Here is a 54,886-nt window from a genome sequence, read left to right as displayed (position 1 = left end):
TGGGCAGGATTTCTTCCTTGAGCCGCTTCATGTCGTCGAGCGTCTTCGCCACCGGCACGTCCTGGAACGGCGGCCACAGGAACGGCATCGTCAGCCCGGCTTCGTTGTAGCGCTTGAGCCGGTCGGTGATCTGCGCCGCCGACCCGACGAGCAGGTTGGTGCCCTTGCCCAGCGGGCTCTGGTCCACGTCCTCGTCGGTGATGACGAACCAGATCATGCTGGAGATCTCGAGGTCGTCGACCGACCGCTGGGTGTCGAGCTCGTCGAGCTCACGCTGGATCTCGGTGCGCCACCGCTGGATGTCCTCGGGCGAGTCCTGGATCCCGATCCAGCCCGACAGGCCGTACTTGGCGATGCGGCTCGCCGAGCGCTTCGGGTCCTTGAGGCCGCTGAAGAAGATCGGCGGGTGCGGCTTCTGCACCGGCTTCGCCCCGAACCCGGCCGGCTCGAAGTCGGCGAACTCGCCGTGGTATTCGAAGACCTCGTTGGTCCAGATGCCCTGCATGATCTCGATGGTTTCGCGGACGTGCTTGTGCCGCTTGGGAAAGATGTGCGCGGCGCTGGCGGCGGCGAACTCTTCGGGCATCCAGCCGGAGCCGACGGCGACGTTGAGCCTGCCGCCCGAGAGGTGGTCGATGGTGGCCAGCTCCGCGGCGAGCACGCCGGGGGACCGGTACGGCGTGTCGATGATGCTCATGCCGATCCGGACCTTCGAGGTCTTCGCGGCGAGCCAGGGGAGCAGCGGCATGCCCTGGAGGAACTCGCCCCGCGAGCTCACCGGGAGCTGCTTGCCCATTTCGTCCAGCATCCCGAAGGGGTACTGCATTTCCCCGCGGTCCGAGGACTCCGGCACGATGATCCGGTCGAGCGTCCAGACGGAGTCGAAGTCGAGGTCCTCGGCGAGGGCGGTGAGGTCCTCGAGTTCCCGCACGGTCACTTTGTCCCGGAAGTTCGGCAGGTAGAGCGCGAGTTTCATGGTCGGACAGCCTCCTTGCTGCGTTCGGTGAAGGTGGAGCGGATGTCGGCCTTGAGGACCTTGCCGACGGTCGAGCGCGGCAGCTCCGGCCAGATCTCGATCTGCTTGGGCGCCTTGACGCTGCCGATGCGGGCCTTGACGAACGCGATCAGCTCGCCGGCGTCGAGTTCGGCGCCGGGCCGGAGCTGGACGACGGCGGTGACGCGCTCGCCCCACTTGTCGTCCGGCAGGCCGATCACCGCGCAGTCGCGGACGGCGTCGTGGGCCATCACGGCCTGTTCGACCTCGGCGGAGTAGACGTTGAACCCGCCGGTGATGACCATGTCCTTGGCGCGGTCGACGATGTGGAGGTAACCCTCGTCGTCGAGGAAGCCGATGTCGCCGGTGTGGTGCCAGCCGTGGGCGGACGCTTCCGCCGTGGCCTCCGGGTTGCGGTAGTAGCCGGCCATCACCAGCGAGCCGCGCACGCAGATCTCGCCACGTTCGCCTCGCGGAACCGGCTGCCCGTCCTCGTCGAGGATCGCCACCGTGACCAGGGGTGACGGCCGGCCCGCCGACGCCAGCCGTCCCGTGTGGACGGTGCCGTCGGGGCGGCGGTGCTCGGCGGGCGCCATCGTCGAGATCATCATCGGGGCCTCGGACTGGCCGAACAGCTGCGCCATCGGCCCGATGCGGTCGAGGGCTTCGGTCAGCCGGGACGTCGACATCGGCGCGGCGCCGTACCAGAAGCACTGCAGCGACGAGAGATCCGTGGTGCCGAGCGCCTCGTGGCCGAGCACCATGTAGATCAGCGTCGGCGGCAGGAACGTGTGGGTGACGCGGTGGCGCTCGATCAGCTCCAGGAACCGGCCGACGTCGGGCTTCGCCATGATCACGACCTCGCCGCCGCGGGCGAGGATCGGGAAGCACAGCACGCCGGCCGCGTGCGTCAGCGGGGCCAGGGCGAGGTACACCGGGCGGCCGTCGAACGGATAGCTCATCAGCGTGATCGCCGACATGACCTCGAGGTTGCGGTCGGTCAGCATGACGCCCTTGGGGCGACCCGTGGTGCCGCCGGTGCCGACCAGCGCGACGACGTCGTCGGGCGGCGCGGCCGCGGCGGCGGGGTCGTCGCGGGCGGCGTCGAGCCAGGCGTCGAAGCCCGGGGCGACGTCGTCGCCGTCGCCGAGCCGGACGAGGGTGGTCAGCTTCGGCAGCTTGGGGGCGATATGGCCGACGAGCTCCTCGAAGCCCGGCTGGAAGATCAACGTGGTGCAGTCGAACAGGTCCAGCAGTTCCGCGTTCTCGCCGGCCGCGTTGCGCGGGTTGATCGGGCACCAGACCGCGCCCGCCCGGGAGATGCCGAAGACGCAGGCGAACGCGGTCGGGTCGTTGGCCGAGAGGATCCCGACCTTGTCCCCGGGCGCGACTCCCGAGCGCCGCAGGGCCCGGGCGACCCGCTCGGCGAGCGTGATCACCGCACCGTAGGAGAGCGAGACTTCGTCGAGGGTCAGGCAAGGCGCCTCGGGGTCGAGCGAAGCGCCCTTTTCCAGGTAGAAGAACAGAGACATCGTCGTCCCTTCGAAACCTCCGCCGGCGGCACCGGCGGCTGGTCACGACCTTGACGGCCATTTGGACGAATGTCAAGATTTTCTTGGACGATTGGTCAGAGAACCGCTCGATGGTATCTTCGGCCGGTGACCAGCGCAGCCGCCGTGAGGCGCCGGACCCGTGTCGACAAGTTCGAAGAGCGCCGCCGGGAACTCGCCGACGCGGCGCTGCTGGCGCTGGCCGACCTGGGGTACGCCCGCACCAGCCTGCGCACGATCGCCGAGCACACGAAGTTCTCCCACGGGCTGCTGCACTACTACTTCGCCGACAAGGTCGAGCTGATCACCTACTGCGTCCGGCGGTACAAGGCCGCCTGCGTGCAGCGCTACGAGGGCGGCGTCGGCGAGGTGGCCACGTCCGGGGAGCTGGCCGCGGCCTGCGCGGACGGGCTGGCCGCCGCGCTCGCCGACGCGCCCCTGATGCACCGGCTCTGGTACGACCTGCGCTCGCAGTCGATGTTCGAGGAAGCCTTCCGCGACGACGTCGCCGAGATCGACGACAGCCTGCAGGACATGATCTGGCGCAACGTCAGCGCGTACGCCGACCTCGCCGGCACGCCGCCGAACTGCTCGCCGGCCGAGGCCTACGCGCTGTTCGACGGCCTGTTCCAGCAAGCCCTGCTGCGCTACCTGATGGGCACCGAAGGCGCGCTCGACGACCTCCGGAACGGCGTCCGCGCGCTGTTCCCGCGGCTTCTGTCCACTGAGGACTAAAGCAGGCTCGCGACGGCGTCCGCGAAGGCCTCCGGCGCTTCCTGCGGCGCGTTGTGCCCGATCCCGGCCAGCAGCCGGTGCTCGTACGGGCCGGTGAAGTACTCCCGGTCACCGGCAGCGCTCGGGCCGAGCAGGCCGTCGGCGCCGGTCTCCAGCAGCACGGTCGGCACGGTGATCGGCGGCTGCCCCGCGAGGACGTCTTCCAGGTCCTGGTAACGGGGATCGCCGTCGGCCAGGCCGTAGCGGTGCCGGTAGGAGTGGATCACGACGTCGGCGAAGTCCGGGTTGTGCAGGCTGGAGGCGCTCGCGGGGAACGCCGCGGCGGCGCCGGACCACGCCGGCGACCAGGTGCGCCACAGGAACTCGCACAGCTCTTCGCGGTTGCGCTCCAGCCCGCGCCGCCCGCGCTCGGAGTGGAAGTAGTACTGGTACCAGTACGTGGCTTCCCATTCCGGCTTGCCGGGCTCGTGCGCGGCGGCGATGTCCTGGACGTTGTAGCCGTCGACGGTGACCAGGCCGCGGACGCGCTCCGGGTGCACCGCGGCCGTGATGCACGCCGCGCGCCCGCCCCAGTCGTAGCCGGCGAGGACGGCGGATTCGATGCCCAGCGCGTCCAAGAACTCGACCAGGTCGGTGCCGAGCGCCGCCTGCTGACCCGAGCGCGGGGTGGCGTCGTCGCGGAACGACGTCGCGCCGAAGCCGCGCAGGTAGGGGGCGACGACCCAGGCGTTGCGGCGGGCCAGCAATGGTGCGATCTCGTCGAAAGCCCTTACGTCATAAGGGAAACCGTGGAGCAGGATCACCGGGACGGCGTCGGCCGGGCCGGAGTGTTCGTACGCGATGCTCAAGGTCGGCGTGTCGACCTGCCCTGTTGACGTGAAGCCCATCGGGCGATTGTCGCACGAGCACGTTTACCTCCCAGGGAATTGGATCGACGTCGCGACCGGCCCAGACTCGGCTCATGACCAGTTACCCGATCCACACCGCCGGCACCGCACCCGAAGCCGCGCGGGAGCCGTTGACCGTCCTGCAGGGAGCGTTCGGGTTCGTCCCGGCCGCGGCCGGGCTGATGGCGAACTCGCCGGCGTTGCTGAACACCTTCTTCTCGGCGTTCGGGCACTTCCGCGGCGGCGGCACGTTCGGCCCGGACGAGCGGCAGGTGCTGCTGCTGACCAACGCCGTCGCGAACGGCAGCGAATGGGCCGTCGCGTTCCACACGCTGGAGTCGCTCGCGGACGGCGTCGACGCCGACGTCGTCGAGGCCCTGCGCCGCGGCGAGCGGCCCGCCAACCCGCGGATGGCGGCGCTGTCGGCGCTCACCCGCGCGTTCATCGAGAAGCGCGGGCACCTCGACGACGCCGACGTCGCGGCGTTCACCGCGGCCGGCTTCACCGGGGAGCAGGTGTTCGAGGTGATCACCGGCGTGGCGATCTCGGCGATGACGAACTACACCGCGAACCTCGCCCGGCCCGCGCTGGAGGCGGCGGTGCGCCCGCACGCGTGGGCCGCGGGATACTCGAGCCGTGTCTGACGTCGGTCCACTGCTGAAACACTGGCGCGGCGCCCGGCGGCTAAGCCAGCTGGCCCTCGCCGCCGAGGCCGCCGTGTCGATCCGCCACCTGTGCTTCCTCGAGACCGGCCGCGCGAACCCCAGCCGCGCCATGGTCCTCAAGCTCGCCGAGGTGCTCGACGTGCCCCTGCGCGAACGCAACACCCTGCTGCTCAAGGCCGGGTTCGCGCCCGAGTACCCGGAGTCGGAACTGGACGCGCCGTCCCTCGCCGCCGTCCGGGACGCGCTCGACACGATCCTGGCGCAGCAGGAGCCGTTCCCGGCGCTGGTGATGGACCGCAGCTGGGACATCCGGCACACCAACACGGCCGCGCGCCGGTTCTTCGCCCTCCTCCAGGACGGGCGGGCGAAGGCCGCGCCCGGCCCGGCGAACGTGCTGCGCCGGATGTTCCACCCGGACGGCGTCCGGCAGCACGTGACGAACTGGCCGGAGGTCGCCGAGGCCCTGGTCCGGCGGGCGCGCCGGGAGGCGATCGGCGGCGTCACCGACGAGCGGGCCCAGCGCATCCTCGACGAGGTGCTGGACTACCCCGGGGTGCCGAAGTCGCTGCGGTCACTGGACGCGGCGACGCCGGTGCTGCCGATCGTGCCGATCCGGTACGCGCTAGGGGACCGGCGGTTCGACTACTTCTCGACGGTGACGACGCTCGGCACGCCGCAGGACGTGACGCTGCAGGAGCTGCGCATCGAGTGCTTCTTCCCGATGAACGACGAGACCCGCGAGCAGGCGCACCGGCTCCGGTCGTGAGTGTTCAGACCTGGTCTCAAAACTTAAGGGTGTGTCACTGCGTAACCTGCCGGTCCTGGTCGTCGATCGTGAGCAGTCGTGGCGAAGACGACGCAGCAGCGGCGGGTCGAAGACCGGCTCTGGGAGCTGATCGAACCCCTGATCCCGTCCCGGCCAGCGCCGCGCGGTCCGGGTGGGCGGCCCCGGATCGATGACCGTGCCGCGCTGGAGGGGATCTTGTTCGTGCTCGACACCGGCTGCCGCTGGCGAGACCTACCCGAGGAGCTCGACTGGACCAGAGGCTGCATCGACGCGGTGTCGGTGCGGTGTCGGTGCGGTCGAAGGGGGGCGAGCTGACCGGCCGCAGCCCCACTGACCGGGGAAAGCCGGCTCCGAGTACCACGTTCTGGGCGACGCGAACGGGCTACCGCTGCACATCATGTTGTCGGCGGCAAACACCCACGACAGCATGCTGTTCGAGCCGCTGCTGGACACGAACCCGACCGTGCGCGGCCACCACGGCCGGGCGGGCCGGCCACGATGCCGACCGGACAAGCTGCACGCCGACAAGGGCTACGACCACCGCCGCTGCCGCCGCTACCTGACCCGCCGCGGTATCAAGGTCCGTATCGCCCGGCGCGGGATTGAGGGCAAGTCCCGCCTCGGCCGGGTCCGCTGGGTCGTCGAACGCACCATCTCCTGGCTGCTGCGGTTCAAACGCCTCGGGCTGCGCTACGACCGGACCGAACGCACCACGCCGGCGCTACTCACGCCGGCCTGCACCGTGATCAACGTCCGCCGGCTCATAAAGATCGAGCTCGGCGACCAGGTCCAACTGTCACCACGAGGGAGATCGATCTCCTGGAGGAGGCTGCAGCCGCGTTGCTGACGGCACCATCGACGGGGATGAACGAGCACTCTCGTCAGAGGCGTTCGATGCGGTCGGCCTGCGGGCCCCGGTCGCTCTGCCGCACCGCGTACCGGACCCGGTCACCCTTCTGCAGCGACTCCGACCCCACGATCACGGACACGTGGGCGAAGAGATCGTCGCCGCCTGCGTCCGGGGTGATGAAGCCGAAGCCGCGGTCGTCGTCGTAGCGCGCGACGACGCCCTCGCCGCTTCGTGCGGGCACGTCCCGCGCCGCCGGCCCTGCGGCCGCGGCAGGTGCCGACCGCTGCGGCGCCGTCTGGGGCTCGGCGCCCCGGACCAGGTGCACGTCGCGGGCCTGCGGGCCCTTGTCTCCACTGGCCACCTCGTAGGCGACGCGGTCGCCCTCCGCGAGCCACGTCAGCCCCTCGGTCAGGGCCCGGGCGTGAACGAAGACGTCCCCGGCGCCGGAGTCGGGGTTGATGAAGCCGAAGCCCTTGTCCTCGTCGTACCAGGCCACCGTGCCGTCGGCACCGTCCGCGATACCAGCCGCAGCGGGTGAGCCGGCCCCTGCCCCCAGCGGGATCACGTGCTCGGCCTGCGGGCCGCGCTCGCCTTCGACGATCAGGAAGGCCACCCGCTGCCCCTCGGTGACCACGCCGCCGGTCACGATGGCGGAGCTGTGCACGAAGATGTCGGCGCCGCCGCCGTCCGGCGACGCGAAGCCGTACCCCTTGCCCGGCTCGTACCAGTTGACGGTGCCGAGCAGGCCCACGGCGCTGCCGGTGGCCGCATCGGCGGTGACGCGAACGCGCAGCGCCTGGGGCCCGCGGTCGTTCTCGCCGACCTCGAACACGACGGCCTGACCCTCGCGGAGCACGTTCGCGCCGCCGTCCGAGACGATCTCGGAGGCATGCACGAACACGTCCGGCGAGCCGTCCTCGGGCGCGAGGAAGCCGAAACCACGTTCGGCGTCGAACCAACGGACGGTCCCTTGCGGCATCAACGGCTCCAGGTCGAGAGGGCGGGCACTGGCCCCCAGTCTCTCTGACAGACCTCCGGTCCGTCGGGCCGGGTCCACAGGCGGGCGGTGCGGAGCCAGGGGCGGGCCGTTGGTTCACCTAGCGACACGCCGAGTTTTGAGACCAGGTCTCAGGGCGGTTCTAACCGCCTTGAACACTCACGACGAGCCGCGGCAGAGCACCCAAGCCTAGGTCGGTGGGGCGCCCGGTAGGAGGTCGCGGCCCGGGGCGCGCAGGCCGTCGAGGGTGATGGCGATGACGCGGTCGCGGCCGCTCTTTTCCGCGTCGAGGCCCAGGCAGTGCGGGGACATTCCGGCGGCCGCGCCGGCGAGGAACGGGACGTCCTGCCAGGCGACGTCGGGGCGGAGCGCGCCGGCTTCCCGGGCTCGCTCGGTGACCGCGCGGACGTGCTCGCGCAGGACGGCGAACGCGCCGGCCACCACGGGGCCGCTCTCCCCGGGCTCGGCCGCCAAGGCGTCCGACAGGCCCTTGTTCTCCGACTGCGCCGACGCGAGCGCGCGCACCAGCTCGGCGAAGCCGGTCCACGGATCGGGGGCTTCCGCGGCTTCGCGGGCCTGCTCCACCAGCTCGCCGACGACCTCGAGCAGCACCGCTTCCAGCAGCGCGTGGCGCGATGGGAAGCGCCGGTAGAACGTCGCGGGCCCGACCCCGGCGCGCTTGACGATCTCGTTGGTCGACACCGCCAGCCCGTGGTCGGCGATGGCCGTCCGCGCGGCCGCGATCACCAGCTCGGCGCTGCGGCGCGCGTCGGATCGCATCTCCCTGGCCATTTCCCGAGCCTAGCACTAGACGGAGAAGTGCTCTCCGTCTAGTGCTACCGTGAAACGGAGAGTGACTCTCCGTCTGGGAAGCAAGGCATTCATGGGCACCTTGACCGGCAAGACCGCGCTGATCACCGGCGGCAGTGAAGGGATCGGCCTCGGGATCGCCGACGCCTTCGCGCGGGAAGGCGCGGACCTCGTCCTCCTGGCGCGCGACCCCGGCAAGCTCGACGCCGTCGCGGCCCGGCTGCACGGCGCGTCCGTCAGGACGGTCGCCGTCGATCTCGCCGAGCCGGACGCCCTGGCCGCGCTCCCCGCCGATCTCGCCGTCGACGTCCTCGTCAACAACGCGGGGGTCACCCACCTGAAATCCCTCGAAGACACCACGCCCGCCGACTTCGACGCGATGGTGCGGGTCAACCTCAGTGTGCCGTTCCGGCTGGTCCAGCGGCTGCTGCCCGGGCTCGTCGCGGCGCGGGGGAGCGTCGTCAACATCTCCAGCTACTGGGGCACGAAGATGGTCGCCGGCCGCCCGGCGTCGGTGTACTCCGCGACGCGCGGCGCGCTCAACTCGTTCACCCAGGCGCTGGCCAGCGAGCTGGGGCCGGCCGGGGTGCGGGTCAACGCCATCGTGCCGGGGTCGGTCCGCACGCCGGCGTTCGAGCGGCGCTTCCTCGGTCCGATGAGCGACGACCAGCGCGCGGAGTACGACGACTACGTCCGGCGCTCGTACCCGGCGGGCCGGATCGGGCTTCCGGCCGACGTCGCCGCCGCGGCGCTCTACCTCGTCGCACCGGCCAATACCTGGGTCACCGGCAGCATCCTCACCGTCGACGGCGGGTTCGCCGTCCGCTGAGCCCGGTGGACAAGTGGACAAGTGTCCGCTAGCGTCGAAACAAGCGGACAGTTGTCCACATCAATCCCGAGGAGGCTCACCATGTCCGACATCGACGGCAAGGTCGTCGCGATCACCGGTGCGAGCGGCGGCATCGGCGAGGCCATCGCGCGCACCCTCGCCGACCGTGGGGCGGCCGTCGTCCTGGGCGCGCGCCGGACGGAACGCCTCGAACAGGTCGCCGAGGACATCCGCGCCCGGGGTGGCCGCGCGATCGTCTGCACCACCGACGTCACCGTGCGGGCCGACCTCGACCGGCTCGTCGCCCGGGCGGTCGAAGAGTTCGGCCGGCTCGACGTGCTCGTGAGCAACGCCGGCATCAGCAAGATCGGCCCGATGGCGGACCTCGACGTCGACGGCTGGTCCGCGATGATCGACGTCAACCTGCGCGGTGTGCTGCACGGGATCGCCGCGGCGCTGCCGGTGTTCCGGCGCCAGGGCCGCGGGCACCTGGTGACGACGGTGTCGACGTCCGGCCTGAAGATCACGCCCACGATGGCGGTCTACGCCGGCACCAAGAACGCCGTCCGCACGCTGCTGGAAGGCCTCCGGCAGGAGTCGACCGACGGCGTGCTGCGGACCACGGCGGTGTCGCCCGGGTTCGTCCGGACCGATCTCGCGGGCTCGATCGACAACCTCGAGGTGCGGGCGGAGATCCAGCGCGGCATCGACGAGTTCGCCATCGCGCCGGAGGCCGTCGCCCGCGCGGTCGCGTTCGCCATCGAGCAGCCGCACGACGTCGAAATCGGCGAGATCGTCCTCCGCCCGACCGTCCAGGGCTGAGCCCGGGACGGCTGCCCCGCCCGAAGCAGCCGTCCCGGGAGGTGTCAGTTCAGCGCGCTGACCTGGCGCTGAACCTCGTTGCGCAGCACGGAATGCGCGTCGCCGAGCCGCGTGGTGAGGCTGCTGTGCGCGGCGCCCAGCGGGCCGGTGACCGGGTAGACGGCGTCTTCGTCCGGCAGCGGCACCCCGGGGCAGGTGACGCTGCCCGGCCGGGAGTTCCTGGTGAGGAACGTGTTCACCATCCCGTCGACGCACGGGTTGCCGGACAGGGCGTACTGGCCGTGGAACGGCGAATCGTCCACCGACACCAGCGGGACGCCGGCCGCCCGCGTGGCCGCCTTCGCCTGCTCGTACCCGGTCTGCGGGTCGAACTCGCCCTGGACGACGAGCACGTTCTTCGCGACTTGCGCCGGCAGGTTCGGCAGCGTGTGCTGCGGCGCGTCGGACCAGAACCCGCACGGCTCGCTGAGGCCGTAGAGCCAGCCGTACAACGGGTACTGCGGGCCCTGCCGGTCGCTGAGCCGCTTGTACCAGGCGGCGGACTGCGTCGGCTGGTCACCGCACGCCACGGCGTACCGGGTGCCGGAGACCGCGGTGTAGTCGGGCACGGTGGCCGCGACCTTCGCGACCGTCAGCTGCGCCGCCGGGACGCCGAAAGCGCTGCGGGACACCGCATCCAGCTCACCGCCCGGAGCCGTGCCGCCGGGCTCCAGGGAGTTCGCGCCGAGGACCAGGATCAGCACCCCGAGGTACCACTGGAACTGGCTGCCGTTGCCGACGAAGATCCGGTCGAACGAGTCGCCGTCCACGCCTTGGGTCTTGTAGAAAGCGCGGATCCGCTCGATCTTCGCCTTGACCTCGGCGACGCTCGTGCCGAGCTGGTCGCCGTAGCGGCGCACGACCCACGGCAGGTAGACGTCGTCGAACTGGCGCTGGTCGATCACCGGGAACGCCTCGAAGTCGGCCTGGAGCCGGCCTTCGAAGTTCACGCTGGAGTCGAGCACGGTCTTGCCGGTGTGCTCCGGGAACAGCGACGCGTACTTCGCGCCGAGCCAGGTCCCGTAGGAGTAGCCGAGGTAGTTCAGCTTCTCGTCGCCCAGCAGCGTGCGGATCAGGTCCATGTCGTGCGCGGTCTGCCACGTCGTGACGTACGGCGTGAGCGCGTTGCTCTGGCACGCCTCGGCGATGGCGCGCGGCGACTGCTGGTGCAGCGCGACGCTCCGCGCCGACCGGTCGCGCGCGTCGAGCCCGGTCGGCAGCCGCCCGGTGGGGACCTGGCACTGGAACCCGTGGTCGTCGCTGCCTTCGCGGCCGGTCCCGCGCGGGTCCATGCCGATCAGGTCGTACAGCTGGTTCACCGACGGTTCGAGGCCCGCCAGCGCGCCGGCGAGCGAGGTGCCCTGACCGCCCGGCCCGCCGGGGTTGACGAGGAGCGCGCCGAGCCGCTGCCCGGTCGCCGCGACGCGGCTGATCGAAACCCGCAGGTCGACGCCCGCGGCGGGGTTCGCCCAGTCGCGCGGGACGGTGACCAGCGCGCACTCGGCCGGTTTCGTGTCGGCCGCGGGCGTGAACGCGCACGCGCCCCAGGTGAGCTGCTGTCCGGTGTAGGGCGCGAGCGGGTCGTCGGCGGCCGCGGCGGGCGTCGCGGCCGCCACGAGGGCCGCGATCGTCACGACCAGTCCGGCTCGGAAACCTGGCATCTGAAGTCCTCCCGAAAGGTGTGGAGGACGCGACCGTGGCACGGTTTCGCCGCGCCGGGATCAACCCGGGGTATCAGATGTACGTGGTGGAATCGTACTTTCGGCAGCCGCGGTGACGGCTACCCGAGGTCCCGCAACGCTTCGCGGACGCGCTCCCGGAGCCACCGGTGCGCCTTGTCGTTCTCGTAGCGCTGGTGCCAGGAACCCACCAGCGGCGCCGGGGGCACGGGCATCGGGAGCGGCACGGTCACCAGGCCCAGCGCCTCGATCATCCCCGCGCACATGCGTTCGGGCACGGCCACGACGCACTCGCCGAGCCGCACGACGCTCAGGGCCGCCGTGGTGGTCGGGGTCGTCGCGACGACCCGGCGTTCGAGACCGTGCTCGGCCAGGACGTCGTCCATCGGGTCGTGGAGCCGGCCCCGCCGGGTGATCCGCAGGTGCAACGCCTCGGCGTAGCGGCGCAGGGTCGGCTTTCGCGTGGCGAAGGGGTGATCCGGCGCGACGGCCAGCACCAGGCGGTCCTCGAAGAACAGCTCCGACCGGATCTCGGGGGAGTCCGGCGCCGTGCTGCCGAGCTCGAGATCGACCTGGCCCCGGCGCAGTTCCTGGGTGTCCGCCCGGCCTTCCGCCAGCAGCCGCAGCCGGGCGTTCGGCGCGTCGCGGTGGACCGCCGCGATGAGCCGGGGGCCCAGCGCGGTGGTGATCGCGTCGTGGCAGATCAGCGTGAAGACCCGGTCGAGCGCGGCGAGGTCGAGCGCGCGGTCGGGGGCGAGCACGCTTTCGGCCTGCTGCACCAGATCGCGGACCTGCGCCCGGATCTCGAGCGCGTACGGCGTCGGCGTCATCGTCCGGCCCGTGCGGACGAGGATCTGGTCCCCCGTCGTCTTGCGGATCCGGCCGAGCGTCCGGCTCATCGCGGGCGACGACAGGTGCAGGCGATCGGCGGCCGCGGCGACGCTGCCCTCCTCGAGCAGCGCGTCCAGCGCCGTCAGGAGGTTCAGGTCCAGGTACATGCCGCGGATCGTACTGTGGCCGCTCAGACGGGGCGGCGGACCGGGAGGACCCACCAGCGCGGCGCCGCGAACCGGCCGATCCCGCCGGTCGTGCCGATCAGCACGACGGCCAGCCCCTCCAGCAGCGGGCCCGGCTCGGGAACGAGCAGCGGGAGCACGAGCAGGCCCACCGAGGTGGCCCCGCTGGACCACGCCCAGCTCGCCAGGTTCTGCACGGTCTTGCGGCCGGGCACCGCCGTCGCGCCGGGGAAGGTGAACCGCCGGTGCAGCTCGGTGCCGGCGAAGGTGCGTCGGCCGCGCCGCCCGGTCGTCTTCTCGATGCGGTGAATGTGTGGATTGCGTCTGGGTAAATCAACGAGTGCAGAGCATTCATTTGAAGTCAACGGCAGTTCTGCCTACCGTCGAAGACAACAGCTTCTTCCCCTTGGCAGAACAGGAACCTCATGACCATCCAGGAGAACACGATCGAGGACGCCGCCGTGCTCGAGGCCGCCGTCGCCGCCGTGCGGGACGCCGGTCGCCGCCTGCTGGCGCGCTACTCCGAGGACGCTCGTCCCGTGGATCGCGCCGGGCTGCTCGCCGCGGCCGGGGAGAACGAGCGGACCTCGAACGACGAGCTGCGGCGCGCGCTCGCCGCGGCCCGGCCGCAAGCGAAGTGGCTGACCGACGAGCTGGAGACCACCGAGCTGCCGCCGGGGGAGTGGTGGGCCGTGGACGCGGTCGAGGGCAACGTCAACCACGTGCACGGGCTGCCGGAGTGGTGCGTCAGCGCGACCCTGCTCCGCGACGGCGTCCCGGTGCTCGCCGCCGTCTACCAGCCCGTCCCCGACGTCGTGCACAGCGCGGTCCGCGGCGGCGGCGGCGCGTTCGCGAACGGCCGGCGTCTGAGCGTGTCCGCCAAGGCCGAGCTCGGGGCCGCCATCGCCACCACCGGCCAGGCCGAAGCCGGCCAGAGCGACACCTACCGGCGCATCGGCGAGTCGATCACGACGATGCTCGGCGCCGCGCTGCTGGTCCGCGCGACCGTGCCCTCGACGTTCCCGATGCTGCTCGTCGCCGCCGGGCACGCCGACCTCTTCTGGCAGTACCGGCCGACGCTGCCCGGTGTCGCGGCCGGCGCGTTGCTCATCACCGAGGCGGGCGGGACCGTGACCGACCTCGCCGGACAGCCGTGGCGGCCCGGCAGCGCCGACATCCTCGCCAGCGCGCCCGCGCTCCACGCCGCGGCGCTGGCCACTCTGTCCACAGTGAACTGAAGGGAACCACCATGGAACTCACCGTTCTCGGCGCCACCGGCGCCACCGGGACCGAACTCGTGCGGCAGGGCCTGGAGCGCGGGCACACCGTCACCGCCGTCGCCCGCGACCCGGACCGGATCACGCTGCCGCCGTCCGGCCGGCTGAAACGCGTCGCGGGCGACGTCCTCGACCCGGACTCCATCGGCCGCGCGCTCAAGGGCGCCCGGACCGTCCTGTCCGGACTGGGGATCACCGGCGCGCCCGGCGTGCTGACGTCGGGCGCCCGCGCGGCCGTCGACGCCGGACCGGACTTCGTCGTCTGGCTCGCCGCGTTCGGCACCGGCGATTCGGCCCAGCACGCCGGCGCGTTCACCCGCACGCTGCTGAAGACGTTCATGCGGAAGGAGCTGGACGACCGCACCACGGCGGACGCGATCGTGCTCCGGGGCGGTAGCACGGTGTTCCACGCGGGGCCGCTGTCCGACGGCGACCTGAGCCCGACCCGGCGCACGGTGCCGCTGGAGTCCGCGCCGCGGCGGTTCTTCCCCGCGCGCGTCAGCCGCGCCACGGTGGCGGCCGCGATGCTCGACGAGGCCGAACAGCGGCGCTACGGCGGCGGCATCGCCGTCCCGCTGGAGCGGTGAGCGCCGTGGACATCGAACTCTTCGGCTACGACGCCATCGTCGACCGCGCCCCGGTGCGCTGGCCCGGCGACGCCCGGGTGGCGTTCTACGTGGGCCTCAACATCGAGCACTTCTCCGTGGACCGCCCGTCGGTCAGCTTCAACGAAGCGACGTCGAAGCTGGTGCCGGACCCGATGAACTACGGCTGGCGCGACTACGGCGCCCGCGTCGGGATCTGGCGGCTCATCGACGTCCTCGACCGGCAGGGGATCCGGGCCAGCGCGCTGCTGAACTCCGACGCGGGCGAGCGGTACCCGCGGATCGTCGAAGCGGGCCGGGACCGCGATTGGGCCTGGCTCGCCCACGGCAAGTCGAACTCGATCCCGCAGACCGGGATGGCCGAGGACGAAGAACGCGCGTTCCTCACCGGAATCCTCGACAGCATCGAGAAGACGACCGGCCGGCGGCCGCGCGGGTGGCTCTCACCGGGGCTGACCGAGACGTTCGACACCCCGCGGCTGCTCGCCGGGCTCGGCGTCGACTACCTGTTGGACTGGACCAACGACGACCAGCCGTACGCGCTGAACGTGCCCGGTCTGCGGTCGGTGCCGTACACCCTCGAACTCGCCGACACCCAGCTGTTCCACGTCAAGAGCATGACGGGGCCCGACTACGTCCGGATCGTGCGGGACCAGTTCGACCAGCTCTACGCGGACTCGGCGGCCGGCGGGCGGGTGATGGCGTTGTCGCTGCACCCGTACGTCTCGGGGCAGGCGTTCCGGGTGAAGTACGTCGAACAGGCGCTGGCGTACATCGTCAACCACCCCGGCGTGTGGGTGACGACCAGCGACGAGATCGCCGCGCACCGGTAGGGCCCGCACCACCAGGAGAACACTCGCCGGCTGAGGCGCCGGGAGTCGTGGTCCGCGTCGGCACCGGTCACGGGCCGCCGGTCGAGCCGGCCCGGCAAGCGCCGTGGACCACGGCCGACCACCGGCTGAGTGCCGGTGACGAGCCGCGGGCCGGGTCGAACACCGAGACCGCACCCGGCGCGATGTGCGCGATGTACGGGAAAGCTAGCCCGTGAGGGCCTGCGTGCCGAGCACGGTGACCAGCGCGAGGCGTTCGGCGTCTTCGGTGCCGGGTTCGGCCGTGTAGAGCATGACGCGCTGGTCGCTGCCGGCCACGGTGAGCGTGTCGCAGTCCAGCGTCACGGGTCCCGCGTGCGGGTGGTCGACGATCTTCCGCGCGGATTCGTGGTGACCGACCGCGCCGGAGTCCCACAGCTCGCCGAACCGGTCGCTGTGCGCGCGCAGCTCGGTCACCAGCCGCCGCAGGCCGCGGTCGGCGGGGTAGCGGCCGGCGGCGGCCCGCAGGTCGGCGACCAGCATGGCTTCCATGGCGCGCTGCGACTCCGGCGTGTGCCGGACGCGGGTGCCGGGGCCGACCAGGTTGCGCCACACGGCGTTGCGCTCGTGCCCGCGCCACCCGGACGGGTCACCCAGCAGCGCCGCGTACGGCGGGTTCGCGACCAGGAGCGTCCAGGCCGCGTCGTAGACGGCGGCGGGTGTCCCGGTGAGCCGGTCCAGCAGGCGCTGGACGCTCGGGGTGAGGTACGCGGGCACGGTGTCGGGGCCGGGCGGCGTGAGCCCGGCCAGGTGGAACAGGTGCTCGCGCTCGGTCCGCGACAGGCGCAGCGCCCGGGCCAGGGTTTCGACGACCTGGGCGGACGGGTGCGACGCGCGGCCCTGCTCGAGCCGCGTGACGTAGTCGGCGGAGATCCCGGCCAGCAGGGCCAGTTCCTCACGCCGCAGGCCGGCCGCGCGCCGGTGGCCGCCGGCGGGCAGCCCGGCGGTGTCCGGCGCGACCCGGTCACGCCAGTGCCGCACCGCCTGCCCGAATTCCGCGTTCGCCATGGGTCCAGTGTGCGCTGCCGGCGTCGGATGTGCCTGGTACCAGCGGTCCCAGGAAGACCCGACGACTGGTGGCCCGGACCGGCCGGGGCGAGCCTGGATCCCATGACACTCACCGAATCCCCGGTCTGGTTCATCACCGGCTGCTCCACCGGCCTCGGCCGCGCGCTCGCCACCCACGTCCTCGAACGCGGCTGGCGAGCGGCGGTCACCGCCCGCGACCCGCGGACCGTCGCGGACCTCGTCGGCCGCCACGGCGATCGCGCGATCGCCCTCCCCCTCGACGTCACCGACCCGTCGCAAGTCGCCGCCGCGGTCACCCGGGCCGAGGAGACGTTCGGCCGGATCGACGTCCTGGTCAACAACGCCGGCTACGGCTACCTCGCCGCCGTCGAAGAAGGCGACGACGCCGAGGTGCGCGCGCTGTTCGACACCAACGTCTTCGGGCTCGCCGACGTGACCAAGGCGGTGCTCCCGGGCATGCGCGCCCGGCGCTCCGGCCACGTCGTCAACGTCTCGTCCCTCGGCGGCCTGGCCGGTTTCGGGGCCACGGGCTACTACCACGCGACGAAGTTCGCCGTGGAAGGCTTGTCGGAGTCCCTGGCCGCCGAGGTGGCGCCGCTGGGCATCGGCGTGACCATCGTCGAGCCCGGCGCGTTCCGCACGAACTGGTCCGGCCCGTCGATGAAGCAGTCCCCGATCCGCATCGACGACTACGCCGAGACGGCCGGCAAACGCCGTGAAGCGACCCTGGCCACGTACGGCAGCCAGCCCGGCGACCCGGCCCGCGCGGCGGAGGCGATCGTCACCGTGCTGGCGGCCGACGAGCCGCCGTTGCGGCTGCTCCTCGGCACGGCCGCCTTGAAAGTGGCGCACGGCAAGATCGAGGCGCTGCGGCGTGACTTCGCGCGGTGGGAAGACCTCAGCCGGAGCACGGAGCTGTGACGTCCTTTGTGGACTCGGCGATCGCCCGGGCGACCACCTCGGGCCGCGAGAGCGGAACCGCGTGGGACGCGTCGACCTCGGTGACCGTCGAGCCGGCGCGGTCGGCCATCCACCGCTGGGCCTCCGTCGGGATCGACCGGTCCGCCGTCGCGATCACGGCCCAGGACGGCAGCGTCCGCCACGTCGCCGGCCGGTCGAAGGTCTGCGAGAGCGCCGTCGGGTCGAAGGGACGCTGGGCGGCGGCCAGCACCCGCGCCTCGGCCGGCTCGACGTCGGCGGCGTAGGCGGGGGCGAACATCTCGGGCCGCAGGTAGGCCTCCTGACCGCCCGGGTAGTCGCGGACGAGCAGGTTGCCGGGGCCGAGCAGGCTGCCGGGGAACTTGCCGTTCAGCTCACCGGCCGTCTCGCCGGCGTCCTGCTGGAACGCGGCGACGAACACGAGTGCCCGCACCGCCGGGGTGAGCGCGTCCGGCGCGGAGACGACCGAGCCGGCGTAGGAGTGGCCGGCGACGACCAGCGGGCCGGGCAGCGTGTCGAGGAACCGGCGCAGGTAGGCGATGTCGCCGTCCAGGGAGCGCAGGGGCAGGGCCGGCGCGAGCACCTGGTGCCCGGCGGCCTGCAGGATCGCGGAGACGTGGCGCCACACCGAGGCGTCGGTCAGGGCGCCGTGGACGAGGACAACGGTCTTGGGGGTCATGCGGGAAAGTCTGGGCGCTCGCGTCCTCGCCGAGAAGTGGCAGCACTGCCTACAAGCGCTACGATCCTGCCATGGCCCGTCACCGGATGGTCGTCGTCCTGCTCGACGAAGTGCTCCCGCTGGACTACGCGATCCCGTTGCACGTCTTCGCGCGGGAGGCGCCGGAGGCCTACGACGTCGTGACCGCGTCGGTCGACGGCCGCCCGGTGCCGGTCGCGGGCGGGACGTCCGTGGTCCCCGACGGCGGCCTCGACCTGCTGCGCAAGGCGGCCACGGTGATCGTGCCCGGCTACGCGGGCGCCGCCGAGCGGGAGCTGCCCGGGGCGGTGGTGCGGGCCGTCGCCGCCGCGCACCGGCGGGGCGCCCGGATGATCTCGATCTGCTCGGGCGCGTTCGCGCTGGCGGCGGCCGGTGTCCTCGACGGCCTGACCGTGACGACGCACTGGTCGCTCTGCGACGAGCTGGCGGCCCGGTTTCCGGCGGTGACGGTGGACGGGTCGCTGCTCGTCGCCGAGACTCCGGCGGTGCTCACGTCCGGCGGCGTGACGGCCGGCGTCGACCTGTGCCTGCACGTCCTGCACCGCGACCTCGGCGCCACGGCGGCGCGGCACGTCTCGCGCCGCATCGTGATGGCCCCGCGATCGCCGGACGGCCAGCAGCAGTTCGTCGAGAAGAGGGTGGTGCCGCCCGGCGACGACGTCATCGCGCGGGCCCAGCAGTGGCTGCTCACGGCGCTGGGGGAGAACCTGTCCGTGCGGGACATGGCCGAGCGGGCGCGCATGTCGGAGCGCACGTTCCACCGCCGGTTCCGCGAGCGGACGGGCCTGCCGCCGCTGTCGTGGCTGCGCGAGCAGCGGATCGCGCGGGCGAAGGAGCTGCTGGAGAACTCGGACCGGCCGATCGAGGAGATCGCCCGGGCCGTCGGCTTGGGCACGGCGGCCAACCTGCGGGCGCAGTTCCGCCGCGCGACGAACGTGTCGCCACGGGAGCACCGGCGGTTGTTCGCGTTCGGTCAGGCGGGGTGAAAGCGGTCCAGCCCGAGCACCCGGAAGCGGACCAGCCGTGGCGTGATCGCCAGGCTTGGCGTGGGAGCCATGACTGGTGCAGGATCCGCTGGTGCATCCGGTGCGCGCCGGGTCCGGGGTCGACGCCCAGCTCGTCGGCGAGCGTCTTGCGCAGGTGCTCGAAAGCCACCTCCCTCGACCACCACCGCGCCGGCGCCGAGCACCTTGCGCAGCCGGGAGACGCCGACGGCGACGGCGTTGCGCGTGTCGCCGAGCCGGTCGCCCGGCTTCCCGTCATTCACGGCATACCGGACGTCACTCGAAGAACTTGAGGCTCCAGCCGGTGTCGGTGGTCGCGCCCGGGACGTTGGCCCGGCGGTAGGTCGTCGAGCCCCACCAGCAGAAAGTGCCCGAGTACCAGTAGCGGTTCGCCCACGAGTACGGCGTGCCCTTGGCCACGGCGTGGAACATCAGCGGGAACTTCGGCCCGGCGGGCGGGCTCGTCGCGATGTCGCCGTTGAGCAGGACGAAGCTGTGGCTGCCCGGCCCGTCGACGTGCAGGGTCGGGTCCCAGCCGGCCATCATCGTCTCGCGGTGGGAGCCGAACAGGCAGCCGTTCGACTTGTACCAGTCCCAGACGTAGGTCGGGTCGCCGCCGGCGCGCAGCCGGACCTCGCCGAGGCAGTACTGGTCGCTCCAGCTGCCGTTGGTGGAGTAGACGATGTGCAGCTGCCCGTTGGGGTCCTTGATCGCCGTGGGCGCCTCGTTGATGAAGGGGTTGCCCACCACGCGTTCCCAGCTCTCGCGCGGTTGCGAGATGACGTACCGCGCGCCGGTCGGCGTCGTCGGGCCGCTCATCCGGGCGAGGTACAGGTTCTGCTCGACGTTCGTGTCGCCCGCCCAGCCCGACCAGACGAACCAGCGTTGCCCGCCGAAGGTGAACATCGTGCCGTCGATGGCCCACTTGCCATCGGGCAGCGCGAGCTGCGTCTCGGCGGTGTAGCCGCTGTCGGCGACGGCGGAGCTGATGACGTACATCCGGTGCGCGTTGCCGGTCCCGGCCGAGAAGTAGATGTAGAACCGCCCGCCGTCGACGACGATCTCGGGCGCCCACACCTCGCCGCGGCCGCGGGTGTCGGACCAGACCTGCCGGGCGGGCGCGCTCGCCGCGGCGTCGGGGGAGGAGCCCTGCCGGACGGCGATCCCGCCACCGGTGGACTGCGCGGCGAAGTAGGTGGAACCGACGCGCAGCACGCTCGGATCGGCGGCCCGCAACCCGGTCTGCCCGGCTTCGGCACTCGACGTCGGAACCAGGCAGGCGACGGCCAGGAGCAAGAGGACGGCGATCCGTTTCATGGCCACATCCCTGGGTCTCCCGCGGAAGTTCCGAGGATCGCGCGCCGCTAGCACCCGCCGGTAGCGCCGGGAGATCTTGTTCGGTTCAGCCGGGGCGAAATTGGTCTGTTCCAGTGACCGCCAGGGGCTAGGGCGTGGCCTGCGGCCGTTCGAGCACGTCCTGCACGATCCGGCGCGCGGGCTGGATGCGGACGGCGGGGACGACGAACACCGCCACCCACATCACCGTGCCCCACGACGTTGGAGACGTCGACCGCGTGCGCGATCCCGCTGTCCGGTGCGGCGTAAAGGATGTACGCCCGGATCACGCCGGCGCCCACCATGAGCGCGCCGAGCGTGGCCGTGAGCAGCCGCTGCCACCGGCGGTAGCGCGGCTCTTCCGCCCACGCGAGTTCGAACGCCTTCTCCCGCGTGGGGTCGCCGAAGCTCGCCATCGACGCCGCGGTCGTGTGCGCGAGCGGCCGGCGCCGGACGAGCGTCACGAGGCAGAACACGCCCCCGACCAGGATGTAAGCCACCTCGCGCAGGGCCGCGACGCGCGGGCTCTGCGTCGCCAGGAGTCCCATCAGGTCGATGCGCCGCCGGCGGACCGTCACCGCCACCGCGATGACGCCGACCGCGATCGCCGGGATCACGAGGGACCGGAAGACGTCGAGGCCGAAGGCGCGCAGGAGGTAGTGGAGGCCGAACGAAAGCGCGATCTCGAGCAGGGTCGTCAGCAGGCCGGGCTTGGGCGTCATGATCGCTCCTTTCGCGGGACGAAGTAGGCGTCCCAGGCGAGCGTCCCCGCGGCGAGGTCGGCGGACACCGCGCGCACCCACGCCGGCTCGGCCTCGGTGACCGCGCGGGTGTACTCGTGTTCGAGCAGGTGCACCCGGGGGACGTGGTGCTCGATCGACGCGGTCAGCACCGCCCGCGTCGCGGTCAGCTTGCCGGTGCCGTCTCCGGCGAAGGTGACCTTCGGGTTGGACAGCTCGAAGTTCCAGATCAGGTGCGGTTCCAGCACGAAGGTGACGCGGCCGCCGAAGGCGACCGAGCCCTTGCCGGTCGTCCCGTCGAACGTCGACGTGCCCGCCGGCCAGCGGTAGGGCGACGGCGTGGCCGTGGCGCTCCGGCCGGCCGTCGCCGTGCCGCCGAACCGCTCGACGTTCACCACGCGGATCCGCGTCGCCCGGCCGGCACCGGCTTGGACTGCGGCGACCCGTCGGTGACGTGCGCGATCGTCTCCCGCCGCGACCACCTGTCGGCCAACGACCGCACAGCGGACGTGTTCATCCCGGTCACCTTCTCCTGACCGTGTCGCGTCGGGACGTACGAGGTCAAGAATTGGGGGTTGCCGGGCATTCGCGAGACATTCGCACCGGCCGAATAACGGACTCGTTCCAAATCGGGCCGGGGACCCGGATTCGGATCGGGCCATACGCTCATCACACTGCCCGCGGAATAATTGGCGGCGCGGCTACCCTCCCTGCTCGCGGCGGTGCGAGCGGTGAGGAGAACGGCGTGGTCACGCGGGCCGAGAAGAACGAATCCGACCCGGACCTCGGCGTCCTCGCCGGGCGGCTGCTGTTCGCGGTGCAGGACGAGCTTCCTCGCGAAGCTGGCCGCCCGAGGCTTCGCCGACCTGCACCCCCGCCACGGCGCGGTACTGGCACACCTGGAGAAGGACGGCGTGCGGGCGACGGAGCTGTCCCGCCTGTCGGGCCGGCACAAGCAGGTGATCGGCATGCTGATCGACGAACTGGAGCACCTGGGCTACGTCGAGCGCCGCCCGGACCCGGCGGACCGCAGAGCCACGCTGGTCAGCCCCACACCCCGAGGCCAGGCCGAGACCCGCATCCTGACGACGATCCAGGAGCGTCACGCCCGGCGCCTGGGCCGCGAGACGTGGGCGGTGTTCAACGCGGCCCTCATCGACGTGACCCGGCACCAGCGGAACCGTCCGCGCTGACCGGGGCTGGGCTGCTGTCGCATCAGCGGAATCTTGCGCGCTCTCCGGGCCCGGGGCTGCTGTTGCAGCAGTGGGGCCGCAGGCTCTGACCGGGAGTGAGTGGCCGCGGTACCGGCGGTGCTGCGGGCCGGCCGGGCCTGGGCTGCTGCCGTACCAGCGGAATCGCAGACACTGACCGGGGCCGATTGGCCCTTGTGTCAGCGGAACCGCAGGCACCGACGGCGCCGAGCTGCTGCCGCATCGGCGGAACCGCGCGCACTGGACCGGTACCGATTGGCCGGTGCACCGGCGGTACCGCCCCACTGAACGGGCCTGAGCAGCCGCTGCACCAGGGGAACCGCAAGCAATCACCGGCACCGAGCTGCTGCCGCAGCGAGGAGCCGCAAGCGCTGACCGACCTCGATCGGCTGCCCCACCAGCGGTATCTCGGGCAGTGACTGGGCCTGAGCAGCCGCCGCACGCCTCGGGACCGCAAGCATCGACCGACTCGATCGACCGGTGCGCCGGCGGCACCGCACCTGCTGAACGGGCCCGAGCAGTCGGCGCAGTGGTGAAACCCACGAGAAGCTGACCGGGCCGGGGCAGCGGAGCCGTAAGGACCGGCCGGGGTCGGTAGCCGTCGCAGCAGCAGAACTGCGAGGGACTGACCGGTACCGAGGTGCTCACGCAGCGGCGGAGCCGTAGCGCTGACCGGGGCCGGGCAGCCCTCGCACCGGTGGAGCCGTACGTGTTAACCGGGCCCCAGTAGCGGCTGAGCCGAGGGAACCGCAGGCGTTGGCTCCGAAGCCGAGCTGCCGCCCCGCCAGGGGACCGCAAGTACTGACCAGCACCGAGCAGGCGTCCGCAGCGTCGCGAGCCCTGACCAGTGCCACGCGGCAGCCCGGCCGAGATACAGACAGCGGCCCGGTTTCAACCAGCCGCCCGCGATGCCCGGGCCTGTCCGCGATGCCGGGTCCGGCCGGACGCCCGGACCCGGCCGGACAACCCCCGGACATGCGGAAGGGCCCCGCACCAGTGGTGCGGGGCCCTTCCGGCGTCAGAAGCTACTTCACTTCTTCTTGGCAGCCGACGTGCGCTTGGCCGGGGCCTTGGCCGCGGCGGGCTTCTTCGCCGCCGCGGTCTTGGTGGCGGCCGGCTTGGCCGCTGCCTTGGCCCGGGTGGTGGTGGCCTTGGCGGCGGTGGCCTTGGCCGGGGCGGCCTTGGCGGCCGCGGTCTTCGGGGCGGCCTTGGTGGCGGTCGCCGCCTTGGTCGCGGTGGCCTTGGCGGCCGGCTTCGCCGCGGTGGCGCGGGTCCGGGTGGCCGTCGCGCGGGCCGTGGTCGGCTTGGCCGCGGCCGCGCGGGGCGTGGTGGCCCGCGTGCTGGTGGTCTTGGCCGGTGCGGACGCCTTGGCGACAGCCGCACGCGTGGTGGTGGTGGCGGCGGTCGCACGCTTGACCGGGGTCGCCTTCGGCAGCTTCTTCGTGCCGGAGATGACGTCCTTGAAGGTGGTGCCGGCGCGGAAGGCGGGGACGTTGGTCTTCTTCACGCGAACAGCTTCACCGGTACGCGGGTTGCGAGCGGTGCGGGCCGCACGGGCACGCTTCTCGAACACGCCGAAGCCGGTGATGTTCACCTTCTCGCCCTTGTTGACCGTCCGGATGATGATGTCGACCAGACCGTCAACGGCCTGCGAAGCCACCTTCTTGTCGCCCAAACGCTCAGACAGCGCCTCGATCAGCTGGGCCTTGTTCGTCATTCCAGTCCTCCATAGTGGAACTTGTACACGGCCCATCTCGGCCGACACTGCACACGGTATTACCAATACCGCACAAAATCCAACTGGGGGTCGAAATATTTCCTTGTACGGGGGCGGGTTCCGCCCCCTGAGAGGGGCTGGCCCGACCCCGCCCGCAACGGTCCCGGGAAGCCGACCATGGCCCTGAGCAGGCAAAACCTGGTTCCGGTGCCGTCCACAGTGGTCGTCCATATAGGACCGGTGGGGTCCCGGAAGACTTTTTCGCCGACACGCCGTGCCGGGCGCGTCCGGCGTGTGGCTGAGGCCACTCCGGTCCCGATCCCGCGCTGCGATCGGGGATCGCGGGCCCGCCGGCGGCCCCCGCGAGGCCCCGCCGGACCCCGCGGCGAGGGCCGCCGGCGCCGCTTCACCCTGGAGCCAGCGGAAGTCCGGACGGCGGCCCGGGGGAAGCCCGGCGCCGGGCGGTAACGCCGCGCCCCGCCGGGACGACCTTTCCGGCGTGCGGGACCCCGGCCGGGTGCCGCCCGAAATGCCTGTGGTGACTAAAAGATCTTCCCCGAAGGGTGAACTCACTCGTTCGGCCCAGCCGTGGCGGGCGGTGACGTCCTCGGTACCGCGGGAGCCGCAACGCCGTGTTGGCCGGGGCCGCGGACTTCCGGCGGGCTAGTCTGCGGCCGGAGGAAGCGCCGGGCGGACAGGGAGAACCGTGGACCAGGAGACTCTCACCACCGTGGTCGGACGGGTGGCGGGCACCGAGGATTCGACGCCGCTGCAGTTCCACGTGGCCATCGATCCGGAAGCCTATCTGCAGCTCGACGACGTGGTCGTGACACGGCGGGAGCTGCCGGGGCGCGGCGAAGTCGTCTCCTACGGCGTCGTGACGCAGGTGAGCGCGCGGCACGAAGGCGCCAGCTTCGGCAGTGACGTCTTCCTGATCTCGGACGGAGTCCTGCCCGCGCAGGTGCAGGAGATCGCCGAGATCGCGACCACCCGCGTCGAGCCCGAGTGCTACGTGCCGCCGCGGCCGGGCGCCGTGGTCTCCCGTGCGGTGGGGGAGGATCGCGCGCAGGCGCTGTACTTCGACAACATGAGCCGCCAGGTGGCGGTCGGCCTGGGCCGCGACGGCGAACCGGTGTTCCTCAACCTGGACTTCCTCGACGGCACGCGCGGCGCGCACGTCAGCATCAGCGGGGTGTCCGGGGTCGCCACGAAGACGTCGTTCGCGTTGTTCCTGCTGCACTCGATCTTCCGCGGCGGCGCCCTGTCCAACGCCCACAACGCCAAGGCCCTGGTGTTCTCGGTCAAGGGCGAGGACCTGCTGTTCCTCGACACCCCGAACATCCACCTCGACGCCAAGCTGCGGGAGGAGTACGCCAAGCTCGGCCTGCCCGCGGAGCCTTTCGCCTCGGTCGGGTTCTACGCGCCGCCGACGCCGTCGGACACCACGGGGAAGCCTTACGTCACCGGGCGGACCACCGGCGTCGGCGCCTTCTGGTGGACCATCGCGGAGTTCTGCGCGACCGACCTGCTGCCCTACGTCTTCGCCGACGCCGAGGACGAGCGCAACCAGTACACGATGGTCATCCACCAGGTCGCGAACCGGTTGCGGCTGGACACGACGCCGGCCGGGAAGGACGGCGCCGCCAACGTCGACGGCGTGCTGTGCCGCACCTACGCCGAGCTCATCGACGTCATCTGCGACCGCGTCACCGACGAGGAAACCCGCGCGAGCTGGGCGGGTGCGGTCACCGGCGCGGGCACGGTCAACGCGTTCATCCGCCGCCTGCGCTCCAGCCAGCGCGCGCTCAACGGCCTCATCCGCGGCGACCTCACCGACCACGCCGCGCGCAAGCTCTCCACGGAGAACCAGCAGGTGACCGTGGTGGACATCCACAACCTCGTCGAGCGCGCGCAGCGGTTCGTCGTCGGCGTGACGCTCGCCGCGGAGACCGCGCGCAAGGAAGCGGCCGGCGCGGGCGGGCTGCTGTTCACTATGCTGGACGAGCTCAACAAGTACGCGCCGCGCGAAGGCAGCAGCCCGATCAAGGAAGTCCTGCTGGACATCGCCGAGCGCGGCCGGTCCCTCGGCGTGATCCTGATCGGCGCGCAGCAGACCGCGTCCGAGGTCGAACGCCGGATCGTCAGCAACAGCTCGATCCGGATCGTCGGCCGCCTCGACGCCGCGGAGGCCTCGCGCCCCGAGTACGGCTTCCTCCCGGCCAGCCAGCGGGTCCGCGCGACGCTCGCGACGCCCGGCACGATGTTCGTGAGCCAGCCGGAGATCCCGGTGCCGATCGCGGTCGGCTTCCCGTTCCCGGCCTGGGCCACGCGGCTCTCCGAGGCGGGACAGGTCCCGACCACGACGGCCGCGTCCAAGAACGCCGATCCCTTCGCGGGCCTGCCCACGCGCGGGAGCAGCGACCCGTTCGGCGACGACCCACCACCTTTCTGAGCCCCCCGGCCACAGGCGAAGAACGGAAGGACGCCGCGTGAAGTTCCTGCACACCTCCGACTGGCACGTCGGCAAGACGCTCAAGGGCCGCAACCGCCTGGACGAGCAGCGCGCCGTGCTCGGCGAGATCGTCCGGATCGCGCGGAAGGAGGCCTTCGACGCGATCCTGATCGCAGGCGACCTCTACGAGACGTCGGCGCCGTCGGCCGCCGCGCAGGAACTCGTGGTGCAGGCCCTGATGGCGCTGCGCGAAACCGGTGCCGAGGTCCTGGCGATCGCCGGGAACCACGACCACGCCGCGACGTTCGAGGCGTACCGGCCGCTGCTGCGGGCGGCGGGCATCCAGCTCTCCGGCGACCCGCGCCCGGTCGCCGACGGCGGTGTCGTCTCGTTCGACGCGCGTTCGACGGGCGAGCGCGTCAACGTCGCCGTGCTGCCCTTCCTTTCCCAGCGCTACGCGGTGCGCGCCGCCGAGCTGCTCGCCGGGACGCCGGCGGACAACGTCGGCCAGTACGACCAGCGCGTCCGCGACATCCTGGAGCACCTCAAGTCCGGCTTCACCGACGGCGCCGTCAACCTCGTCATGGCGCACCTGACCGTGACGGGCGGGGCGCTGGGCGGCGGCGAACGCGCGGCGCAGTCCATCTTCGAGTACCACGTGCCGGCGACGGCGTTCGGCGCCGACCCGCACTACGTCGCGCTCGGGCACCTGCACCGCCGCCAGTCGCTGCCCGCGGCCTGCCCGGTGCACTACAGCGGCGCGCCGATGCCCGTCGATTTCGGCGAACAGGACAACACGAGCGTCGTGCTGTCGGTCGAGGTGACGCCGAGCACGCCCGCGAAGATCACCGAAATCCCGCTGACGTCGGGGCGGAAGCTGCGCACCGTCCACGGCACGGTGGCCGAACTCGTCGGCCGGGCCGCGGAGTTCGGCGAGGACTACCTCCGCGTCTACGTCCGGGAAGCGACCCGGGCCGGGCTGCGCGAGGAGATCCAGGAAGCCCTGCCCAACGCCTTGGAGATCCGCATCGACCCGGAGTTCGCGGCGCCGATCACGGCCTCGGGCCGCGAACGCGCGGTGGCGGACCGGTCACCGGGCGAGCTGTTCGCGGCGTACTGCGACGAGCGGACGGTGGCGGACAAGAGGGTGCAGGCGCTCTTCGCGCGGCTGCACGACGACGAGACGAGCGGGGTGTGACATGCGACCGGTACTGCTGGAGATGACCGGCTTCGCGTCGTTCCGCGAGAAGACCGAAGTCAGCTTCGAGGACACGGACTACTTCGCGCTCGTGGGGCCGACCGGCGCCGGCAAGAGCACGGTCATCGACGCGCTCACCTTCGCCCTCTACGGTTCGGTCGCCCGCTGGGACCACGAGGGTCTGGTGGCGCCCGCGCTGGCCCCGACGGCGAACCGCGCGACCGTGCGGCTGGTCTTCGACGCGGGCGGCACGCGCTACCACGTGGTGCGCGAAGTCCGCCGCAGCGGCGGCAAGAAACCCACGGTCAGCGTGAAGAACGTCCGCCTGGAACGGCTCGCCGACAACGCCGCGCTCGGCGGCCCGGACGACGAAGCCGACGCCGTCGCCGCGGACTCCGAGGTGACGCCGGCGATCGAACGTCTGCTCGGGTTGACGTTCAAGCACTTCTGCACCTGCGTCGCGCTGCCGCAGGGCGACTTCGCGGAGTTCCTGCACGCCAAGGCCGCCGACCGGCAGAAGATCCTCATCAAGCTGCTGGGCCTGGAGGTCTACGAGCGGATCGGCCGCCGCGCCAACGTGACCGCCGAGCAGCAGGCGCAGCGCGCGAAAGTCCTGGAAGAGCAGCTCGGCAGTTACGCCGACGCGACCGAGGAAGCCGTCGAAGCCCTGGCCGCGCGCATGACCGCGCTGGCCGAACTGGACGCGCGGGTCGAGACGGCGTTGCCGGGGTTGACCGACGCGACCCGCGCGCACGACGAAGCCCGGCAGCTCGTCAGCACGCTCACCCGGGACCTCGCGATCCTCGACGCGCTGGAACGCCCCGACGGCGTCGAAGACCTCGAAGCCCGGCGCCGGACCGCGGCGGAGGCGGCCACGGCCGCGCGGAGCGCCCTCGACTCGGCCGAGACGGCGGACGAAGCGGCCCGCGCCGCGCTGGCCGCCGCGCCCGACCGGGGCGAGCTGGAGCGGATCCGCGCCGCCCGCGCGGAACTCGTCGCGGCCGAGGCCGCTCTTCCCGACCTCGCCGAAGGCGCGAAGACGGCGTCGCAGGCCAAAGACACCGCCGCGACGGCGGTGGCCGACGCGGTGGCGATCGTCGACGCGGCCCGCAAGACCCACGACACCACCGCGCGGGCCGCCGAGGCCGCCGCCGCCGACGCCGCGCGCGTCCGCGGGGAGCGGGACCGGCTGGCCGGGCTGCGGCCGCCGGCGGATCTCGGTGACCTGTCGGCGGAGTCCGCGCGCGTCGCGAAGCGCGTGACGGCCGCGGCATCCCGGCTGACCGCGGCCGAGACCGCCGACGCCGAAGCGCGCGCCGCGCTGGCCGCCCAGCCGGACGGCGCCGCGCTCACCGCGGCCCGGACCGACGCCCGCACCCTCTACACGGTGGCCGAGACCCAGCGCAAAGCCCTGCCGGAGCACGCGGCCCGCCGCACGGAACTCGACGCGGCGCGGACGGCTTTCACCGCGTCCGACGCCGAACTCGCCGCGGCCCGGACCGCGGTCACCGACGCCGAACGCGCCGGGCAGGCGCTGGTCCTGCGGGCCGGGCTCGCCGTCGGGCACCCGTGCCCGGTGTGCGAGCAGGAAGTCTCGGCCGTGCCGGAGCACGACGGCCACGCGCACCTCGCCGAGGCCCGCGAACGCCTGGACCAGGCGGAGCAGCGGCGCGCGGCGGCCGAAACCGCCGTCCGCAAGCTGGAACGGGCCGTGGACCGCGACGCCGACCAGTCCGCTTCGGCGGCCGCGCAGGCGGAAGAGCTGCGCGTGGCCCTCGCGGACGTCGAAGGCCCGCCGGAGTCGGCTCTGCTGCTGCGCCCGGTCGAAGCCGGTTCTTCCGAGCAGGACTTCGCCGATCTCATCGCCGCCGTGCGCGAACGAGGGGAGTGGCTGTCCGCGACGCTCGACGCCCGCGCCCGCGTCATCGAGGCCGCCCGCGCCGCCGACGCCGAGCTGGCGGCGGCCCGCGCCGAGCGCACAGCGGCCCAGCGCGACGCCGAAGTCGTCGAGAAGTCGGCCGTGGCGGCCCGGGAAGCCCTGCGGGCGGCCCGGGATCCGCTGGTGGAGCTGGGTGCGCCGGGGATCGACGCCGACGACGTCGCGGCAGGCTGGCAGCGCCTCACGGCGTGGGCGGCGTCGGCGCTCGAGGCACGGCGTACCGCGTTGGGCGCGCTCGAAGCGGCCGCCGAAGCCGCGGGCAAGGAAGCCGTCGTCGCGGCGGACGACCTCGCGTCGGCCGAGCGGACCGCCGAAACCCGCCGCACGCAGGCGAACGACGCGGGCCTGGCCGAGCAGTCGGCGCGCACCCGGCTGGACACCACCACGCGCCGCCGTGACGAACTGGTCGTGACGCTCGCCGACGCGCCGTCCGCCGACGTCGTCACCGCGCAGCTGGCGCAGGTCGCGTCGCTCGAACAAGCCGCGCGTGCCGCCGACGCGGAGCTGCGCACAGCGCGTGCCGCGGCGAAGCAGGCCATCGACGGCCAGGCGCGCGTGAGCAAGGAAGTCGAGGCCGAGCGGCAGAAGCTGTCCCGGGCGCGCGATCCCCTCGTCGGCTTCGGCGCGCCGCCGATCGACGGCGAAGGCCTGCTGGACGCCTGGACGTCGCTGACGGACTGGGCGGCCGGGCAGGCGACCGAACGCCGTGCGCGGCTGGCCGCCGCGGAGACCGCCGAGGGTTCCGCAGCGGAAGCGTTGCGCGGGGCCGAACAGCAGGTCGCCGACGACGTCACCGCGCTCGGGATCACCCTGCCGGCGGGGCCGGTGCGCGACCGGGTGCCGGTGGCGCTGGCCACCGCACGCGCCCGCGCCGAGGCCGACCACACGGAGCTGCGGCGGCGGGTGGCCCACGTCGAAGGCCTGCGCGGCGACATCGCGGGCGCGGAGTCGGAGTCGCAGGTCGCGAAGCTGCTCGCGGATCTCCTGCGCTCGGACAAGTTCCCGCGCTGGCTGATCGCCGGGGCGCTCGACACGCTGGTCGCCGAGGCGTCCGCGTCGCTGCTGGAGCTGTCCGGCGGCCAGTTCGAGCTGACCCACGACAAGGGCGACTTCCTGGTGGTGGACCACAACGAGGCCGACGCCCGCCGCCCGGTGAAGACGCTGTCGGGCGGGGAGACCTTCCAGGCGTCGCTGGCGCTGGCCCTCGCGCTGTCGTCCCAGCTGGGCGCCATGGCCGTGGCCGGCGCGACCAAGCTGGAGTCGATCTTCCTCGACGAGGGCTTCGGGACGCTCGACGAGGCGACCCTCGACGTCGTAGCGTCCACATTGGAGAACCTGTCGGCCTCCGGCACGCGGATGGTCGGCGTGATCACGCACGTGCCGGCGCTGGCCGAGCGCGTGCCGGTCCGGTTCCTGGTCACCCGCGACGGCAGCGGCTCGCACATCACCAGGGAGGGCGCATGACCGCGGTCGCGGGGATGAACTTCACCATCGACGCCTGGGACCCGGGTTACGGCAGCTCGATGGAGGCCGAGGAGCTCGCCCGGTCGCAGGCCGAGGTCGAGCTCGACGTCGAGGTCCCGGCAGCCGAGTGGGCGCCGATCGACCCGTCGCCGGTGCCGTCGCCGCCGGACGCGGTGCTGTTCGTGGACGGCGTCCGCCGCATCGACGCCCGCGTCTGGATCGACGACCCGGACGGCGCGAACTCCGCGTCCATCGGGATCTGCGCGTCCTACGCGGCCGGCGTCGTGTGCTGCTGCGCGGGCCGCGCGCACGTCATCGGCGCCAACGTCCGGCGCGGGCTGTTCACCGTGGCCTCGGAGGCCGCTGGCATCGAGACGTCGGCCGGACGGTACGAGGCCTTCCGCGCGACGGCCAAGGACGACAAGCCCCTCGCCGTGGTGCTGTCTTCGGCACTGCAGAGCGAACTGGCCGACGTCGAGCTGGAGACGGCCGAACAGGCGCGCCGGGCGATCGCCGGGCACGTCGGCCACGACCTGCTCGTCGTCGACGGCCCGCTGAGCGGGCGCACGCACCTGCCGCGGGCCGTCGGGTTCATCAAGAGCCACCAGACGACGTACCTGCCGGGCGAGCTCAACGCGATGGTCGGCGAGCTCACCCCGCACCAGCGCACGCCGGTGTTCCTGATGGGCACGACGTGGGTCCGGCACTCGTGGTACCTGCGCCTGCCCTCGGACGGCGGCCCGCCGTGGTCGGGGGTGGTGCGGGTCGAGGCGGCCCCGCACCTCGCGCGCGAAGAGGTGACGGACCTGGCGAACGTCACGCAGTCGGTGCTGGGGCGGTTCGCGTCGGTCCCGTACAAGGACTCGCGGGCGCCGCAGAACCTGTACCCGATCGCCGGGCTGGAGCGCGACCTGCGGCACCGGCTCGGCGACCAGCAGTTCGTCTACCGGGCACTGCGGCTGGCCGCTTCACGCTGAGCCGGGCCCCGGGACGGCCGACTGGGGATGCGGCCGGTCCCGGGGGTCCTTTGTGGAGGGTCAGCTCAGCGACCCGTCCCCGGTCTGCGGTGCGCCGGCCGGCTTGACCGCGACCTGCGGTTTCACCGGCTTGGCGGGCTTGGACGACGTCGACGTCGACGGCGGCTTGGGCTTCGTGGTGGTCGGCTTCGGCTTGGTCGTGGTGGTCGGCGGCGTGCCCAGGATGGTGAACCCCTGGGTCGCCTTCCGGCCATCGGTGCAGGGGAACGACGCGGTGTACTTGCCCGGCGTCCTGATCGCCGTCGTGTACCCGGCGTGCTTGCCCCAGTTGCCACCCTCGGTCCAGCCCAGCGGTTCGGTGAACCCCTTGGACGTGACCGGTCCGGCCGGGGTGCAGCCACTCCCCGTCCCGGAGAGCACCTGCGCGTAGATCTGTCCGCCCGGCTGCACTTCGGGTGTCATGCCCCACGTGACTTCGTCGGCCGCGCTCGCCGGAGCCGCCAGGGTCAGCGTCGCCGCGCCCGCCACCATTACGCCGATCAGTGTTTTCTTGAGCATCCTTCGTCCTCCCTCGGTCCTCGGCTCCTCCACGCGTGAGCCGCGAAAACGGTTGAGTCCCGGGAATGTTCATGTACGTGAACGACCATCGAGTCTATGTTTTGTTGCCACGTATGCGTTACCTTCTCCCCGGCTTGGTCCCGTTCAGTGGCGAGGGAGACTCGATGCGTTACGGCCGCCTGGTTCTTTCCGCGCTACTGGGGATTTCGCTGACGGTCCCGCTCACCGGGATGGCGGCCGCTCAGCCGTGGCGCGACGCACGTCAGTCGCCCGATCGCCGGGCCGCGGAACTGGTCGCGGCGATGACCCTGGACGAGAAGATCTCCCAGCTGCACCTGCAGCCCGACGCCGAGCACCAGCGGTTCGTGCCGCCGATCCCGCGGCTCGGCGTGCCCGGTTTCCGGATCGCCAACGGCCCGGCCGGCATGGGCCCGGCCGACGACAAACCGCAGAAACCGGCGACCGCGCTGCCCGCCACGATGGCGCTGGCGTCGACGTTCGACACCGACGTCGCCCGCCGCTACGGCCGGCTGATCGGCAGTGAGACCCGCGCGCTCGCGCACAACGTGTCCGAAGCGCCCGACATCAACATCGCGCGCGTCCCACGCAACGGCCGGACCTTCGAGGGCATGGGGGAGGACCCGGTGCTCGCCGGCGCGCTGGCCGCCGCCGACATCCGCGGCATCCAGGAGAACGGCACCATCGCCGAGGTCAAGCACTACGCGGCGAACAACCAGGAGACGCAGCGGCAGAGCATCGACGAGCACATCGACGAGCGCACGCTCAACGAGATCTACCTGCCGCACTTCGAGCAGGCGGTCACCGAAGGCCAGGCCGGATCGGTGATGTGCGCCTACCCGAAGATCAACGGCGTCTTCACGTGTGAGAATCCCGCGCTGCTGCAGGGAAAGCTGCGTGACGACTGGGGCTTCAAGGGGTTCGTGCAGTCCGACTGGGGCGCCGCGCACAGCACCGTCGGCTCGGCGAACGCGGGCATGAACCTCGAAATGATCGACGGCACCTGGTACGGCGACAAGCTGAAGCAGGCCGTGCTCGCCGGGCAGGTCACCGAGCAGCGCGTCGACCAGCTGCTGCGGCCGCGGTTCCGGACGATGTTCGCCTTCGGCCAGTTCGACCACCCGCCGGTGCTCACGCCGTTGCCGGCCGCCGAGCACGACGCGGCCGCCAAGCAGTTCGCCGAGCGCGGCATGGTGCTGCTGCGCAACGAGCACGCGCAGTTGCCGCTCGACTCCGCTTCGGTGCGGTCGATCGCGCTGATCGGGCCGTTCGCGACCCAGGCGAAGACCGGCGGTGGCGGCAGCTCCGCCGTCATCCCGACGTCCACAGTGGACCCGGTGGCGGGCCTCCGGCAGCGGGTTCCCGGCGCCGCGGTGACGCTGGACGACGGCAGCGACCCGGCGCGGGCGGCGGCGCTGGCCGGGGCGTCCGACGTCGCGATCGTGATGGTCGGCGACAACGAGGCGGAGGGCAAGGACCGGGCGAGCCTGGCGCTGGACGGCAACCAGGACGCGCTCGTCGCGGCGGTCGCCGCGGCCAACCCGCACACGGTGGTCGTGGTGAAGAGCGGTGGCCCGGTGCTGATGCCGTGGGCGTCGTCGGTGCCCGCGATCCTGCAGGCCTGGTACCCGGGCCAGCAGGACGGTGCGGCGGTGGCGGGTGTGCTCTTCGGTGACAGCAACCCGTCGGCGAAGCTCCCGATCACGTTCCCGGCGGCGGACGCCGACACCCCGGCGAACACGCCCGAGCAGTTCCCGGGCGTCGACGGCGTGGCGTCGTACTCGGAGGGGCTCCAGGTCGGCTACCGCTGGTTCGACGCGCAGGGCAAGGCGCCGCTGTTCCCGTTCGGCTACGGCCTGTCGTACACGACGTTCGCCTTCTCCGGCCTGTCGGTGCGGAACACGGGCGACGGCGCGACGGCGACGTTCACGGTCCGCAATACCGGTCACCGCGCGGGCGCCGAGGTCGCGCAGCTGTACCTGGGCTTCCCGGCCGCCGCGGGCGAACCGCCCCGGCAGCTCAAGGGCTTCGAGCGGGTGCAGCTGGCGCCGGGGCACGCCCAGCGCGTGACGATCCACCTGGACGCCCGCGACTTCTCGATCTGGGACAAGGCGTGGCGCCCGGTCCACGGCGGCTTCACGATCCAGGTGGGCGACTCGTCAAGGTCGCTCCCGCTGCAGGCGTCCCTGCACCGCTGACCCGCGAAAGTCCGTGAATGGCACATCGAGGGACTCAGAGTCCCTCGATGTGCCATTCACGGACTTCGAGCCCACCCCAGCGGGCTAAGCCTTGCAGCCGGGTGCGGACGCGGCGGCGGCCATCAGTTGCGGTGACTCCGCCAGCGGGGCCACCGGGTCGTAGACGCCGTCGATGTCCTTCTGGGCCAGGTCGAGGGCGTCGCCCGCCGGGTCCTGGGACGCCTGGTCGCCCGGCTTCGCCCGGTCGAGCTCGGTCTTCGCCGAGGCGGCGCGGTCCCGGGACGTCGTGAACTTCGTGACGAACGCCGTCCGGACCTTCTCCGCCAGCGGCTCCGGGGCCGGCGGCAGCGCCGCCAGCTTGTCCACCACCTCGCCGGTCCGGTTCGCGATTCCGCCCAGCCGGGCGGAGAGCGCCTTCTGCGCCTCGGCGACCGTCGTCGGATCGGCTCCGGGCGGCCCGGTCTCGGCGTTGGTGCGCACGCGGTAGCCGTTGATCGCGGAACAGAAGCCGTCCACCCAGCTCAGGACGGCCGGATCCGCCGTCGGCGCCATCGGGAACGGCGAGGTCACCGTCACGGTCGGGGCGGCCGGTTCCGTCCCGGGTCCGGTACAGGCGGTCAGGGCCAGGCCGACGCCCAGCAGGCCCACGGCGATCCTCATGGTTCCCCCTCGCGGTACTCCGTCGCCGCGTACACGCGCGAGGCGGGCGAACGGTTGCCCTCAGGCGGCGAGTGTCGCACCCAGCGCGAGCAGGCCGTCGTCGGTCAGCTCCGCGGGCGTCCACTGCCCGACGGCGACGGCCGGGCCGAGCGCCGGTCGGATCAGCCCGGCGCGGGCCAGGTCGTGCGCGGTCGCCTGGTCGCAGCACGGCAGGCCGTCGACGCGCAGGTCGGGCTCGCAGCTGCAGGTCAGCTCGGCCCGCCCGGCCCCGACGGCCCGCAGCATCGCGAGCGCCCGGCGGTTCAGCGTGGTGGACATGGTGTGCCCCCTCCATGGTTCCGTCGGTAAGGAGACGTGACCGCGGTCACCGAATACGCCACCGCGGCCAGGTTCCCCCGAAAAGGTGCACGCCGGGCCGTCGCCTGGTGGGATGAAGCCATGACGGACCAGATCGGCGACCCGGCGGTGCGCGCCTTCGTGGACGCGCTGAACGCGGGCGACCGCACGGCGTTCCGCGCCGCGCTGACCCCGGACGCGACGATGTCCGACGACGGCACCGAGCGCGACCTCGGCGACTGGACCGAGCGGGAGATCTTCGCCAGCGCCGGCCACCTGTCGGTCGAGCAGGCGCAGGACGACGGCCGGTCGTTCGTCGCGAGCTACTCGAACGCGACGTGGGGCGCGATGCGCACCCGCTGGGCCTTCACGATCCGCGACGGCAAGGTCGCCCGCTTCGAAACCGGCCAGGCCTGACCCCGAACGCCGTGAGGGGCACCTTCAGGGACGCTGAATCCCTGAAGGTGCCCCTCACGGCGTTTGTGTGACTCCTGAGGCGGGAGTGACGTCAGAGACGCTCTTGGAGCGCGTCGGCCGCCGCGAGGAGGTCCGCGGCCCAGCGCGCGCCCGGCTTGCGGCCGATGCGCTCGATCGGGCCGGACACCGAGACCGCCGCGACCACCGTGCCGGCCGAATCGCGGACCGGCGCCGAGATGCTCGCCACTCCCGGCTCGCGCTCGGCCACGCTCTGCGCCCAGCCGCGGCGGCGGACCTCCAGCAGCGTGCGCTCGCCGAAGACCGCGTCCGCCAGGATCGTGCGCTGCGTGTGCGGATCCGCCCACGCCGCCAGCACCTTCGCGCCCGAGCCCGCCGTCATCGGCAGCCGGGAGCCGATCGGGACCGTGTCGCGCAGGCCCGACGGCGGTTCGGCCGTCGCGACGCACACGCGCTGGACGCCGTCACGCCGGTACAGCTGCACGCTTTCGCCGGTGACGTCCCGCAGTTTGGGCAGGACCACGCCCGCGGCGTCGAGCAGCGGGTCGGTCGAGCCACCCGCGAGTTCGGCCAGTGCCGTGCCCGGGCGCCAGCGTCCGTCCGGTCCGCGACGCAGCAGGCGGTGCACCTCGAGACCGACCGCGAGCCGGTGCGCGGTCGCCCGCGGCAGCCCGGTCCGCGTGCACAGTTCCGCCAGGCCGCAGGGGTCGTCGGCGACCGCCTGCAGAACGGCCACTGCTTTGTCCAGTACTCCGATACCGCTATGCTGTCCCACGACCCGATACTAGCGTCCCGCACTTTGGGAAGTCCAGCATCTGGGAAACCCGAACTCGAGCTGCGCCCTCCCTTCGCGGCTCGCACCAGTTCCGCAGGTGTGCGCCCGAGTTCCACCACCACAATGAACCGTGGAAGGAGCCGGAGATGACCAGCCCGACCGGCAAGGCCCGCACACTCGCGGAGAAGGTGTGGGAAAGCCACCTCGTGCGCCGAGGCGAAGGCGCCGAACCGGACCTGCTCTACATCGACCTCCACCTGCTGCACGAAGTGACCAGCCCGCAGGCCTTCGACGGCCTCCGGCTGGCCGGCCGGCCGCTGCGCCGCCCCGACCTCACCATCGCGACCGAGGACCACAACGTCCCCACCGTGGACATCGAGCTCCCCATCGCCGATCCGGTCTCGCGCACGCAGGTCGACACCCTTCGCCGCAACTGCAAGGAGTTCGGTGTCCGGCTGCACCCGATGGGTGACGCCGAGCAGGGCATCGTGCACGTCATCGGCCCGCAGCTCGGCCTGACCCAGCCCGGCATGACCGTGGTCTGCGGCGACAGCCACACGTCCACGCACGGCGCGTTCGGCTCCATCGCCTTCGGCATCGGCACGTCCGAGGTCGAGCACGTCATGGCCACCCAGACGCTGCCGCTGCGGCCGTTCAAGACGATGGCGATCACGGTCGACGGCGAGCTGCGCCCGGGCGTCACGGCGAAGGACGTCATCCTCGCGGTGATCGCCAAGATCGGCACCGGCGGCGGCCAAGGCTACATCCTCGAATACCGCGGCAAGGCCATCGAAGCCCTGTCGATGGAAGCCCGGATGACCGTGTGCAACATGTCGATCGAGGCCGGCGCCCGCGCCGGGATGATCGGCCCCGACGAGACGACGTTCGAGTACCTCAAGGGCCGCCCGCACTCGCCGAAGGGCGCCGATTGGGACGCCGCGGTCGAAAACTGGCGGCAGCTGCGCACCGACGACGGCGCGGCGTTCGACGAGGAGGTGCACCTCGACGCGAGCGCGCTGACGCCGTTCGTGACCTGGGGCACCAACCCCGGCCAGGGTCTCCCGCTGAGCGCCGAGGTCCCCGACCCGGAGCAGATCCCGGACGAGAACGACCGCGTCGCCGCCGAGAAGGCCCTGTCCTACATGGATCTCAAGCCCGGCACGCCGCTGCGCGAGATCTCGGTCGACACCGTCTTCCTCGGCTCCTGCACCAACGGCCGGATCGAGGACCTGCGGGCCGCGGCCGAGGTGCTGCGCGGGCGCAAGGTGGCGGACTCGGTCCGGATGCTGGTCGTCCCCGGCTCGATGCGGGTGCGCAAGGCCGCCGAGGAGGAGGGTCTCGACGAGGTCTTCACCGCGGCGGGCGCCGAGTGGCGCCAGGCCGGCTGCTCGATGTGCCTCGGCATGAACCCGGACCAGCTGAAGCCGGGCGAGCGCAGCGCGTCGACGTCGAACCGCAACTTCGAGGGCCGGCAGGGCAAGGGCGGCCGGACGCACCTGGTCTCGCCGCTGGTCGCCGCCGCGACGGCCGTGCGCGGCACGCTGTCGTCGCCGGAAGACCTCGTCACCGCCACCCGCTGACCACTGCCGATCTCCCGAGAGGAGCTCCCACCATGGAACCGTTCACCCAGCACACCGGCGTCGGCGTCCCGCTGCGCCGGTCCAACGTGGACACCGACCAGATCATCCCGGCGGTCTACCTCAAGCGGGTCACCCGGACCGGCTTCGAGGACGGCCTGTTCGCCGCCTGGCGCGGCGACGAGCAGTTCATCCTCAACCAGGAGCCGTTCAACGCCGGCAGCGTGCTCGTCGCCGGACCGGACTTCGGCACCGGTTCCTCCCGCGAGCACGCCGTCTGGGCGCTGATGGACTACGGCTTCCGGGCCGTCATCTCCGCCCGGTTCGCCGACATCTTCCGCGGCAACTCCGGCAAGGGCGGCCTGGTGGCCGCCCAGTGCGAGCAGCACGACGTCGAACTGCTCTGGAAGCTGCTCGAAAACGAGCCCGGCACCGAGGTCACGGTGGACCTCGAGACCAAGACCGTGCGGGCCAAGGACTTCACCGCGCCGTTCCAGATCGACGACTACGTCCGCTGGCGGCTGCTCGAAGGACTCGACGACATCGCTCTCACGTTGCGCCATGCCGGTGAGATCGACGGCTTCGAGACGACCCGTCCGTCCTGGAAGCCGACGACCACGCCGATCGCCGCCGGCTAGCCCGGCCCCGGCCGGCCGCGGGGGCGGGATCCCTTGCCCCGCAACGGGAATCCCGCCCTCCGCGGCTCGTCGTCACCTCACTTCCAACGGCCCTCCGGCGCCCCGTCAAGGGGCTCGTCCGCGAGGCGGAACCCGTCCCGGGGCAAGGGAAGGTTTCCGCGAGCCGTTGGAATTTGTGCTGCGTTGGTAATACCGTGTCGCTAGTCGGCCGAGGTGGCCGTGGACGGGTACTTCCTTCTTGGAGGACTGGATGGCCAACAAAGCCCAGCTGATCGAGGCGCTGTCGGAGCGTCTGGGCGACAAGAAGGTGGCTTCGCAGGCCGTTGACGGTCTGGTCGACATCATCATCCGGACGGTCAACAAGGGCGAGAAGGTGAACATCACCGGCTTCGGCGTGTTCGAGAAGCGCGCTCGCGCCGCTCGTACCGCGCGCAACCCGCGCACCGGTCAGGCCGTGAAGGTCAAGAAGACCAACGTACCCGCCTTCCGCGCGGGGACGACCTTCAAGGACGTCATCTCCGGCGCGAAGAAGCTGGCCAAGGCCGCTCCGGTCCGGCGCGCCACCGCGGCGTCCACGACGACTCGTGCGTCCGTGGCCAAGGCGTCCGCGCCGGCGAAGGCCACCAGCACGCGGGCCACCACGCCCCGCGCGGCCGCGGCCAAGCCCGCCACGGCTCGTGCGACGGCGACGCGGACCCGCGCCACCGCGGCGAAGCCGGCCACGACCCGCACGGCGGCGAAGCCCGCCGCGGCCAAGGCGACGGCCACCAAGGCCGCACCGGCGAAGACGACCACCACGAGGGCGAAGGCGACGGCGGCGAAGACCACCACCGCCCGCAAGCCCGCCGCCGCCCGCACCGCGGCGGCCAAGACGACCACGGCGGCCAAGACGACCGCGGCCAAGACGCCGGCCAGGCGGACGTCGACCGCGGCCAAGAAGAGCTGACCCGCGGCAGCCGAGTTTCCCAGGCAGGGCCCCGCGCAACCGAGCGCGGGGCCCTGCCTGGTTCGCACCCCGGTGTGACAGAAGCAATCCCGCCCAGAGGGTCGGCTCACGTACCCAGGCAGTCGGCTCACGTACCCAGAGGGTCGGCTCACGAACCGACTGTCCAGGCACGCGAACCGACCCTTCCGGTACGTGAGCCGACTGTCCGGGTACGCGAACCGACCCTTCCGGTACGTGAGCCGGCTCTGCGGAAACATGAGCCGTATTCGCGTGTGCCGTAAGAGTTACTCACGGCGAGGACGCCTTTCCCGAAAGGAACACGCACACCGCCACTCGGGCTACTCTCGCGTCGCCGGGACCGGTTCCGATCAATTCCGCCAAGTCGCTTGAGCGCCCGGCCGAGTGATGCCACGCTGCGTTTCGGAACCCGCGTCCGGCGGGGCCCGGCAGCCGAGCACGGCGAACCTGGGGGCGACCACCATCGACATCCGGCTACTCGGTTCCTTCCAGGTGCTCGTCGACGGTTCAGCGGTCCTGCTCACCAGTTCCCGCCAGCGCGCGCTGCTCGCGACGCTCGCGCTGGCCGCGGGCCGCCTGGTCTCGATCGACACCCTCGCGCGCGGCGTCTGGGGCGAAGCGCCACCCGCGCACATCCGGGGGAGCCTGCAGACGTACGTGATGCGCCTGCGCCGCCTGTGCGGCGAGGACACCGTCGTCACCGAGCCGGAGGGGTACCGGCTGGTCGTGGACCCGTCCCGGGTGGACGCCCTGCGCTTCCTGCGCACCCTGGACCAGGCCGCGGCCACCACCGAGCCCGCGCACCGCCGCACCCTGCTCACCACCGCCCTCGGCACCTGGGGCGGCACTCCGCTCGAAGGCGTCGGATCGCCCGCGCTGACGGCCGAATGGGGGCCGCTGCTGACCGAGCGGTACCTGTTCGCCGTCGAGCAGCGGATCGACCTCGACGGCGGGCTCGTCCCCGACGCGCGGCTGATCGCCGAGCTCACCGACCTCGTCTCGCAGCACCCGCTGCGGGAATCCTTGTGGGAACGGCTGGTGCGCGTGCTCGCCCGGTCCGGGCGCCGCGCCGAGGCGCTGTCCCGCTACGCCGGGCTCCGCGCGCTGCTGGCCGACGAGCTCGGTGTCGAACCGGGCGAGGACCTGCGCCGCCTGCACGCCGAGCTGCTCGCCGCCGACGCCGAACCCGCCGCCCGCACCGAAGTCCCGCGTCAGCTGCCCTTCGACGTCGCCGGCTTCACCGGCCGCGGTCCCGAACTCGCCGAGCTGGACCGCCTCCCGCCCGGCGGCGCGTCCGGCATCGTCGTCATCGAAGGCACCGCCGGCGTCGGCAAGACGTCCTTGGCCGTGCACTGGTCCCACCGCGTCCGCGACCGCTTCCCCGGCGGCCAGCTGTTCCTCGACCTGCGCGGGCACTCCGCGGGCACCCCCGTCACGCCGGAGACGGCGCTGGCCGGCTTCCTGCGCGCGCTCGGCGTCCCGCCCGAGACGTGGCCTTCCACAGTGGAGGAACGCTCCGGCCTGCTGCGCAGCCGGCTGGCGGGCAGCCGCACGCTGATGCTGCTCGACAACGCCCGCGACGCCGACCAGGTCCGCCCGCTGCTGCCCGGCACCGGCAACCTCGTCGTCGTGACCAGCCGCAACCAGCTGCGCGGCCTGGTCGCCCGCGACGGCGCGCGCCGCATCGCCTTGCGCTCCTTCGACGACCGCGACGCCGAGGCGCTGCTCGCCGGGAGCGTCGGGCCGCAGCGCATCGCCGCCGAACCCGGCGCCGTCGCGGAGCTCGTTCAGCTCTGCGGCCGGCTCCCGCTGGCGCTGGCGCTGGCCGGCGAACGCGCGTCGCGCTTCTCCGGCGTTTCGCTGGCCGGGATCGTCGAGGAGCTGCGTGACCAGAAGCTGCGGCTGGACACCCTGCGCGACCCGCAGGACGCCGGCACCGACCTGCGCGCCGCGTTCTCCTGGTCCTACAAGGCGTTGCGCCCGGCCGCCGCCCGGTTCTTCCGGCTGCTGGGCCTGCACCCGGGCCTGGCCTTCAGCCTCTCCTCGGCCGCCGCGCTCGCCGGCGCCGGCCTGCGCGAGGCGCGTGAGCTCGCCGACCAGCTCGCCGCCGCGCACCTGCTCAACCAGCCCAGCACCGACCGCTACCAGTTCCACGACCTGCTGCGCGTCTACGCCGGCGAGCTCGTCGAGACGGAAACGACCGCGCCGGAACGGGAGGCGGCGTTGCGGCGGCTCGTCGACTGGTACCTCGCCGGCGTCGCGGAGGCGAACAAGCTCGTCCGGCCCGACCTGCTCACCGACGACATCACGCTCGAACCCGTGCCGCTGCCGGCCGTCCGGTTCGCGCAGCACGAGGACACGATCGCCTGGTACACCGCCGAACGCCCGGCGCTGACCGCGCTCGTCGGCGTCGCCGCGCAGCACGGCTGGGTCGCCCACGCGTGGAAGCTCGCCTGGCTGCTGCGCGGGTTCTTCGCCGAACGCCACGACCGCGAGGACTGGATCGCGACGGCCGGCATCGCCGTCGCGGCCACCCGCGACGCCGGCGACAACACCGGACTCCAGTACAGCGCCAACAACCTCGGCTCGGCCTACCTGCGCACCCTCCAGCCCGACAAGGCCCTCGAAGCGCTGGAAGAAGCGCGGACGGCGTCCGAGACCGGGAACGGGACGGCCCTGACCGTCGCGATCCTGTCCAACCTGTCCGGGGCCTACTACGTCCGCGCGGAGTACGCGGAAGCCGAGCGCTACGCCCTCAAGGCCGTCGACCTCGCGCGCGACCGCGGCCAGCGCACCTTCGTCCCGCACGCGCTGCTCAACGTCAGCGCGAGCCGCATCGGCCTGCACGACTACGACCGCGCGGCCGAAGCCGCCCAGGCCGCCCACGTCGCGTTCGCCGACCTCGGCGACCGGTACCACGCGGCGCTGGCCCTCGGGAACGTCGCCGAAGCCCTCGAAGGCGCCGGCAGACACGACGAAGCGGAGAAGGCGGGGCTCGACGCGCTCAGCGAGCTGAAGGAGCTCAACGCCGACTACGGCACCATCGACGTCCAGATCACCTTGGGCCGGCTCAAGCTCTACACGGGCCGGCCGCGCGAGGCCGGCGGCCACTGGGCCGAGGCGCTGGCCGCCAGCCAGCGCCTCGGAGATCCCCGAGTCCCGGAGATCCAGGCACTGCTGGCCACGGTGCCACCAGAAGAGCCCCCGGCGAAGGACGCGCCGTACCCCTAGCCCGGCGCGGCCCAGCGGGGGACCGGAACCAGTACACCAACATCCACTGTCACGGCGCTGTCTTCGACGGCTTCGCCTGCCCCCATACGCCCCAATGTGGCGTTGGGTGCGTCAGACGCACCCAATGTGGCGTTCGGTGCGTCCAGCGCACCCAACGCCACATTGGGGCGCTCGGGGCGGCGAAACTCGAGGGCCGGTGGCGCTCGGGTCAGTGCCGGCTGGGAGCCGGGGCGGGCAGCGCGCTCGGGTGGTAGTCCGCCGCCACCAGCACCGGGCCGGTTCCGGCCGTCGGCGGGCGGAACGACAGGACCCAGAACGAGCCCTTCTTGCTCGGCACCACCCCGCCGCGCGCCGCGCTCAGCTCGACGCCGTCGCGGTCGGCCAGCGCGCTCACCAGGTCCGGGATTACGCCGCCCTGGCTGGCCACCACGGGCGTGCCGCCGTCACCGGCGATCGCCAGCAGCCGCGCGAGACCGAGCACCGGATCCGGCCAGTAGCCCTCTTCGGACAGCAGCGGTTCGTGCCGCACCTCGGCGCCGATGTCCTCGGCGATCCCGTGCACCGTCTGGACGCAGCGCAGCCGCGGCGCCGACAGCACCCGGTCCGGGCCGGACAACGTCAGCACCCGGCGCAGTCCCGCCGCCTGCCGCAGTCCCGCTTCGGACAACGGGCGGAGGTCGTCGTCGCCGTTCCAGCCGTCACGCTTGCCGGCTTTCGCGTGCCGCACCAGCAGCAGCGTCGTCAACCCGACCGGCAGCTCGCAGAACGCGCGCAGCACGCGCACGTCCTCGTGCCGCGTCAGCAGTTTCTCCGCGGCGGTCGGCTCCAGCCAGCGCAGCTCGTCGACCTCGTCGTTGTCCACGAACGCGCCGGAGACGGCTTCCGCGCTGAAGTAGTCGACGGTCTTCGGCACCGTCCCGGACCCGTGCTTCGCGGGCACCGGGTAGGACGTCCGGGCCAGGTACCGGCCCAGGACCGCGCGGAACCCGGTTTCCTCCCGGACCTCCCGCACGGCGGCCTCGGCCGTCGTCTCGCCCGGGTCGAGCTTTCCCTTCGGCAGCGACCAGTCGTCGTACCGCGGGCGGTGGACCAGGGCGACCTCGGTCACCCTCCCGGCGAGGCGCCACAGCACCGCGCCGGCCGCCCGCACCTCGTCGGTCATCCGGCGGCCCCGTGCAGCTTGGCGAGCTCGAGCTGGTGGTCGCGCACCCGCGAACCGTCCGCCGGGAACGGCGACCACTCGCCGCTCGCGGTGAGCACCCAGCAGCGCGTCGCCGGGTCCAGCGCGGACTCGAAGATGTTGTCGAGCTGACGCGTCAGCTTCGGGTCCTTGACCCGCACCAGCGCCTCGATCCGCCGGTCCAGGTTGCGGTGCATCATGTCCGCGCTGCCGATCCAGTGCGTGCCGCCGGCGCGGAAGTTGAAGATCCGCGAGTGCTCGAGGAACCGGCCGAGGATCGACCGGACGTGGATGTTCTCGGACAGTCCTTCGACGCCGGGCTTGAGCGTGCAGATGCCGCGCACCACGATCTCGACCGGCACGCCGGCCTGCGACGCGTGGTAGAGCGCGTCGATGATCTGCTCGTCGACCAGCGAGTTGCACTTGATCCGGATGCCGGCCTGCTGCCCGGCCCGGGCCAGCTCGATCTCCTCGCCGATCGCGCGCACGATGCCGCGGCGGATGCCGTGCGGTGACGTCAGTATCGTCCGGTAGGTGTCCTGCCGGGAGTAGCCGGTGAGCACGTTGAACAGGTCGGTGACGTCGGCGCCGATGCTCGGGTCGGCGGTGAACAGGCCGATGTCCTCGTAGAGCCGCGCGGTCTTCGGGTTGTAGTTGCCGGTGCCGATGTGGCAGTAGCGGCGGATGGTCGAGCCCTCCTGGCGCACGATCATCGACACCTTGCAGTGGGTCTTCAGCCCGACCAGGCCGTACACGACGTGCACGCCCGCGCGCTCCAGCGTCCGCGCCCAGGTGATGTTGGCCTGCTCGTCGAACCGGGCCTTGATCTCGACCAGCGCGACGACCTGCTTGCCCGCCTCCGCGGCGTCGATCAGGGCGTCGACGATCGGGGAGTCGCCCGAGGTCCGGTACAGCGTCTGCTTGATCGCGAGGACCTTCGAGTCGGCCGCGGCCTGCTCGATGAACCGCTGCACGCTCGTGGAGAACGAGTCGTACGGATGGTGGACCAGGACGTCACCCTCGCGCAGCGTCGCGAAGACGCTCTTCGGCGTCTCGCGCTCGCCGAACGCCGGGTGCGTCGCCGGCACGAACGGCCGGTCCTTGAGCTCCTTGCGGTCCACCCCGGACAGCTGGTGCAGGCAGGTCAGGTCCAGCAGGCCGGGGACCTCGACGACGTCCGCCGGGTCGACGTCCAGCTCGCGCAGCAGCAGCTCGAGCATGTGCTCGCTCATGTCCAGCGCGACCTCGAGGCGCACCGGCGGGCCGAACCGGCGTTGCGCCAGCTCGCGTTCGAGGGCCTGGAGCAGGTCCTCGTCGCGGTCCTCGTCGACCTCGAAGTCGGCGTTGCGGGTGACGCGGAAGACGTGATGCTCGGTGACGTCCATGCCGGTGAACAGCTCGCCGAGGTGCGCCGCGATGAGCTCTTCCAACGGCAGGAAGGTGGCGGTGCGGCTGGTCCGCTCGTTTTCGACGCGCATCAGCCGCGGCACGTTGCTCGGCACCTTCACCCGGGCGAACCGCTCGGTGCCGCCCTCCGGGTCCCGGACCGTGACGGCGAGGTTGAGCGACAGGCCGGAGATGTAGGGGAACGGGTGCGCCGGGTCGACGGCCAGCGGCGTCAGCACCGGGAAGATCTGCTCGGAGAAGTAGCTGGACAGGCGCAGCTGGTCGGCGCCGGTGAGGTCGGCCCAGCCGACGATCCGGATGTCGTGCTCGGCCAGCCGCGGGCGCAGGTGCTTCTCGAACGCGCCGGTCTGCCGCTCGACCAGGTCCTGGTTGCGCTTGGAGATGTAGTCCAGCTGCTCGCGCGGGGTGAGCCCGTCCGCGCTGCGCACCAGCAGGCCGGTCTCGTCGCGGCGCTTCAGGCCGGCGACGCGGACCATGTAGAACTCGTCCAGATTGGACGCGAAGATGGCGAGGAACTTCGTCCGTTCGAGCAGCGGCTGCGACTCGTCCTCGGCCAGCGCGAGCACGCGGGCGTTGAAGTCCTGCCACGAAAGCTCGCGGTTGAAGTACCGGTCGTCCGGCAGCGTCTCGACCGCGGTCGGCGCCGTGGTGACGGCGGGCGGCGCCGACGGGACGGCCCGCAACTCCTCGGCCCCGCGCGCGTTGCCGTGCGCGGCGCTGCGGCGCCGCGGGGTCGACGCCGCGGGGGTGCTCTTGCGGACTCTGGCCTTGCCGGCGGTGGCACGGGCCGCGGTGTCGCGGGCGGTGGACTTCGACGGGACCTTCTTGGCCGCGGTGGTCTTCTTCGGCGCTTCCTTCGGCGTTTCCGAGGACCCGGTCGTCGTGTTCCGTCGCCTCCGCGATGCGGGCGTGCTGCCGTCGTCTGTGCTCACGGGACCCATTCTTCACTAAGCCACGCGGATTTGCTCCGAGCGTGGTGAAGGTCAGGTGAACAGCTCAGCCGGGTGCGGCGCATGATTCCCCTAGCCGGGCGGTGGTGTGTTTTCCGACACCGAGGGTCCGTACGTGGGCGAGGTCTTCGGGCGTGTCGACGTCACTGCGCAGCGACGGCAGCCCGCCCTGGAGCGGGACGGCTCCGGAAACCTCGTGCGCCCGCGCGGAGCCGGGCCCGAACCGCGGGTCGAGCGGCGCGCCGAGGGCGGCCAGCAGCAGCGTGGTGCCGGTGCCCTGCCGATCGGCGACGAAGGCCCGCCGCCCCGCGGCCTCGACGAGCGCGGCGGAGAGATCGCCGGCCCGCAGTGCGGGGAGGTCGGCCTGCAGGGCGCCGACCACGCCGCCCGGGTCGTCCCGCCGGAGCAGGTCGGCCCCGTGCCGGAAGGCTTGGTTGAGGGTGCGCCCGGTGCCTTCGCCGACGATTTCGACGCCGAGGTCCCGCAGTTCGGCCACGGCCACCGGATCGGCGGCGACGAGCAGCACCCGCCGCACCTGCGCGGTGGCGACAACGGCGGCGAGCGTGTCGGCGGCGAGCGCCAGCACCAGCCCGGGATGGCGTTCGGTGTCCACGGCACCACGCAGCCGCGACTTGCCGTCGCGGGGGTGTTTCATCGGCACGACCAGGTCCACGTCCACCCGTCCATCTTTACCCGAATCTCCGGCGGCCGGGGCGCGGGCGGGGTAGTTGTCCACAGGTTCGCCGTGTTGTGGACAACTCCGGGGTCGGGGGCCCGGTCGGGACGGGTTTCGTCCGGGTCGGTCGATACGGTTGAGACGGGGTGGCCCCCAGGGAGGGTGGACTCTGTCTGGGGGCGGGGATGGCGGTGGATTTGGGCCTGTTGCTGGGGATTTACGGGTCTTTCGGCCGCCTCGGGGCCGAGTTGCAAGTCTGCTGTCCCAGGTCTGCCGCGGCTGGTCGTGAGTGTTTAGGAGGGTTCTAACCCTCCTAAACACTCACGACCCCGAGCCCGCGCAGCCGCCAGGTGTGGACCAGCGTCGAGACCGCCGCCTGCACCGGGGGCCGGGGCCGGGGGCCGCTCCGGGAAGCACCCACCGCCCACCCCGGCCGGCCGGGCGCGGCCGGCTTGCGCTGGTAGGGGTGTTCCACCTGGGCTCGGGGTCCGTCGGCCACCCTCCCTGGACCGCTCCGACCCCGGCGCGGCAGGATCAAGGGCGGACTTGAGCTGTGGAGGAGGAAGACTGTGGCCCGGCGTGAGAAGGGCGGCTTCTGGGTGGGGCTCGCCGCCGTACTGTTCTACCCGGTGACCGGGATCGGGCGGCGGGTGTACTCCGGGACCGAGAAGATTCCCCGGCAGGGGCCCGCGCTGCTGGTCATGAACCACATCTCGCACCTCGACCCCGTCGTCGACGCCGTGTTCGTGCACCGCCAGAAGCGGGTGCCCCGCTTCCTCGGCAAGGAGTCGCTGACGCGGACGCCGATCTTCGGGAAGATCTTCGTCGGCGCGGGGCAGATCCCCGTCTCGCGGGGCTCGGCCGCCGCGGGGGACAGTCTCAAGGCCGCGCACGACGCGCTCGCGGCGGGGAAGCTCGTCGTGATCTACCCCGAGGGCACCATCACCAAGGACCCGGCCGGCTGGCCGAAGGAGTCCTTCACCGGCGCCGCCCGGCTCGCGCTGCAGAACGACGTCCCCGTCATCCCGATCGCGCGCTGGGGCACCAGCCAGATCTTCAACGGCTACACCAAGAAGTTCACGCCGTTCCCGCGCAAGACCATCACCCACTCGGTCGGCGACCCGCTCGACCTGTCCGGCTACCGCGGCGGCAACACGCGCAGCGCGGCGAAACTGCGCGAGGTCACGAAGGTGATGATGGACGACGTGACCCGGCTGCTCGGCGAGATCCGGCACGAGGAACCGCCGCCGGCGAAGCCGGAAGATCCCGCCTGATGCGCGCCGACGTCCAGCGGGTCACCGTGCTCGGGGCCGGTTCGTGGGGCACCGCGTTCGCGAAGGTTCTCGGTGACGCCGGGCGCGACGTCACCATGTGGGCGCGCCGCGAGCAGGTCGCCGCGGACATCCGCGAGCGCCACGCCAACTCCGCGTACCTGCCCGGCGTCGACCTGCCGGACCGCATCACCGCGACCGCCGACCCGGCCGAGGCCCTCGACGGCGCCGAGGCCGTGGTGCTGGCCGTGCCCAGCCAGAGCCTGCGGGCCAACCTCTCGGAGTGGCGGCCCCTGCTGCCGGCCGGCACGATCCTCGTCAGCCTGGCCAAGGGCGTCGAACTCGGCACGCTCAAGCGGATGAGCGAGGTGATCGCCGAGATCGTCGCGGTGAACGCCGGCGAGGTCGTCGTCGTCACCGGGCCGAACCTGGCCAAGGAGATCGCCGCGGGGCAGCCGTCCGCGTCGGTGCTCGCCTGCGCCGATCACGAGCGCGCGGTCGCGATCCAGCGCGCCAGCGCCAACTCCTACTTCCGGCCCTACACCAACACCGACGTCGTCGGCTGCGAGCTGGGCGGGGCGTGCAAGAACGTCATCGCGCTCAGCACCGGGATGGCCGCGGGCCTCGGCCTCGGCACCAACACGATGGCGACGCTCATCACCCGCGGCCTGGCCGAGATGGCCCGGCTCGGTGCGAAACTCGGCGCCGACCCGCTGACGTTCGCCGGGCTCGCCGGGGTCGGCGACCTGGTCGCGACGTGCTCGTCGCCGCTTTCGCGCAACCGGACGTTCGGGGAGCGCCTCGGCCGCGGCGACACGCTGGAGCAGGCCCAGGCCGCCGCCGGAGGGCAGGTCGCCGAGGGCGTCATGTCGTGCTCGTCGATCCGGGCCCTCGCGCGGAGCCTCGATGTCGACATGCCGATCACGGACGCGATGTACCGCGTCTGCCACGAGGGCGTCGACCCGCGCCAGGCCGGCGCCGAACTGCTGGGACGGTCGCAAAAACACGAGTGGTCCTGACACCGGCTCGGCTTTCCGGCGCCGGGCGGCGTCACGTACCGCCCGGATGCTGGGAGCCGCTTGACCGGCCTCCGGGCGGCTGGGACCGTAGGCGCCATGTTCGCGCCAACCATGATCGAGTCGCGGGGTCGTCACGACCTCCGCGCCGTCATGTGTGCGTGTCGCTGTTGTCGGTGAACCCCGCCCCGGCCCAGCTCGACACCCCTTTTCTCCCGTGAGGACCCTCATGTTCGCCGTCCCGGACAACACCCTGCTGCGTCCCGAGAACCCCGCGCTGCGCCACCCCGTGCGCGTCGCGCTGGAGGTCGCCGCCGATCGCGACCGCTGGAAGCACCTGCTGCGCTACGACCCGGAAGAGCGCTACGCGACGCTCGTCTCCCAGGACGAGCAGCAGGAGGTGTGGCTGATGAGCTGGCTGCCCGGCCAGCGCACCGACCTGCACGACCACGCGGTCGCCAGCGGCGCGTTCACGGTGGTCAGCGGCCACCTGACGGAGGCGGTCGCCCGCCGCGCCCCGGACGGCCGCGCGATCACCGAGCTGCACGCGCTCGCCGCGGGGCAGTCGCGGGTGTTCGGCCCGGGGTACGTGCACGAAGTCCGCAATGAGGGCCCGGACCCGGCGGTCTCGGTCCACGTCTACCGCGACGCGGGCCGCGCGATGCGCCCGTACCACCTGGACCCGCTGAGCGGCCCGATCCGTGACTGACCCTCGCCAGGGTCAGGCGAGGTCGCCGCGCAGGCGGAACTCCTGCTCGATGCGCGTGCGGTCGGCGCCCGCCGCCAGCAGCGTGGCCAGCAGGATCCGGGACTTCCTCGCGTCCAGCCAGCCCGCCATTGTCGCGCCCATCGCGATCAGGCTCGACTCCGAACCGCGGAAGCCATACGTCGAGCGCAACGTCGGCCCGGCGCCCGTCCGGGACGCGACCACCACCGGCAGCCGCGGAACCAGCCGCTCGACGACGTCGGCCGTGCCCGCCGAGACGTGGCCGGCGCCCGCCGCGGCCAGCACCAGGCCGCGCACGCGGGGATCCGACGCGACCAGCTCCAGCACCGCGCCCGGGTCGTCCAGACCGGACTCGACCACCGGCACCAGCCCGGTGAAGTCGGCGCCGGAACGAACAGGTGGCCGCGGCGGCGACGGGTGGAACCAGTGCACCGCCTGCTCGACGACCATGCCGAGCGGGCCCGCCGGCGCCGACGAAAACGCTTCCAGGTGGCTCGAATGCGCTTTCCGGACCCACCGCGCCGCGTGGACGTCGTCGTTCAGCGTCACCATCGCGCCGCGCCCCCGGCCGCGGGGATCGGCCGCGACGGTCAGCGCGTTCCGCAGGTTCGCCGGGCCGTCCGGGCTGAGCAGGCCCGCGTTGCGCATCGCGCCCGTGACGACCACCGGGGTCTCCGACGGCCAGCACAGGTCCAGGAAGTACGCCGTCTCCTCGAGGGTGTCGGTGCCCTGGACGACCACGAAACCGTCGGCGTCCTGGGCCAGGCCCCAGTCGCGGCAGCGCAGCAGCGTCGCGAAGTCCAGCGACGCGCTGCCGATGGCCGCCAGGGTCTCCGCGCGCACCTCGAAGGGCAGGTCGCCGAGGCCGGCGAGCAGCTCCGCGGCGCCGAACCGCGGCACCGCGCCCCCGGAACCGCCGGAAGGGGCCATCGAGATGGTGCCGCCCAGGGTGGCGACCGCGATCACGGTCACTTGACGGCCTGGAGCGTGTAGCTCGCCGCGAGCCGTTGCGGCGTGTCCTTCAGCCGCCACTCGTCGACGGCCTCGTCGTGCACCATCTGGCCCGGGATGGCGTTCCACGGCACGCTGTCGTGCTCGGTGAGCCCGGTCAGCGTCAGCCCGGCGGCCAGCAGCGCGGTGACGATCTCGCCCAGCGAGTGGTTCCACTCGTGGGTCACCGTGTGGGTCAGCTCGCCGTCGACCTCGACGTAGGTGCCCGGCTCGTCGAACACCAGCGGCTCGGCCTGCTCGAAGTACGGGTACCGCGGCACCGCCGGGTCGGCGGTCTCGTCGAGGGTCTGCAGCATCGGGTGTCCTTCGCGGATGAACAGCCGCCCGCCCGGCCGCAGCAGGCCCGCGACGACCTCGGCCCAGCGCGCCACCGACGGCAGCCAGCACAGGGCGCCGATTCCGGTGTAGACCAGGTCGAAGCTCTCCGCGCCCAGCACGGAGACGGCGTCGTAGACGTTGGCCTCGTGGTAGTCGACGTCCGCGCCCGCCGCCTCGGCCAGCCGCCGCGCCTCGGTCAGCGCCGCGCCCGAGAAATCGAGCCCGGACACCCGCGCGCCCAGCCGGGACAGCGACACCGTGTCCGTGCCGAGGTGGCACTGCAGGTGCACCGCGCGCAGCCCGGCGATGTCACCCAGCCGGGGCCGGTCGAACCGCACGACGGCGCTCAGGTACGCCGGATCCGCGGCGAAGTCCGCGAAGTTGTAGTCCGGTGAGGACGCGTGCAGCGGCGCGCGGTCGTCCCAGTTGGCCTTGTTGAGAGCGAAGGAGTCCGTCACGACGTCGCCGCGCGCTCGGCCTTGCTGCGCAGCACGCAGAATTCGTTGCCCTCGGGGTCGGCGAGCACGGCCCAGCCGGTGCCGTCCTCGTTGCGCCGGTCGTGGACCAGCGTGGCGCCCAGCCCGATCAGGCGCGCGACCTCTTCGTCACGCGGGACATCCGGTCGCAGGCACAGGTGCAGGCGGTTCTTGACCGTCTTCGGTTCCGGCACCTTCAGGAACAGCAAGGCGGTGCCGTCGGACAGCTCGATGCCGACCTCGTCGTCACCCGGGTGGTCGCCGTCGGGGATCGGTTTCCCGGTGACCTGGCTCCAGAACTGGCAGAGGGTGTACGGGTCGGCGCAGTCGACGGACACGTTCAGCACGGCGGAAGGCATGCCCCGAGTCTGGCCGAGCGTCCCCGCCGGAGCGACTCGATTTACGAAGCGACCGCGAGCCCCGCGGTCCGGTGCATGCGGCGGCTGTCGTCGACGATGAGGATCTCGCAGCCCGGCCGGTCCGCCGCCCACGTGATTCCCTCCGCGCCCATCGCGAACGCCGCCGTGGCCAGCGCGTCCGCGGTGACCAGGTCGCCGGCCACGACCGTGACGCTCATCAGGCCGGTCGCCGGGGTGCCGTCGCGGCCGTCGAGGATGTGCGAGCCGCGCTCGTAGGCCGCCGACGTCGCGATGGCGCCGTTGCGCGACTCCAGCACCGCGCACACGGCCAGGGGCTGCTCGGGGTGGCGGACGCCGACCCGCCACGGCCGTCCGGGTTCGGGCTCGCCGGCGGTGACGACGTCGCCGCCCGCGTTGAGGCAGAACGTCGTCGCGCCTTCGGCCTTGAGCATGTCGGCGGCGCGCTGCACCGCCCAGCCCTTCACCACCGCGCACGGGTCGAGGCCCCGGCCGGGCAGCCGCGCCCGGAACGCGCCGCCGGAGAGCTGCTCGTAGTACGCGCAGAGCTCCAGCACCTCGATCAGGTCGTCGCTCAGGTCCTCGGCCGGCAGCTCACCGCGGTCGTAGCGGCTGACCTCGCTGTCCTGTTTGAACGGGCTGAACCGGGCGTCGACGTCGCGGAACCACGCGAAGACGTCGTCGACGACGTCGGCGAAGTCGTCGGTGTCGTCCCTGTCCCGCAGGTCGAGGGAGATCGGCAGGCCCATCACCTGTTCCACGCGGTTCGTCATCAGTTGCCCCGAGCGTCGATGGCGGCCTGCAGCGACGTCTTGTACGACTCGCTCGTCTCGGTCGCGCCGGTCACCGTGTCGATCTTCGCGCTCTGCGCCTTGATCGCCTCTTCCTGCAGCTTCGGCAACGCGGTCAGCGCGCGCCCGCCGTCCGGCGCCTGCAGCAGGGTGATCGCGGCCAGCCGGGAGCCGGCGAAGGTCACCTGGACCTGCACGGTCCCGTAGGTGCTCCACTCGGCGGTGCCCTGCGTGGTCACCGTCGCTTTCGTACTGTCCGAAGTAGACGGCGGCGGCGCGGACGGCGTGGGGGAGTTCGAGGTGCCGCCGGTCGGGCCACCGGCCGAAGTGGACGGTGGCGCGGCTGATGTGGACGGTGCCACGACGGCCGGCGGCGCCTGGGCGACGGCGGTGTTCTGCACCGGCGGCCCCGGTTCGAACCGCCAGACCGCGATGAAGCCCGCGATCGACAGCATGACGACGAAGATGGTTCTCTTCACAGCAGATCCTTCCTTGGGGCTGCGCCCCAAACCCCGCGGGGGCAAGCCCCCGAGCCCCGGATTGGCCCTAGGCCGCGAGGCTGAAGCGTTCGGCGTGGACCTGGGCTTTGGGCACGCGCAGCTCCCGCAGGCTGCGCAGCACGGCCGACGTCATCCCGGGCGGGCCGCAGACGAACACGTCCCGCTCGTGCACGTCCGGCACCATCATGTGCAGGTTCGCCGGGCCGAGCATCGTGCCGCGCGGCCCGACGGCCTGGTCGGGTCCGGTGAGGACGCTCACCATCGCGCCGCGGGTCTTGGCCAGCTGGTTCAGCTCGGGCAGCAGGACCGCGTCGGCCTGCGTGCGCACGCGGTAGAGCACGACGACGTGGCCTTGGATGTCCTCCAGCAGCGCGCGGATCGGCGTGATGCCGACGCCGCCCGCCACGAGCAGCGCGTCGGGCCGCTGCTGGTGGAGCGTCGTGAACGCGCCGTACGGGCCTTCGGCGAACACCCGCGTGCCGATGCGGAGGTTGCGCAGCGACGCGCTGGCGTCGCCGAGGGCCTTCGCGGTCAGGCGCAGCGTGCGGCCGTCGGGCGCCGCGGACAGCGAGAAGGGGTTGGCCTGGTACCAGCGGTCCTTAGTGAGGAACCGCCACAGGAAGAACTGGCCGGCGCGGACCGGCATCCGGTCGAGGTGCTTG

52 protein-coding genes and 3 pseudogenes (2 of these 55 only partly in view) are annotated in these 54,886 nt (G+C 72.3%); 25 read left to right on the top strand and 30 right to left on the bottom strand.

Annotated elements, in window-relative coordinates:
• Together ACLJQZ_RS18890 and ACLJQZ_RS18885 are read right to left on the bottom strand one after the other, a co-directional pair.
• Positions 1-976, bottom strand: the 5' portion of a protein-coding gene (locus ACLJQZ_RS18890) for an LLM class flavin-dependent oxidoreductase (protein ID WP_410621295.1). The gene continues 17 nt to the left of window position 1, outside the view; 976 of the gene's 993 nt are visible here — the first part of the coding sequence; the start codon lies at positions 974-976; its stop codon lies beyond the left edge, outside the window.
• The gene (locus ACLJQZ_RS18885) at positions 973-2,526 is read right to left on the bottom strand and encodes an acyl-CoA synthetase (protein ID WP_410621294.1); all 1,554 of its coding nucleotides are present in this window, start codon (positions 2,524-2,526) and stop codon (positions 973-975) included. The genes ACLJQZ_RS18890 and ACLJQZ_RS18885 overlap by 4 nt, the downstream gene beginning before the upstream one ends.
• Positions 2,527-2,652: 126 nt before the next feature.
• Here ACLJQZ_RS18885 and ACLJQZ_RS18880 point away from each other — a divergent pair, with 126 nt between their 5' ends.
• Complete coding sequence (locus tag ACLJQZ_RS18880) at positions 2,653-3,279, top strand: TetR/AcrR family transcriptional regulator (RefSeq protein ID WP_410621293.1); 627 nt, start codon at positions 2,653-2,655, stop codon at positions 3,277-3,279.
• Here the strand turns inward: ACLJQZ_RS18880 and ACLJQZ_RS18875 are convergent.
• A complete protein-coding gene (locus tag ACLJQZ_RS18875) occupies positions 3,276-4,166 on the bottom strand; it encodes an alpha/beta fold hydrolase (RefSeq protein WP_410621292.1) in 891 nt (296 codons plus the stop codon). The two genes, ACLJQZ_RS18880 and ACLJQZ_RS18875, sit on opposite strands and share 4 nt — an antisense overlap.
• A 74-nt stretch (positions 4,167-4,240) precedes the next feature.
• Between ACLJQZ_RS18875 and ACLJQZ_RS18870 the strand changes: the two genes are divergently transcribed.
• The 3 genes and pseudogenes from ACLJQZ_RS18870 to ACLJQZ_RS18860 form a co-directional block, all read left to right on the top strand.
• Positions 4,241-4,810 (top strand): carboxymuconolactone decarboxylase family protein, encoded by a 570-nt coding sequence (locus tag ACLJQZ_RS18870; RefSeq protein WP_410621291.1) that lies wholly within the window; start codon positions 4,241-4,243, stop codon positions 4,808-4,810.
• Positions 4,803-5,597, top strand: a complete 795-nt coding sequence (locus tag ACLJQZ_RS18865; RefSeq protein ID WP_410621290.1) for a helix-turn-helix domain-containing protein — start codon at positions 4,803-4,805, stop codon at positions 5,595-5,597. Before ACLJQZ_RS18870 ends, ACLJQZ_RS18865 begins: the two co-directional genes overlap by 8 nt.
• Positions 5,598-5,675: 78 nt before the next feature.
• Positions 5,676-6,366, top strand: a pseudogene (locus ACLJQZ_RS18860) (IS5 family transposase); the annotation flags it as partial.
• A gap of 133 nt (positions 6,367-6,499) precedes the next feature.
• Here ACLJQZ_RS18860 and ACLJQZ_RS18855 read toward each other — a convergent pair.
• The 3 genes and pseudogenes from ACLJQZ_RS18855 to ACLJQZ_RS18845 all read right to left on the bottom strand — a co-directional run bounded on the left by ACLJQZ_RS18855 (position 6,500) and on the right by ACLJQZ_RS18845 (position 8,257).
• Positions 6,500-7,219 (bottom strand): cold-shock protein, encoded by a 720-nt coding sequence (locus ACLJQZ_RS18855; protein WP_410621509.1) that lies wholly within the window; start codon positions 7,217-7,219, stop codon positions 6,500-6,502.
• 30 nt (positions 7,220-7,249) lie between these two features.
• A pseudogene (locus ACLJQZ_RS18850) lies at positions 7,250-7,447 on the bottom strand (cold-shock protein); the annotation flags it as partial.
• Positions 7,448-7,654: 207 nt separating this feature from the next.
• Positions 7,655-8,257 (bottom strand): TetR/AcrR family transcriptional regulator, encoded by a 603-nt coding sequence (locus tag ACLJQZ_RS18845; RefSeq protein ID WP_410621289.1) that lies wholly within the window; start codon positions 8,255-8,257, stop codon positions 7,655-7,657.
• Positions 8,258-8,348: 91 nt separating this feature from the next.
• Here ACLJQZ_RS18845 and ACLJQZ_RS18840 point away from each other — a divergent pair, with 91 nt between their 5' ends.
• Together ACLJQZ_RS18840 and ACLJQZ_RS18835 are read left to right on the top strand one after the other, a co-directional pair.
• Complete coding sequence (locus tag ACLJQZ_RS18840) at positions 8,349-9,104, top strand: SDR family NAD(P)-dependent oxidoreductase (RefSeq protein ID WP_410621288.1); 756 nt, start codon at positions 8,349-8,351, stop codon at positions 9,102-9,104.
• Between the two features lie 81 nt (positions 9,105-9,185).
• The gene (locus tag ACLJQZ_RS18835) at positions 9,186-9,926 is read left to right on the top strand and encodes an SDR family oxidoreductase (protein ID WP_410621287.1); all 741 of its coding nucleotides are present in this window, start codon (positions 9,186-9,188) and stop codon (positions 9,924-9,926) included.
• A 44-nt stretch (positions 9,927-9,970) separates the two neighbouring features.
• Here ACLJQZ_RS18835 and ACLJQZ_RS18830 read toward each other — a convergent pair whose 3' ends face one another.
• The 3 genes from ACLJQZ_RS18830 to ACLJQZ_RS18820 form a co-directional block, all read right to left on the bottom strand.
• Positions 9,971-11,626: an alpha/beta hydrolase gene (locus ACLJQZ_RS18830; RefSeq protein WP_410621286.1), complete on the bottom strand. Its 1,656-nt coding sequence runs from the start codon at positions 11,624-11,626 to the stop codon at positions 9,971-9,973.
• Positions 11,627-11,745: 119 nt separating this feature from the next.
• Positions 11,746-12,642 (bottom strand): LysR family transcriptional regulator, encoded by an 897-nt coding sequence (locus ACLJQZ_RS18825; RefSeq protein ID WP_410621285.1) that lies wholly within the window; start codon positions 12,640-12,642, stop codon positions 11,746-11,748.
• Positions 12,643-12,665: 23 nt separating this feature from the next.
• Positions 12,666-12,875 (bottom strand): hypothetical protein, encoded by a 210-nt coding sequence (locus ACLJQZ_RS18820; protein WP_410621284.1) that lies wholly within the window; start codon positions 12,873-12,875, stop codon positions 12,666-12,668.
• 210 nt (positions 12,876-13,085) lie between these two features.
• Here ACLJQZ_RS18820 and ACLJQZ_RS18815 point away from each other — a divergent pair, with 210 nt between their 5' ends.
• The 3 genes from ACLJQZ_RS18815 to ACLJQZ_RS18805 are packed head-to-tail and all read left to right on the top strand — an operon-like array spanning position 13,086 to position 15,375.
• Positions 13,086-13,898 carry an inositol monophosphatase family protein gene (locus tag ACLJQZ_RS18815; protein ID WP_410621283.1) on the top strand — a complete coding sequence of 271 codons (813 nt, stop codon included), beginning with the start codon at positions 13,086-13,088 and terminating at the stop codon, positions 13,896-13,898.
• Positions 13,899-13,909: 11 nt separating this feature from the next.
• Positions 13,910-14,524 (top strand): NAD(P)-dependent oxidoreductase, encoded by a 615-nt coding sequence (locus ACLJQZ_RS18810; RefSeq protein WP_410621282.1) that lies wholly within the window; start codon positions 13,910-13,912, stop codon positions 14,522-14,524.
• Positions 14,525-14,529: 5 nt separating this feature from the next.
• Positions 14,530-15,375: a polysaccharide deacetylase family protein gene (locus ACLJQZ_RS18805; RefSeq protein ID WP_410621281.1), complete on the top strand. Its 846-nt coding sequence runs from the start codon at positions 14,530-14,532 to the stop codon at positions 15,373-15,375.
• A gap of 204 nt (positions 15,376-15,579) precedes the next feature.
• On the opposite strand, the gene ACLJQZ_RS18800 is transcribed toward ACLJQZ_RS18805, so the two are convergent.
• Positions 15,580-16,419 carry a helix-turn-helix transcriptional regulator gene (locus tag ACLJQZ_RS18800; protein WP_410621280.1) on the bottom strand — a complete coding sequence of 280 codons (840 nt, stop codon included), beginning with the start codon at positions 16,417-16,419 and terminating at the stop codon, positions 15,580-15,582.
• Positions 16,420-16,521: 102 nt separating this feature from the next.
• On the opposite strand from ACLJQZ_RS18800, the gene ACLJQZ_RS18795 reads away from it, so the two are divergent.
• Entirely contained in the window at positions 16,522-17,361 is an 840-nt protein-coding gene (locus ACLJQZ_RS18795; RefSeq protein ID WP_410621279.1) for an oxidoreductase, read from the top strand.
• Here the strand turns inward: ACLJQZ_RS18795 and ACLJQZ_RS18790 are convergent.
• The gene (locus tag ACLJQZ_RS18790; RefSeq protein WP_410621278.1) at positions 17,339-18,058 is read right to left on the bottom strand and encodes an alpha/beta fold hydrolase; all 720 of its coding nucleotides are present in this window, start codon (positions 18,056-18,058) and stop codon (positions 17,339-17,341) included. The two genes, ACLJQZ_RS18795 and ACLJQZ_RS18790, sit on opposite strands and share 23 nt — an antisense overlap.
• 71 nt (positions 18,059-18,129) lie before the next feature.
• Here ACLJQZ_RS18790 and ACLJQZ_RS18785 point away from each other — a divergent pair, with 71 nt between their 5' ends.
• Positions 18,130-19,083 carry a GlxA family transcriptional regulator gene (locus tag ACLJQZ_RS18785; RefSeq protein ID WP_410621277.1) on the top strand — a complete coding sequence of 318 codons (954 nt, stop codon included), beginning with the start codon at positions 18,130-18,132 and terminating at the stop codon, positions 19,081-19,083.
• A 91-nt stretch (positions 19,084-19,174) separates the two neighbouring features.
• Here ACLJQZ_RS18785 and ACLJQZ_RS18780 read toward each other — a convergent pair.
• The 5 genes and pseudogenes from ACLJQZ_RS18780 to ACLJQZ_RS18760 form a co-directional block, all read right to left on the bottom strand.
• Positions 19,175-19,360: pseudogene (locus ACLJQZ_RS18780) on the bottom strand (hypothetical protein); the annotation flags it as partial.
• A gap of 17 nt (positions 19,361-19,377) precedes the next feature.
• Entirely contained in the window at positions 19,378-20,418 is a 1,041-nt protein-coding gene (locus ACLJQZ_RS18775; protein WP_410621276.1) for a glycoside hydrolase family 43 protein, read from the bottom strand.
• A 47-nt stretch (positions 20,419-20,465) separates the two neighbouring features.
• Positions 20,466-21,158: a VC0807 family protein gene (locus ACLJQZ_RS18770; protein WP_410621275.1), complete on the bottom strand. Its 693-nt coding sequence runs from the start codon at positions 21,156-21,158 to the stop codon at positions 20,466-20,468.
• Positions 21,155-21,571, bottom strand: a complete 417-nt coding sequence (locus ACLJQZ_RS18765; protein ID WP_410621274.1) for an HtaA domain-containing protein — start codon at positions 21,569-21,571, stop codon at positions 21,155-21,157. Before ACLJQZ_RS18765 ends, ACLJQZ_RS18770 begins: the two co-directional genes overlap by 4 nt.
• On the bottom strand, positions 21,568-21,693 hold the full coding sequence (locus ACLJQZ_RS18760) for a hypothetical protein (RefSeq protein ID WP_410621273.1): 126 nt from the start codon (positions 21,691-21,693) through the stop codon (positions 21,568-21,570). Before ACLJQZ_RS18760 ends, ACLJQZ_RS18765 begins: the two co-directional genes overlap by 4 nt.
• 214 nt (positions 21,694-21,907) lie before the next feature.
• On the opposite strand from ACLJQZ_RS18760, the gene ACLJQZ_RS18755 reads away from it, so the two are divergent.
• On the top strand, positions 21,908-22,369 hold the full coding sequence (locus ACLJQZ_RS18755; protein ID WP_410621272.1) for a MarR family winged helix-turn-helix transcriptional regulator: 462 nt from the start codon (positions 21,908-21,910) through the stop codon (positions 22,367-22,369).
• 1,048 nt (positions 22,370-23,417) lie between these two features.
• On the opposite strand, the gene ACLJQZ_RS18750 is transcribed toward ACLJQZ_RS18755, so the two are convergent.
• Positions 23,418-24,104: an HU family DNA-binding protein gene (locus ACLJQZ_RS18750; RefSeq protein ID WP_410621271.1), complete on the bottom strand. Its 687-nt coding sequence runs from the start codon at positions 24,102-24,104 to the stop codon at positions 23,418-23,420.
• A 706-nt stretch (positions 24,105-24,810) separates the two neighbouring features.
• Between ACLJQZ_RS18750 and ACLJQZ_RS18745 the strand changes: the two genes are divergently transcribed.
• Genes ACLJQZ_RS18745 through ACLJQZ_RS18730 form a run of 4 tightly spaced genes read left to right on the top strand, consistent with a single transcriptional unit; the run spans position 24,811 to position 32,134 of the window.
• A complete protein-coding gene (locus tag ACLJQZ_RS18745; RefSeq protein ID WP_410621270.1) occupies positions 24,811-26,556 on the top strand; it encodes an ATP-binding protein in 1,746 nt (581 codons plus the stop codon).
• A gap of 37 nt (positions 26,557-26,593) precedes the next feature.
• Entirely contained in the window at positions 26,594-27,754 is a 1,161-nt protein-coding gene (locus ACLJQZ_RS18740) for an exonuclease SbcCD subunit D (protein ID WP_410621269.1), read from the top strand.
• Position 27,755: 1 nt separating this feature from the next.
• Positions 27,756-31,157, top strand: coding sequence for an AAA family ATPase (locus ACLJQZ_RS18735; protein ID WP_410621268.1), 3,402 nt, complete (start codon positions 27,756-27,758; stop codon positions 31,155-31,157).
• Positions 31,154-32,134, top strand: a complete 981-nt coding sequence (locus tag ACLJQZ_RS18730) for a hypothetical protein (protein ID WP_410621267.1) — start codon at positions 31,154-31,156, stop codon at positions 32,132-32,134. Before ACLJQZ_RS18735 ends, ACLJQZ_RS18730 begins: the two co-directional genes overlap by 4 nt.
• Before the next feature lie 60 nt (positions 32,135-32,194).
• Here ACLJQZ_RS18730 and ACLJQZ_RS18725 read toward each other — a convergent pair whose 3' ends face one another.
• Positions 32,195-32,692, bottom strand: a complete 498-nt coding sequence (locus ACLJQZ_RS18725) for a hypothetical protein (protein WP_410621266.1) — start codon at positions 32,690-32,692, stop codon at positions 32,195-32,197.
• A gap of 164 nt (positions 32,693-32,856) precedes the next feature.
• Between ACLJQZ_RS18725 and ACLJQZ_RS18720 the strand changes: the two genes are divergently transcribed.
• Positions 32,857-34,908: a glycoside hydrolase family 3 C-terminal domain-containing protein gene (locus ACLJQZ_RS18720; RefSeq protein ID WP_410621265.1), complete on the top strand. Its 2,052-nt coding sequence runs from the start codon at positions 32,857-32,859 to the stop codon at positions 34,906-34,908.
• Positions 34,909-34,992: 84 nt separating this feature from the next.
• On the opposite strand, the gene ACLJQZ_RS18715 is transcribed toward ACLJQZ_RS18720, so the two are convergent.
• Both ACLJQZ_RS18715 and ACLJQZ_RS18710 read right to left on the bottom strand, forming a co-directional pair.
• Positions 34,993-35,568 (bottom strand): hypothetical protein, encoded by a 576-nt coding sequence (locus ACLJQZ_RS18715; RefSeq protein WP_410621264.1) that lies wholly within the window; start codon positions 35,566-35,568, stop codon positions 34,993-34,995.
• A 60-nt stretch (positions 35,569-35,628) separates the two neighbouring features.
• On the bottom strand, positions 35,629-35,886 hold the full coding sequence (locus tag ACLJQZ_RS18710; protein ID WP_410621263.1) for a hypothetical protein: 258 nt from the start codon (positions 35,884-35,886) through the stop codon (positions 35,629-35,631).
• Positions 35,887-36,006: 120 nt separating this feature from the next.
• Between ACLJQZ_RS18710 and ACLJQZ_RS18705 the strand changes: the two genes are divergently transcribed.
• Entirely contained in the window at positions 36,007-36,321 is a 315-nt protein-coding gene (locus tag ACLJQZ_RS18705; RefSeq protein WP_410621262.1) for a nuclear transport factor 2 family protein, read from the top strand.
• 91 nt (positions 36,322-36,412) lie between these two features.
• On the opposite strand, the gene ACLJQZ_RS18700 is transcribed toward ACLJQZ_RS18705, so the two are convergent.
• Positions 36,413-37,114: an IclR family transcriptional regulator gene (locus ACLJQZ_RS18700; protein WP_163046815.1), complete on the bottom strand. Its 702-nt coding sequence runs from the start codon at positions 37,112-37,114 to the stop codon at positions 36,413-36,415.
• 146 nt (positions 37,115-37,260) lie between these two features.
• Here ACLJQZ_RS18700 and leuC point away from each other — a divergent pair, with 146 nt between their 5' ends.
• The 4 genes from leuC (at position 37,261) to ACLJQZ_RS18680 (ending at position 43,524) form a co-directional block, all read left to right on the top strand.
• Positions 37,261-38,694, top strand: a complete 1,434-nt coding sequence (gene leuC, locus ACLJQZ_RS18695) for a 3-isopropylmalate dehydratase large subunit (RefSeq protein ID WP_410621261.1) — start codon at positions 37,261-37,263, stop codon at positions 38,692-38,694.
• Between the two features lie 32 nt (positions 38,695-38,726).
• Positions 38,727-39,329, top strand: a complete 603-nt coding sequence (leuD, locus tag ACLJQZ_RS18690; protein ID WP_410621260.1) for a 3-isopropylmalate dehydratase small subunit — start codon at positions 38,727-38,729, stop codon at positions 39,327-39,329.
• A 250-nt stretch (positions 39,330-39,579) separates the two neighbouring features.
• Positions 39,580-40,275, top strand: a complete 696-nt coding sequence (locus ACLJQZ_RS18685) for an HU family DNA-binding protein (protein WP_410621259.1) — start codon at positions 39,580-39,582, stop codon at positions 40,273-40,275.
• Positions 40,276-40,680: 405 nt separating this feature from the next.
• The gene (locus tag ACLJQZ_RS18680) at positions 40,681-43,524 is read left to right on the top strand and encodes a BTAD domain-containing putative transcriptional regulator (protein ID WP_410621258.1); all 2,844 of its coding nucleotides are present in this window, start codon (positions 40,681-40,683) and stop codon (positions 43,522-43,524) included.
• A 208-nt stretch (positions 43,525-43,732) separates the two neighbouring features.
• Here the strand turns inward: ACLJQZ_RS18680 and ACLJQZ_RS18675 are convergent, their stop codons facing one another.
• From ACLJQZ_RS18675 to cofC, 3 genes are read right to left on the bottom strand one after another with little or no spacing between them, the layout of a single operon-like run.
• Positions 43,733-44,686 (bottom strand): NUDIX hydrolase, encoded by a 954-nt coding sequence (locus ACLJQZ_RS18675; RefSeq protein ID WP_410621257.1) that lies wholly within the window; start codon positions 44,684-44,686, stop codon positions 43,733-43,735.
• Positions 44,683-47,052, bottom strand: a complete 2,370-nt coding sequence (locus ACLJQZ_RS18670; protein ID WP_410621256.1) for an RNA degradosome polyphosphate kinase — start codon at positions 47,050-47,052, stop codon at positions 44,683-44,685. Before ACLJQZ_RS18670 ends, ACLJQZ_RS18675 begins: the two co-directional genes overlap by 4 nt.
• A 55-nt stretch (positions 47,053-47,107) precedes the next feature.
• Positions 47,108-47,740: a 2-phospho-L-lactate guanylyltransferase gene (gene cofC / locus ACLJQZ_RS18665; RefSeq protein ID WP_410621255.1), complete on the bottom strand. Its 633-nt coding sequence runs from the start codon at positions 47,738-47,740 to the stop codon at positions 47,108-47,110.
• Positions 47,741-48,306: 566 nt separating this feature from the next.
• Here cofC and ACLJQZ_RS18660 point away from each other — a divergent pair.
• From ACLJQZ_RS18660 to ACLJQZ_RS18650, 3 genes are all read left to right on the top strand, one after another.
• Positions 48,307-49,011: a lysophospholipid acyltransferase family protein gene (locus ACLJQZ_RS18660; RefSeq protein WP_410621254.1), complete on the top strand. Its 705-nt coding sequence runs from the start codon at positions 48,307-48,309 to the stop codon at positions 49,009-49,011.
• On the top strand, positions 49,011-50,027 hold the full coding sequence (locus tag ACLJQZ_RS18655; protein WP_410621253.1) for an NAD(P)H-dependent glycerol-3-phosphate dehydrogenase: 1,017 nt from the start codon (positions 49,011-49,013) through the stop codon (positions 50,025-50,027). Before ACLJQZ_RS18660 ends, ACLJQZ_RS18655 begins: the two co-directional genes overlap by 1 nt.
• 226 nt (positions 50,028-50,253) lie before the next feature.
• Positions 50,254-50,733: a cysteine dioxygenase gene (locus ACLJQZ_RS18650; RefSeq protein ID WP_410621508.1), complete on the top strand. Its 480-nt coding sequence runs from the start codon at positions 50,254-50,256 to the stop codon at positions 50,731-50,733.
• 12 nt (positions 50,734-50,745) lie between these two features.
• Here the strand turns inward: ACLJQZ_RS18650 and ACLJQZ_RS18645 are convergent, their stop codons facing one another.
• The 6 genes from ACLJQZ_RS18645 to ACLJQZ_RS18620 form a co-directional block, all read right to left on the bottom strand.
• Positions 50,746-51,723 carry an asparaginase gene (locus ACLJQZ_RS18645; RefSeq protein WP_410621252.1) on the bottom strand — a complete coding sequence of 326 codons (978 nt, stop codon included), beginning with the start codon at positions 51,721-51,723 and terminating at the stop codon, positions 50,746-50,748.
• On the bottom strand, positions 51,720-52,538 hold the full coding sequence (locus tag ACLJQZ_RS18640) for a class I SAM-dependent methyltransferase (RefSeq protein ID WP_410621251.1): 819 nt from the start codon (positions 52,536-52,538) through the stop codon (positions 51,720-51,722). The genes ACLJQZ_RS18645 and ACLJQZ_RS18640 overlap by 4 nt, the downstream gene beginning before the upstream one ends.
• Complete coding sequence (locus tag ACLJQZ_RS18635; RefSeq protein ID WP_410621250.1) at positions 52,535-52,915, bottom strand: VOC family protein; 381 nt, start codon at positions 52,913-52,915, stop codon at positions 52,535-52,537. The genes ACLJQZ_RS18640 and ACLJQZ_RS18635 overlap by 4 nt, the downstream gene beginning before the upstream one ends.
• 41 nt (positions 52,916-52,956) lie before the next feature.
• Entirely contained in the window at positions 52,957-53,706 is a 750-nt protein-coding gene (locus tag ACLJQZ_RS18630) for an FAD:protein FMN transferase (protein WP_410621249.1), read from the bottom strand.
• The gene (locus ACLJQZ_RS18625; protein ID WP_410621248.1) at positions 53,706-54,203 is read right to left on the bottom strand and encodes an FMN-binding protein; all 498 of its coding nucleotides are present in this window, start codon (positions 54,201-54,203) and stop codon (positions 53,706-53,708) included. The genes ACLJQZ_RS18630 and ACLJQZ_RS18625 overlap by 1 nt, the downstream gene beginning before the upstream one ends.
• A 67-nt stretch (positions 54,204-54,270) precedes the next feature.
• On the bottom strand, positions 54,271-54,886 hold the end of the coding sequence (locus tag ACLJQZ_RS18620; protein WP_410621247.1) for a ferric reductase-like transmembrane domain-containing protein. 731 nt of this gene lie beyond the right edge of the window; the window shows 616 of its 1,347 coding nt (coding positions 732-1,347); its start codon lies off the right edge, out of view; the stop codon is at positions 54,271-54,273.

Source organism: Amycolatopsis sp. cmx-8-4 (assembly GCF_046548675.1).
GTDB lineage: Bacteria > Actinomycetota > Actinomycetes > Mycobacteriales > Pseudonocardiaceae > Amycolatopsis.
The sequence above is the reverse complement of the archived record's forward strand: the minus strand, read 5'-3'. Positions and strand labels throughout refer to the sequence as shown.

Excerpts from the sequence above, each read along its gene's own strand:
- ACLJQZ_RS18685 (WP_410621259.1), top strand. The coding sequence starts at position 39,580 with ATGGCCAACAAAGCCCAGCTGATCGAGGCGCTGTCGGAGCGTCTGGGC.
- ACLJQZ_RS18835 (WP_410621287.1), top strand. The coding sequence starts at position 9,186 with ATGTCCGACATCGACGGCAAGGTCGTCGCGATCACCGGTGCGAGCGGC.
- ACLJQZ_RS18795 (WP_410621279.1), top strand. The coding sequence starts at position 16,522 with ATGACACTCACCGAATCCCCGGTCTGGTTCATCACCGGCTGCTCCACC.
- leuD (WP_410621260.1), top strand. The coding sequence starts at position 38,727 with ATGGAACCGTTCACCCAGCACACCGGCGTCGGCGTCCCGCTGCGCCGG.
- ACLJQZ_RS18785 (WP_410621277.1), top strand. The coding sequence starts at position 18,130 with ATGGCCCGTCACCGGATGGTCGTCGTCCTGCTCGACGAAGTGCTCCCG.
- ACLJQZ_RS18650 (WP_410621508.1), top strand. The coding sequence starts at position 50,254 with ATGTTCGCCGTCCCGGACAACACCCTGCTGCGTCCCGAGAACCCCGCG.
- ACLJQZ_RS18655 (WP_410621253.1), top strand. The coding sequence starts at position 49,011 with ATGCGCGCCGACGTCCAGCGGGTCACCGTGCTCGGGGCCGGTTCGTGG.
- ACLJQZ_RS18680 (WP_410621258.1), top strand. The coding sequence starts at position 40,681 with ATGCCACGCTGCGTTTCGGAACCCGCGTCCGGCGGGGCCCGGCAGCCG.
- ACLJQZ_RS18815 (WP_410621283.1), top strand. The coding sequence starts at position 13,086 with ATGACCATCCAGGAGAACACGATCGAGGACGCCGCCGTGCTCGAGGCC.
- ACLJQZ_RS18675 (WP_410621257.1), bottom strand. The coding sequence starts at position 44,686 with ATGACCGACGAGGTGCGGGCGGCCGGCGCGGTGCTGTGGCGCCTCGCC.
- ACLJQZ_RS18840 (WP_410621288.1), top strand. The coding sequence starts at position 8,349 with ATGGGCACCTTGACCGGCAAGACCGCGCTGATCACCGGCGGCAGTGAA.
- ACLJQZ_RS18670 (WP_410621256.1), bottom strand. The coding sequence starts at position 47,052 with ATGGGTCCCGTGAGCACAGACGACGGCAGCACGCCCGCATCGCGGAGG.
- ACLJQZ_RS18870 (WP_410621291.1), top strand. The coding sequence starts at position 4,241 with ATGACCAGTTACCCGATCCACACCGCCGGCACCGCACCCGAAGCCGCG.
- ACLJQZ_RS18725 (WP_410621266.1), bottom strand. The coding sequence starts at position 32,692 with ATGCTCAAGAAAACACTGATCGGCGTAATGGTGGCGGGCGCGGCGACG.
- ACLJQZ_RS18825 (WP_410621285.1), bottom strand. The coding sequence starts at position 12,642 with ATGTACCTGGACCTGAACCTCCTGACGGCGCTGGACGCGCTGCTCGAG.
- leuC (WP_410621261.1), top strand. The coding sequence starts at position 37,261 with ATGACCAGCCCGACCGGCAAGGCCCGCACACTCGCGGAGAAGGTGTGG.
- ACLJQZ_RS18630 (WP_410621249.1), bottom strand. The coding sequence starts at position 53,706 with ATGACGAACCGCGTGGAACAGGTGATGGGCCTGCCGATCTCCCTCGAC.
- ACLJQZ_RS18760 (WP_410621273.1), bottom strand. The coding sequence starts at position 21,693 with ATGAACACGTCCGCTGTGCGGTCGTTGGCCGACAGGTGGTCGCGGCGG.
- ACLJQZ_RS18770 (WP_410621275.1), bottom strand. The coding sequence starts at position 21,158 with ATGACGCCCAAGCCCGGCCTGCTGACGACCCTGCTCGAGATCGCGCTT.
- ACLJQZ_RS18730 (WP_410621267.1), top strand. The coding sequence starts at position 31,154 with ATGACCGCGGTCGCGGGGATGAACTTCACCATCGACGCCTGGGACCCG.
- ACLJQZ_RS18790 (WP_410621278.1), bottom strand. The coding sequence starts at position 18,058 with ATGACCCCCAAGACCGTTGTCCTCGTCCACGGCGCCCTGACCGACGCC.
- ACLJQZ_RS18845 (WP_410621289.1), bottom strand. The coding sequence starts at position 8,257 with ATGGCCAGGGAGATGCGATCCGACGCGCGCCGCAGCGCCGAGCTGGTG.
- ACLJQZ_RS18735 (WP_410621268.1), top strand. The coding sequence starts at position 27,756 with ATGCGACCGGTACTGCTGGAGATGACCGGCTTCGCGTCGTTCCGCGAG.
- ACLJQZ_RS18750 (WP_410621271.1), bottom strand. The coding sequence starts at position 24,104 with ATGACGAACAAGGCCCAGCTGATCGAGGCGCTGTCTGAGCGTTTGGGC.
- ACLJQZ_RS18715 (WP_410621264.1), bottom strand. The coding sequence starts at position 35,568 with ATGAGGATCGCCGTGGGCCTGCTGGGCGTCGGCCTGGCCCTGACCGCC.
- ACLJQZ_RS18830 (WP_410621286.1), bottom strand. The coding sequence starts at position 11,626 with ATGCCAGGTTTCCGAGCCGGACTGGTCGTGACGATCGCGGCCCTCGTG.
- ACLJQZ_RS18800 (WP_410621280.1), bottom strand. The coding sequence starts at position 16,419 with ATGGCGAACGCGGAATTCGGGCAGGCGGTGCGGCACTGGCGTGACCGG.
- ACLJQZ_RS18885 (WP_410621294.1), bottom strand. The coding sequence starts at position 2,526 with ATGTCTCTGTTCTTCTACCTGGAAAAGGGCGCTTCGCTCGACCCCGAG.
- ACLJQZ_RS18710 (WP_410621263.1), bottom strand. The coding sequence starts at position 35,886 with ATGTCCACCACGCTGAACCGCCGGGCGCTCGCGATGCTGCGGGCCGTC.
- ACLJQZ_RS18705 (WP_410621262.1), top strand. The coding sequence starts at position 36,007 with ATGACGGACCAGATCGGCGACCCGGCGGTGCGCGCCTTCGTGGACGCG.
- ACLJQZ_RS18775 (WP_410621276.1), bottom strand. The coding sequence starts at position 20,418 with ATGAAACGGATCGCCGTCCTCTTGCTCCTGGCCGTCGCCTGCCTGGTT.
- ACLJQZ_RS18720 (WP_410621265.1), top strand. The coding sequence starts at position 32,857 with ATGCGTTACGGCCGCCTGGTTCTTTCCGCGCTACTGGGGATTTCGCTG.
- ACLJQZ_RS18635 (WP_410621250.1), bottom strand. The coding sequence starts at position 52,915 with ATGCCTTCCGCCGTGCTGAACGTGTCCGTCGACTGCGCCGACCCGTAC.
- ACLJQZ_RS18875 (WP_410621292.1), bottom strand. The coding sequence starts at position 4,166 with ATGGGCTTCACGTCAACAGGGCAGGTCGACACGCCGACCTTGAGCATC.
- ACLJQZ_RS18810 (WP_410621282.1), top strand. The coding sequence starts at position 13,910 with ATGGAACTCACCGTTCTCGGCGCCACCGGCGCCACCGGGACCGAACTC.